Here is a 57238-nt window from a genome sequence, read left to right on the forward strand (position 1 = left end):
GACGGCAGTCGGCGAGGCGAGAATCAAAAAACCAGTCTGTCATGGTGTCATCATGCTGAAATCGCGCGCCATGGGCACCAGGTGCTGCCCGCCATCCACAAGAATGGTGGTGCCAGTGATTGCGCGGCTTTGCACCAGGAACAACACCGTGTTGGCGATGTCTTGGGGCTCGGAGGATTTGTTCAAAGGCGAAATTCGGTGTGTACTCTCGAATTGCGCATCGGTTTGCAGGTGCGATATCAAGGTAAGGCCTGGGGCCACGCCGACCACGCGCACCTTGGGGGCCAATTCCATGGCCAACATGGTGGTGGCGGTCTCAAGGCCCGCCTTGGTCAAGGTGTAACTCAAGAAATCAGGGTTCAGATTTTTCAGCTTTTGATCAAGCAGGTTCACCACGACAGCTTGCTCGTTGTCGGGTACATGCTGAAACAGGCGTTTGGCCAATTGAATGGGTGCAGCCAGATTCGAGGCCATGTGCCGATGAAAAAGCTCGGGCTGAAAGGTTTCGCCAGAATCGAACTCAAACAATGACGCATTGTTGACCACGCAACGGATGGGCCCGGTTTGTTCGGCTGCGTCGAACAGGGCTTCAACCTCGTCGGGCTTTTCAAGATCGGCCTGAACCACCACACACTGCACACCCAGGGCTTCAATTTGCGCCGCTGTGTCGCGGGCCTCAGCCAGCGAGGAACGGCAATGCAATACGATGGACCAGCCAGCGCGCGCAAGCTCGAGCGAAATGGCTTTACCCAGTCGCTTTGCGCCCCCTGTTACCAGGGCATATTGAGGATTGGCATGTGTCATCGCTGTGTCATCGCTGTTTGATCGGTTAGAATCTGAAAACCGAGGATACTCACCATCAAGCAAACAAGGGTTCACTTCAAGGCTTTGATTTTTAAAAGAAGAACCCGCTATTCTAAACCAGACCTGCCCCATGCTGTCGAATTTTAATCACGCCACTCGCTTTGACGAGTTCATGCGATTTGCACTGTACGACCTGCAAAATGGCTACTACGCCAGGGGCGAGCAAATTTTTGGTCGCCAGGGTGACTTCGTTACTGCACCCGAACTAAGCCCCCTGTTTGGACAAACGCTGGGGAAAGCCCTGCGTGACGTGCTGCCACGCTGCAATGGTGTTGTGTATGAGTTTGGTGCCGGAACCGGGCAACTGGCTTGCGATATTCTTCAAACCGCAGGGGATTTGATTACCCAGTACAACATCGTGGATGTGTCGGCAGGATTAAAACCCGTGCAACTGGCCAAGTTAAAGGCACTGCATGGCCCGGAAGTGGTGCAGAAAGTGCATTGGCTTGGTGAATTGCCGGATGAACTCCGCGGCGTAGTGTTGGGCAATGAGGTGCTCGACGCCACCCCGGTTCGTCGATTCAAATGGCAAAGCGACGGGCCACTTGAAGCTTGGGTTCAACACCTGAACGGCGAGTTGCGCTGGGTATGGAAACCAGCCGACCCGGTTTTAGCCACCGCCATTTCTGACCTGCAATCGGCCCACGGTCCCTGGCCTGAGGGCTATGAATCTGAAATTGCAGAGCAAAGCACCGCGTGGGTAAAAACAATGACGGAGCGCTTAAACGGCCTTGCGCTGATGATTGACTATGGTTTTCATGAAGCCATGTACTACCACCCTACGCGCAGCAAAGGCACCTTGCGCGCGACAAGCCGCCACACAGCACATGATGATTTTTTGGTGAAAGTGGGCCAACAGGATTTGACGGCCCACGTGAATTTCAGCGCGGTGTATGAGGCGCTGACAAGCTGCAACGGCGAACTCGAAGGCTATGCACACCAAGGCGAATTTTTATTGGCGCATGGCATTCTTGAACTGGCCCAACAACAGCCTGATTTTACTCACCCGACGCGTGGCGCCTTGATGCGTCAACATTTGAATACACTGCTGAACGAAGCCGACATGGGTGAAGCATTCAAAGTGATTTGCTGGAGCAAAGGCGTGAACGCGGAGGGCACACAGTTGGCCCAGATATTTTTAGACAAGGACCGAAGCGGAGACCTTTAACTCAGGATGCTGCTTGCGATTCGCAAGGCTTTAGCTCGCCTTTTCTGTTCAACTCAAACACTGAACGCATTGATTCAATTTGCGTGGCATTTCCCCGAAGCTCAAAAAACACACGCACCGGACCAAGTCGCTCCCGAATTTGAACCCCCACGACACCACGCCGGGCCAGGTCAGCCTTCTGAACATTCGCCCGATCCAGGTCCCTAAACAAGCCCAATGAAATAGTGCCTTGCAACGGCCCAGGTGTGGTGATGTAAAACATGTCGGTAATACCCTTGCCAGAGAGTTGGTCAATACCGACCCCACTGTTCACAATGTCTTGCGGCAGGTAAACCACGTAGCCTACTGGCACTTGTCGTTCGAGCCTGTCAGTTTCCCCGCCCCAATTCAGCAAGGCCTCTTGGACGCGCGCAGATTCACTTTGCAGCAATGGGCCCCACAACAGGCATTCCTGATTGAGTTTCGGATTCTCGAACACCTGTTTACTTGCATTTTCAATTGCACTGTCGAGCTGGGCTTGCCCCTGTTTCAAATCAATTTTAGGGGCCACGGGTGTAGGCGCACGAATGACATCAACAGCCTGATCCCAGGGGCGCTCTACGCCGACCCACTCAGCACGCAAGCCAGGCGAATCAATCGCTTTTTGCGAACTGCTGTTTGTAACAACACCCAAACCCAGCAAGACCAGATTACCCAATAGCAGGAACACAGCCAGAACACGCCAACCATTCATGCTGCCGCACCTTTCTGACCCAATAGATAATCAACCAACAAACCCTTGAACACAGCATGCTCAAGCAGCTTGGCCTGCGGCAAACTGGCCTGCATCATGGGTGCAAACCCACCCGAGAGCCACACCACGGCAGGCTCACGATGCTCCTGCTCCAACTGCGCCGCAATTGACTGCACCATTGCTGCCTGCATGCGACCAACGCCTTGGCCAATTGCCTGCTGCGTGCTGACAGGCCAAGTGTTGGCAGTGGCGAGATTGAAATCCACCTTGGGCAATTCAGCGGTGTTGGAATGCAAACTTTGAAGCATGGTTTCAATGCCCGGCACAATGTATCCGCCCAAGTGTTGCCAGTGGGTATTTTTGACCACGATGTCGAACGTGGTGGCCGTGCCAAAGCTCACCAACAAATTGACAGCAGCCTGGCTGACTTGAGTCAACGCCATGCATGCCGCCCATCGGTCTTTACCCAAAGCAGCTGGGGTTTCGTATGCCGATTGAACCTCGGCATGCCTGTTCACAGTCAATACATGCAGGGCCACGCCAGCAACCTCGCACACTTCGCGCACTGACCGTTCGAAATCCGGGCCCAAGACATTGCTGAGCAACACCGCCTGCACTGGGGACTGAGCATGATCCAAACAAGGCGCAAGTTGCTGGTGCAACAACTTCGATGCGCCAGAGAAAGGCTTAAAACCTGTGGTCGGGTGACTGAAAAAAGCCGAGGGTTGCTCAAACGGCAAACTGACGCTCGCGTGCAAGCACCACTTCACCAACGTGTTTCCTGCGTCGATACACAACAAACTGCCAGTATTGCTCACAGCCGCACCCTCAATGACAGATCGCCCGCATGAACTGCACGCAGGCCCTGTTCTGTATTTACCAAATACGCACCTTGCCGGTCAATTCCCATGGCCTCGCCTGTAAAACAAACCACCCCTTGGTCTTCCACTTGCACTGGATTGTGCAGCCAGGAATCACGCCGGGTGAATTCAGCAAATATCGCGTCAATTCCTTGTACGCTTGCCATGTCAATCCATCTCAAAACCGAAAACACGACCTGCTCGGCCAGGTTGCGCGATGAAGGCATACTAGACGCTGGCAAATAGTTCGACAAACTGGTGGCCCCCCGACCGGAAAGCGCGTCGGGAACATCGACGGGCTGAATATTCAGCCCAATCCCGACCACAGTGACTGCACCCTGCCCGGTTTGAAAGGATTCGCACAGCACACCGCCCAATTTTTGTTGGTCCGCCAACAAATCATTGGGCCACTTCAGGTGCACGGGTACATTCCATTGCTCAAGAACCTGAGCCACTGCCACGCCGACGCAAAGCGGCAAGAATGGCATTTGCAGCCCCGCCATGGGCAAGCCCAAAGACAGGCACAAACCAGAACCGGGCTGCGCCTGCCACACTCGCCCGCCACGCCCGCGGCCAGCAGTTTGCATGTTGGCCAGCACTGCCGCAACACCCGACACTCGCCCCTGCTGGTAAGCGCGGCTGAGATAATCATTTGTTGAGTCGACTGAATCGAGTTCGATCCAGTGCACTTCGGCTTGGGTTAACATCGGATGACGATTATTTCAGGCAAGTTGTGAAATTTCGCCCATCTTAACCCTCGAATGGGACTCAAAACCAAGGAACTGCTCAAACCCAATGTCACCAATCCATTCCAGCCTGCTGAAAAGAACCCCATACACCGGGATTCTGATGTTTGCGAGTCTGTATGCGTGCATGGTCATTCACCTGAGCCTGTTTCCTTACAGTGACTGGCGACACATTGGCATTGGTCCTTTTGAATTTCTGTTTGGCCCCTGGATACCCGTGCATCAAAAAGTACTGTGGGCCGATGTATTCATCAATATCGGGGGCTACATTCCGCTGGGCTTTCTGATGCTGCTGGGGCTGAACCGGCAGCCGCGTACATTCGACAAAATACTTGTGGTGCTGGTGTGTGCGCTGATCTCGCTGGCCCTGGAATCGATGCAAACATTTTTGCCAAGCCGGGTGCCTTCGAAAATGGACCTGGTCACCAATGCGATTGGTGGCGCCTTGGGCGTATTGGCGGGTATTTACGTGACCGCGCACCACCGAATTGCCCCATTATTAAACCGCAGAATTGAACATTGGCTGATTCAGCGTGCATGGATTGGCATGGGCTTGCTCAGCCTTTGGTTTCTCAGCATTTTACCGCCGCAAAACCCGACATTCAGCACAGGGCTGTGGCTGGGTAATTTGCTGGAAATACCCGGCCCGCTGCAGCACAGCACGCCATTTGGAATACCCCTGGAGGTATTGCTGAAAATTGAAACAATTGCCCCCACATTCATCAACTATTGTTTTTTGATGTGCGCCTGGATGGTTGGCCTTGCCCAGACCCATGCTGGCTCGCCACGAACACGACTCTTGATTGTGTTGATTGCGCTGACGCTATTGATTCGCTTGCTTGATTACCTGGTACTGGCACCCATGTCGGCGTGGAGCTACTTGGGGCAACGTTGGTTTGAGGCCAATAGTTTGGGCCTGCTGATCGCCTTTGTGGTAGCACTGACCATTTCGATGATGCAGGTGTTGCCCCACCACATGGCTCGCATCGGCCTGCTGCACTTGTTGGGTGGGTGGTTGATCACCTTGCTTTTACCCGGTGTTTACGACCCCGACCTGGGCAACCCAGGCAGCGGCATTCTGGCAATTTTTCGTAGCCTGCAAGAGGCCGGGCGCTGGGTGAGCGAGTTGTGGCCAATTTTGGCGCTGACTGTTTTGACCTTTTTGAGCCTGCCCGAGCGACGTTTTCGGCGATAATAGGAACCATACCCTGAGCAATCACGCGGATTCACCCAGCCATGAGCTACTTCGAGAAGCACGTTTTCTTTTGCACCAACCAACGCCCCAACAATGAAAATTGTTGCGCAGATTGCCACGCATCGGCAGCGCATGCACACGCCAAGGAGCGCATCAAAAAGCTGGGCTTGAATGGACAGGGGAAAATCCGGATGAACAAAGCGGGTTGCCTGGACCGTTGCGATGAAGGCCCCGTGATGGTGGTGTATCCCGAAGGTGTTTGGTACACCTATGTGGACATCTCGGACGTGGATGAAATTATTGATTCTCACTTGGTGGGCGGTGAAATCGTCGAACGCCTGCGATTGCCATGAATCCGAAAACCCGACATGAACTGTGGGACGGCCACGCAGGCCCGATTGAAGTGTCTATTGACGAGCCCACCGCAGCGATACGCGGCTTGGCGGTCATTGCACACCCCCACCCTTTGTTTGGCGGCACCAAAGACAACAAAGTTGTTCAAACGCTAGCGCGCGCGTTTCTTCAAATGGGCTACACGACCTTGCGCTTCAATTTCAGGGGTGTCGGTCAAAGCGCTGGCACGCACGACAACGGTCAAGGCGAAACCGACGACCTTGCGCAACTGACTGAACAGGCCCGCACAACTTTGCTGCCCGTGGAGCTACAAAGCCAGCCGGTTGCCATGGCTGGTTTCTCCTTCGGTGCATTTGTCACCAGCCACGGCGCACAACGACTGCGCGAGGCTGGAATAAACATCGGAAAACTGGTGCTGGTGGGCACTGCCACGAGTCGTTTTGACGTGGCCCCTGTACCTGACAACACACTGGTGATTCATGGTGAAGTCGACGACACTGTGCCGCTAAGCGATGTTTTACGTTGGGCAGGTGAACAAGACCTGCCAGTGATGGTCTTGCCAGGAGTGGAACATTTTTTTCACGGCAAACTGCCTCAACTCAAAGAGCTGGTTGTGCGTTATTACCCAAGCTAAACGCCATCCACTTTCCTTACCCATTTCTAGTACAGGAGCTTTTTACTTGTTTAATTCAGGAATTTCCCGATTCAAACGCCATGTGGGCCAACTTTCATTGGTTCTGGGCCTGGGTATCGGAGTTGCCACGCAAGCGGTTGCCCAATCCAGTGTCATGCCCCCTCCACCCGAAATCGGCGCGAAGGGCTATATGTTGCTAGACCTGACCACGGGCCAAACCCTGGCCGAGTTCAATAGCCGCGAACGCCTTGATCCCGCTTCGCTGACCAAGTTGATGACGGCCTACATGGCTTTTGCAGCACTTGAAAGCAAGCAAATTCGCATGGATCAACAAGTGCCAGTGTCACCCTATGCCTGGAAGGCGGAAGGTTCACGCATGTTTATCGAACCCAACAAGCCAGTCACAGTTGAAGAACTGCTTTACGGTGTGATTGTGCAGTCGGGCAACGACGCAAGCCGCGCGATAGCCGAACTGTTGGCAGGGGACGAAAACAACTTTGCGACACTGATGAACCAGCAAGCCAAGCGACTGGGCCTGACGGACACCAACTTCAAAAACGCCACAGGCCTGCCCGATCCGCAGCACTACACCACGGCGCGCGATCTGGGAGTTCTTGCAAAACGGATCATTCAAGACTTTCCTGAGTACTACAAGAAGATGTACTCGACCAAGGAATACACCTACAACGGCATTCGTCAGCCCAACCGCAACCGCCTGTTGTGGATCGACTCTTCCGTGGATGGCATGAAAACCGGCCACACTGAGTCGGCTGGCTATTGCCTGGTCAGCTCGGCCAATCGCACACTGCCCAACGGAGTTGATCGCCGCCTGCTGTCGGTGGTACTGGGCACCACATCGGACCAGGCCCGCACCCAGGAAAGCCTGAAACTGATGAACTACGGTTATCAAATGTTTGAAACCGTGAAGCTTTATTCAGCCAAGCAAGCCATTAGCACCAGCGAGGTCTACAAAGGCCAGGCCAAAGAGATAAAGCTGGGCGTGAACAAGGACCTGCTGATCAATGTGCCACGCGGCATGGCCAAACAATTGAAGGCCACAGTCGAGAAAAAAGGCACCCTGATTGCGCCAATTCCTGCGGGCACCGAATTGGGCACCTTGAAGTTGACACTGAACGGCGAAACAATTGGTACTGTGCCGCTTCTGGCCCTGTCCACAGCCGAAGAAGCCGGTTTGTTTGGCCGAATGGTAGACTCTGCCAAATTGTGGTTTGAAGAGTAAACAATGAGCACACCGACACCCAGTGAAGGCAAGAAAAGCCTGATTGAGTTTCCGACACACTTTCCCATCAAGGTGATGGGAAAGAATGTGCCTGAATTTTCTCAGGTAATTTGCGATTTATTGCTCAGCATGAGCCCTGGATTTGATGTTGCAGGCGTTGACATGCGCCCCAGCAGCAAGGGCAATTACCTGAGCTTGACCTGCAACGTCTATGTCCACAACCAAGACGAGCTGGACGACATCTACAGGGCGCTGTCCGGCCACGAGCTGGTGTCGGTTGTACTTTGATCAAACCCCGTAACGGGAACGATATTCCTTGACCTTTTCGTACCAGCCGGCCAGGCGAACATTGGCCGCTTGGCGAGTCAACAGGTAGCGCAACAAATCTTGCAGGTTGGCAATGGCCAGCACAGGGATACCATACAACTGCTCAACTTCCTGAACCGCCGAGTGCTGTGTGTCCTGACCATCGCGCATGCCTTTTTCCATGCGATCAAGGGCAATCAGCACAGCTGCGGGCTCAGCCCCGTTGGCGCGAATGATTTCAACGGATTCGCGCACCGATGTGCCTGCCGAAATGACATCGTCAACAATGACAACACGCCCTTCCAGTGGAGCACCTACCAAAGAACCACCTTCTCCGTGGTCCTTGGCTTCCTTGCGGTTAAAGGCGTAGGGCACGTCTCGACCACGGCGGGCCATTTCCATGGTGGCGCCTGCCACCAAAGGAATACCCTTGTAAGCCGGACCAAACAACATGTCGAACTCAATTCCCCGCTCAGCGGTTTGCTCAAGCAAGGTTTGTGCGTAAAATTCACTGAGCTTTTGTAAAGAAGAGCCTGTGTTGAACAGACCCGCATTGAAAAAGTACGGTGACATTCTTCCGGCCTTGGTTTTGAATTCACCGAAGCGCAACACCTGCTTTTCGACAGCAAACTGCAAAAACTGGTCGGAAAGAACCTGTAAATTTTGATTTGAATCGACCACGATCAATCCCTAAAAAACTGACTTCATACAATGACCCGCATTATCTCAGCAAATCTGAATGGAATTCGTTCTGCCCACACAAAAGGGTTTTTCGACTGGATGAACCAAAGCCAGGCCGATGTGGTGTGCGTGCAGGAGATCAAGGCGCACTTGGCCGATCTTGGGCCGGAACACCTGCAACCAGGGGACTACCAAGGCTACTTTCAGGCTGCAGAGAAAAAAGGCTACAGCGGAGTAGGCATTTACAGCAAAATCGAACCACTTAATGTGACTTATGGACTAGATAACGCCGAATTCGATGCTGAAGGCCGCATGGTCACCGCAGAATTCGAGAACATGATTGTGTCGTCCATCTACTTCCCGTCTGGCAGCAGCTCAGAGGAACGACAAGAAGCCAAATTCCGGTTTTTAGATCACTTTGCGCAAATTTTCGACGATTTTGAGAGCAAGAAGAAGCCTGTTGTTTTGTGTGGCGACTGGAATATTGCCCACAAGGAAATTGACCTGAAAAACTGGAAAGGCAACCTGAAAAACAGCGGCTTCACCCCTGAAGAACGCGCCTGGATTGGCGAGGTAATTGAAAATCGCGGATGGGTAGACGCTTACCGTGTGCTGTACCCAGAGGAAACCGAGGCTTGCTACACCTGGTGGAGCAACCGAGGGCAAGCTTATGCCAAGAATGTGGGGTGGCGAATTGATTACCAGATGGTGAGCCCCGCATTGCGTGACTTGATACGTGAAGTGAGTGTTTACAAGGGCCAGAAGTTTTCAGACCATGCACCGCTGATTGCGGATTACGATCACCCGCTGTAACGAGACCGGTCGATTAGGCTGATGATTCAGCCAACTCGGCAGTGGGATTGCTTGGGACGCACTTGAAGAAAACCGCCCCGTTTGGATTCAACCGCCACGGTCGGCCATAGGCCGGCACCGAGACTCGGCCCGCCCTTTTGCCGAGCGAGGTGAGTCAGGGTGAATCTCAAAAAGGGATTAAGCGGTTTTCAGTGCGAAACAGGCAACCCACGGCGAGTTGGCACGAAGCAGCAGCAACTCATGCCAAAGTGGTATTGATCACGCGCTCAGTTTCGCCTTCAAAATCTCATTCACCTGCGCCGGGTTGGCCTTTCCACGCGCGGCGCGCATGATCTGCCCAACCAAGAAGTTAAACGAGGCTTCTTTGCCTGCCTTGTACTCGGCCACAGGGCCGGGATGCGCAGCCAACACATCGTCAATCATTTTCTCGACAGCGCCTGAGTCGGAAATCTGCTCCAAACCTTCACCTTTGATACACGCATCCACGTCAGCGTACTTGCCTTCCCACAGGGCAGCAAACACCACTTTCGCAGTTTTGTTGTTCAGGGTTCCGTCTACCACGCGCTTCACCAAAGCAGCCATCAGGGCTGGCTCAATGGGTGATTCAGCAGGCGTTTTGTCTTCCCGATTCAGGTTGGCCGAAAACTCACCCAGCAACCAGTTCGCCAAGGGCTTTGCTTTGTCATTGCCTGCAACGGCCAAGGCCGCTTCAAAGTAATTGGTCATGGCCCGGCTGCCAGTGACGGTAACCGCATCGTATTCACTCAAACCCAAATCAGCGGTGTAACGCGCCTGTTTCTGGCCTGGCAATTCAGGCATTTCAGCGCGAACCTGCTCAACCCACTCCTGGGAAATCATCAGTGGAGGCAGATCAGGATCGGGGAAGTAACGGTAGTCTTCCGAATCTTCCTTGCTGCGCATGGAACGGGTTTCGTTGCGATCTGGATCGTAAAGTCGCGTTTCTTGCTTGATAACGCCGCCATCTTCGATGATTTCGATTTGACGCTGCGCTTCGAACAAAATGGCAGCCTGCAAGAACTTGAAACTGTTCAGGTTTTTGATTTCACAACGCGTACCCAGCTTGGTTTCGCCTTTGGGGCGAACCGACACGTTGGCGTCGCAGCGGAAGCTGCCTTCCTGCATATTGCCGTCGCAAATGCCCAGCCATGTGACCAGCGTGTGCAAAGTTTTTGCGTAGGCCACCGCTTCTTCGGCCGAGCGCATGTCGGGTTCGGTCACAATTTCGAGCAGCGGCGTACCAGCACGATTCAGGTCGATACCCGACTGGCCTGCAAAGTCTTCATGCAGGCTTTTGCCTGCGTCTTCTTCCAAATGGGCGCGCACCAGGCGCACGGTTTTCATTTGATCGCCCAGCAAAAAGCTGACTGTTCCGCCCTGCACCACAGGAATTTCAAACTGGCTGATTTGATAGCCTTTGGGCAAGTCGGGATAGAAATAGTTTTTACGCGCAAATATGGAGTGCTCGGCCACTTTGGCGCCCACGGCCAAACCAAACTGAATGGCACGCTGCACGGCGGCCTTGTTCATGACTGGCAAAACACCGGGCAAAGCCAAATCAACGGCACAGGCCTGTGCATTGGGCTCGGCACCAAAAGCGGTGCTAGCACCCGAGAAAATTTTTGATTCTGTTGTGAGCTGGGTGTGGGTTTCAAGACCCACCACAATTTCCCATTGCATGGTGTGATCCCTTTTTAAGACGGTGTACGAAGGTGCCAATCGGTAGCAAGCTGATAATGATCAGCCAATGCCAGCAATTCCCCTTCCTTGAAATAGTTGCCAATCAGCTGCATGCCCACGGGGCGGTTTTTGTCACCGAAGCCCACGGGCACACTCATGCCGGGCAAACCAGCCAGGCTGGTGCTCAGCGTGTAAATGTCGGCCAGGTACATTTGAACCGGGTCAGCCGACTTCTCGCCCAAATTCCACGCCACTGTGGGGCTGACCGGGCCAGCGATGAAATCACACTGCTGAAAGGCAGCCTGGAAGTCTTGCGCAATCAGGCGGCGAATTTTCTGGGCCTGCAAATAATACGCGTCGTAATAACCATGCGAAAGCACATAGGCACCCACCATGATGCGACGCTGTACTTCAAGGCCAAAACCTTCGCTGCGCGAATTCTCGTACATGGATTTCAAATCGGTGTAATCGGCCGCGCGGTGACCATAACGCACACCATCAAAACGCGACAGGTTGGAGCTGGCTTCGGCCGGGGCGATTACGTAGTACGCAGGAATGGACAATTCAGTGCGCGGCAGACTGATGTTCACCAGCATGGCGCCCATGGCTTCAAGCTGTTTCAGTGCAGCATCAATTGGCGCGCGTACATCGGCGGCCAAACCCTCGCCAAAAAATTCAGCGGGAAGGCCCACACGCACACCAGCCAGCGGTTTTGCGACATCGCCGTTTCTCAAGGCCTTGCCAAAACCGGCCGTGAAATCCTCTTGATCAACTGGACGCTGCACGCTGGTGCTGTCTTTCGCATCAAAGCCCACCATGGCATTGAGTACCAAGGCGCAATCGCGGGCGCTGTGGGCCATTGGGCCAGCTTGGTCCAGGCTGCTAGCGTAGGCGATCATGCCATAGCGGCTGCAACTGCCATAGGTGGGCTTGATGCCGGTGATGCCGCACAACGAGGCAGGTTGGCGAATAGAACCACCCGTGTCGGTGCCGGTTGTAAATGGCACCACACCAGCAGCCACGGCCACCGCCGAACCACCCGAGGAGCCACCGGGCACAGCCAGCGAGTCCCAAGGGTTCAAACACGGACCGTAGGCGCTTTTTTCGTTGGACGAACCCATTGCAAATTCATCGCAGTTCAATTTGCCAATGCTGACGGTTCCAGCAGCATTCAAGCGCGACACCACCTCGGCATCAAAGGGGCTTTGGTAACCTGCCAGCATTTTCGAGCCAGCCGTGCTGGTCCAGCCCTGTGTAACAAAAATGTCTTTGTGCGCAGTCGGAATACCCAGTAGCGCACCTTTTTCACCGGAAGCCAAACGCAAATCGGCAGCTTTGGCTTGTTCAAGGGTGAGGTCATCGCGAATGTCAACGAATGCGTTCAGACTGGATTGCTGACCCGCTTCGCGCAGGGCGTCGTGGGCCAGCTCAGTCGCGCTGGCTTTTTTCTCGTCCAGCAGGGTGCGCAGCGCGGAAATACTTTGAAGTTTGGAAGACATGCTTAAAACCACATTCCAATGTCAGATTTGCAAAATTAGGAGGTAAAACTTTTCAATGAACAATTATTCGATCACTTTGGGCACCAAAAACAAGCCTTTCTCGGCTGCTGGCGCGTTGGCCATGTTGGCAGTGCGGTTGTCTGCTTCTGTCACCAGGTCTTCGCGCAAGCGAAGCGCGATCGGCTGAATCAGCGAGATGGGATGCGCGAGTGGCTCAACACCTTCAGTGTTTTCACTGCTCAAGCGATCGGCCAATTGCATGATGTTGTTCAATTGTTGCTCAAGGGCCTGGGCTTGCTCGGGAGCCACTTTCAAGCGCGACAAGGCCGCAATTTTTGCAATTTGTCCGGAATCAAGGGACATAAATTTTCTCCGCCGACCAGCAGGCCTGAGCATCGCTTCTAAATGATGCAAAAGCCGCTTGGTGAAAGTCTGTGTTGATCAAAGTCTACTTATTTTATAGGTTATCATCGGTAGTTACGCCACTTGACAAGTGAAGTCCCATAAATAGTGGCGAACCGGACAACTTCTAGACAACTTTGAGCTTCGCGGGCTTGGCAGCTCTCCAACTACACGACACAGGTTAGAACATCACCATGTTTGGGTTTCTACGCAGCTACTTATCAAACGACTTGGCCATTGATTTGGGCACGGCCAACACGCTAATTTACGCCCGCACCAAAGGCATCGTTCTCGACGAGCCCTCCGTGGTTGCCATCCGCCAGGAAGGCGGCCCCAATGGCAAGAAAACCATCACTGCGGTTGGCCTTGAAGCCAAGCAAATGTTGGGTAAAGTGCCAGGCAACATCGAGGCCATTCGCCCCATGAAAGACGGCGTGATCGCCGATTTCACGGTGACTGAGCAAATGCTCAAGCAGTTCATCAAGATGGTTCACGAAAGCCGTCTGTTTTCTCCCAGCCCCAGAATAATCATTTGCGTGCCCTGCGGGTCGACGCAAGTTGAGCGCCGCGCCATTCGCGAAAGCGCATTGGGCGCAGGTGCATCCCAGGTTTACCTGATTGAAGAACCAATGGCTGCTGCAATTGGTGCAGGCCTGCCAGTTTCCGAAGCATCGGGCTCCATGGTGGTTGACATTGGCGGCGGCACCACCGAGGTGGGCATCATTTCCCTGGGTGGCATGGTGTACGCAGGCAGCGTGCGCGTGGGCGGCGACAAGTTCGACGAAGCCATCATCAGCTACATTCGCCGCAATTACGGCATGATGATCGGCGAACCCACAGCGGAAGCCATCAAGAAGCAAATCGGATCCGCCTTCCCCGGCTCGGAAGTGAAAGACATGGAAGTGACAGGCCGCAATTTGTCGGAAGGCATTCCACGCCGATTCACCATTTCTTCCAATGAAATTCTGGAAGCGCTGACCGAACCATTGAATGCAATCGTGTCCGCAGTGAAATCCGCACTGGAACAAACTCCACCAGAACTGGGCGCAGACATTGCCGAGCGCGGCATGATGCTGACCGGTGGTGGCGCCTTGTTGCGCGACCTGGACCGCTTGCTCATGGAAGAAACCGGCTTGCCTGTGCATGTGGCCGAAGACCCGCTGACTTGCGTGGTTCGTGGTTGCGGCCTTGCGCTGGAACGCATGGACAAGTTGGGCACCATTTTCACCAGTGAATAAATAGAGTACAAGCGGTTCGAACTCCGGCTTCTAACCCAGCCTAGCCTTGAACCGGCGACAAGCCTATGGAGTACACACCACCACCGTTGTTCAAACAAGGCCCATCCGCACGCGTGCGGCTGGCCTTTTTTGTCGCGCTCTCGGTGGGCCTGTTGTTTCTCGATTCGCGCTTTGCTGCCATGGAAGTGGTGCGCAAAGCGGTGGGCACCGTACTTTATCCATTACAAAAAATTGCAAGCCTGCCCATTGAGTGGAGCCAGGCCGGCATTGATTATGTGTCAACGCTCGACACGCTTCAATCCGAAAACAGAACCTTGATTCTCGAGCAACTTCAAGACAAACAAAGACTGCACGAACTGGAAACCCTGCGCCAGGAAAACGAGAAACTGCGCAAACTGATGAATGTGGGCAACACGCTGAAAGTGAAGCGCTCCATACTCAGTGAAATTGTCAGCGATGCACGCGATCCGTTTTCCCGAAAAATCATCATTGGGAAAGGTCTGATTCAGGGTGTGAAGGAAGGAATGCCTGTCATCGATGAACTGGGCTTGCTGGGGCAAGTCACCCGCGCATTTCCAAGCCGTGCCGAAGTCAGCCTGATCACAGACAAGGAACAGATCATACCGGTTGAAAACTTGCGCAATGGGATTCGCAGCGTGGCCTATGGCGGGCTGGACGGCGGTTTGCTTGAACTCCGATTCATGGCGGCCAACGCCGACATTGAGAACAACGATTTATTGGTGACCTCCGGGCTGGATGGGGTGTATCCCCGAGGCGTTCCGGTGGCACGAGTTATTCGCGTAGAACGCAATTCACTCTATGCCTTTGCCAGTATTTTCTGTGAACCCATCGCCGGTGTAGAACGCCACCGTTTTGTACTGGTACTGGACACATTCAGGGAAAAACCACCTGCCTTGCCCACGGCACCTCCCTCTGCGACCAACACGGAGGCTGGCAATGGCAATTAACCCGTTTGGCGACTCCGAGATTTTACGGCCAGTGAACCCATGGTTCATCACCTTCTCACTGCTGGCTGCAATGCTGTTCAAGTTTATTCCGATCGACAGAAACTGGATCACGCCCGATTTGTTGGCCTTGGTGTTGGTGTTCTGGAATATTCGTCAACCCCGACGAATTGGCATTGGTGTGGCTTGGTGTTTTGGTGCCGCAATTGATGTGCATTCAGCCAGCGTGTTTGGTGAACATGCCCTGGCCTACACCCTGCTTTCCTACTTCGCCATCACCATTCACCGGCGGGTGATGTGGTTCTCGCCAATGATGCAAGCGGCGCATATTTTTCCGTTGCTGTTGGCTGCGCAAGCAATTACCGTGGCCATTCGTGTCATGTTCGGCGGCACATTTCCGGGCACCTTGATATTTGCTGAAAGCGCGTTGACCGCTGCATTGTGGCCACTGACTCAATTCTTGCTGCTCGCACCACAGAAGCTTCCGGAAAACCGTGACAACGACCGCCCGATATGACCGAGTTTAACCACCCAGAACAAGCCATCAAACAGTTCCGGTTCCGGCTGTTTCTGGCTGGCCTCTTTGTGGTGTTGCTGTTTCTGGTGCTGGTGGCGCGCCTGCTTTGGCTTCAAGTGATCAGCTATGACAAATACCAATCCAAAGCCGAGGACAACCGAATCACCATTGTGCCGCTGGTGCCCAACCGCGGGCTGATTCTTGACCGCAACGGCGTGGTGCTGGCGAACAATTATTCAGCCTACACACTTGAAATCACCCCATCCAAAATCGACAACTTGAACGAGATGATTGATGAACTCGGCAAGATTGTTGAAATCTCCGCCCTGGATCGCAGACGATTCAAGAAACTGCGTGCTGAATCGAAACGATTTGAATCCATTCCGATTCGTACCCGCCTGACGGACGAAGAAGTGGCCCGGTTTGCGGTGCAAAGCTTCCGTTTTCCCGGCGTGGAAATTCGCGCTCGCCTTTTTAGACAATACCCATATGGCTCATATGCGGCGCACTTGCTGGGTTACATTGGTCGAATTTCGGCACGGGATCAAGACCGCATTGAAGAACTCGACCAAACAAACAACTACCGGGGCACGGCCTACATCGGCAAAGACGGTCTGGAAAAACGTTATGAAACGCAATTACACGGACGAACCGGCTTTGAAGAGGTAGAAACCTCGGCGGGTGGCCGAGCCGTTCGGGTGCTTTCACGCTCGCCCGCAGTGCCGGGTGAAAACCTGATGCTATCGATCGATATCCGCTTGCAAGAAGCCGCGGAGAAGGCATTGCAAGGCAAACGGGGGGCGCTGGTTGCCATCGATCCGCGCAATGGCGATATTCTGGCCATGGTAAGCGCCCCCAGTTTTGACCCCAATCTGTTTGTAGAAGGCATTGACTCTGAGAACTGGAAGCTACTGAATGAAAGCATCGATCGGCCTTTGTTAAACCGGCCATTGACAGGCACTTATCCGCCCGGCTCCACCTTCAAGCCCTTCATGGCGCTGGCCGCCCTGGAGCGCGGCTTTCGCACGGCATCCAGCACACTGCGCGACCCCGGTTACTTTGACTTCGGCTCGCGCCGATTCATGGATGACAAAATTGGCGGCCACGGTATGGTGGACATGTACAAATCAATTGCCGAGTCATGCAATACCTATTACTACATGCTGGGCAGTGAAATGGGTATCGACATCATTTCAGAATTCATGGGCCGCTTTGGTTTTGGTTCACGCACTGGTATTGATCTGGACGGAGAACGAACCGGTGTGTTGCCCTCACGGGAATGGAAAGTAGCTGCTTTTAAAAAAGCCGAGGCTCAACGCTGGTACTCGGGCGAAACCATTTCGGTGGCCATTGGCCAAGGCTACAACAACTACACACCGCTGCAATTGGCGCACGCCACAGCAGTGTTGGCCAGCGGCGGAATGAACGCAACACCCCGACTGGTGCGGGCTTTCCAAAACCCGGTGAGTGGACAAGTCACTGAAAAACCACTGGAAGCTTTTAAGCAACTCAACTTGCAACAACGGCATGTCGATACAGTCAAACTGGGCATGCGCGGCGCAGTGCTTGAAGGCACGGCACGGGGTGTTTTCAAGGACGTAAAATATGAGGTGGCGGGCAAAACAGGGACTGCGCAGGTGTTTGGACTGAAACAGGGCGAAACTTACAAAGACCGTGCCGCCTCGGCCGAACGCCTACGCGACCACGGCTGGTTTATTGCTTTTTCACCCATGGAACAACCCCGAATTGCCTTGGCTGCCATTGTTGAGAACGGCGGGTTTGGCAGTCAGTCTGCGGCCCCTGCGATCAAACAGGTACTCGATACTTTTTGGCGAATTGACGCGGAGAACGATCCCTCAATTGCTTTGCCAGCGCCCCAAGCTCCTGAACAGGCTGCAAACCTGGAGGCCTTGCCTTGAACCGAACCCGCGCCATTCAACGCGAACCGATTTGGCCGCGCATCAAACCATTCCTGACGGTATTTGACCCGGTGCTCAGCACCATTTTGCTGTCGCTGGTGGTGTTTGCGCTGATTACCCAATACAGTGCCGCTTTCGATTTCGAGGGCAGATTCATCGACCACTCCCGCAATCTTCTGATTGCATTCATGGTGATGTGGATCACTGCAAATTTGAAACCGCAGTTTTTGATGCGCATTGCCGTGCCGCTGTATGTGGTGGGGGTCATTTTGCTGATTGCCGTTGAACTGTTTGGCGACATCTCCAAAGGTGCGCAGCGTTGGCTTAACCTGGGTTTTATTCGAATTCAACCGTCAGAAATCATGAAAATTTCCATGCCGCTGATGTTGGCGTGGTTCTTTCAGCAGCGAGAAAACGTCTCTGGGTGGCGAGAATTCGCAGTGGCCTCGATTATTTTGGCCATCCCGGGCGTTTTGATTCTGAAACAGCCCGACTTGGGTACGGCGCTGCTGGTGTTGGGCTCGGGCTTCTTTGTCATTTTCTTCGCGGGCTTGTCCTGGAAAGTGCTGGCTTGGCTCACTGGTTTATTCTTGGCAAGCCTGCCCGTGTTCTGGACGCTGATGCACGATTACCAGCGTCAACGGGTACTTACCTTGCTCGACCCCACCCAAGATCCGCTTGGAAAAGGATTTCACATTATTCAGTCCACGGTGGCCGTGGGTTCGGGTGGGTTTACCGGCAAAGGATTCTTGCAAGGCACGCAAACCCACCTGGAATTTATTCCGGAACGCACCACTGACTTCATTTTCGCGGTGCTGGCAGAGGAGTTCGGCTTGTTGGGCTGCCTGGTGCTGTTGACACTTTATACCTGCCTGATTGTGCGGGGACTGGTGATTGCTGGCAACGCGCCCACGTTGTTCTCACGCCTGATGGCGGGATCCATGGCCCTGATTTTCTTCACCTATGCATTTGTGAACATTGGCATGGTCAGCGGTATTTTACCGGTGGTGGGTGTGCCGCTGCCCTTGATGAGCTACGGCGGAACCGCCATGGTGACCTTGGGCATGGGTGCAGGTATTTTGATGAGCATTCAAAATACCAAAAAACTGATTCAAACCTGAAGGCCTTGTCATGATTCAAGCCAGCAAAGCCTGGTTGCAAAACGCACTACCCGGAAAGTTTCAGCCCTTCACAGCGCGCTGGCGCGACGAGAACAGCGCCCCTGCCCAGCAATTCATTCCATGGATATTGAATGGCGAACACCTGGGTTTTTGGGACACCCAACACCAGACCACCTTTGACAAAGTGTTTCATGCTGCAGACCTTGCATGCACAAGCACCGCCCTTGGGATGAATTGCACAAGCACTGCCGGGCCACAGCTTCTTAGCGCGAAATTGGCCAGTGCAGGCAATATGCTCAAAGCCCTGGGCCTGGTACCAGGTTGGCGCAACGAGGAACAACTGCTACTGAGCCCACAAGGGCAGGTGCTGGCCACCGCCGAGCGGGCCTTGTTCAAGACACTGGGTTTGCGCAGCCGCGCGGTGCATGTTCATGTTGAAAACCACAACGGCTGCGTGTGGACAGGTGTGCGTTCGCTCACCAAACATGAAAACCCAGGGATGCTGGACAACCTGGCCGCTGGCGGTATTGCCAGTGCCGAAAGCGTTGAGCGCACCCTGTGGCGTGAACTTGATGAAGAGGCGGGGCTGAATTCAGACGATTTTGCCTGGATCAAACCTTTGGCCCCGCATGAACTGGTGTTAAGCCGCCCCTTGCTGTATGGTGGCTGGCATCACGAAACAGTCATTTTGTTTCATGGCCAGTTAAAGCGGGGTCGTCGCCCCGAAAACCGCGATGGCGAGGTAAGCGCCTTCCAGTTAATGTCGCCCAATGCCTGCGTCGAAGCAATCAATGCCTGGCAATTCACACCCGATGCAGCCCTGTGCTGCGCGCTGGCGCTGAATGCCACCAAATAAATACGAAAGGAACAAACATGTTGTTGGGTTTAAAAGCCGCCACGTACCGGATTGGTACCACTGTGCTGCTGGATCAGGTTGATTTTTCAATTGAAGAACGTGAACGCGTGGCCTTGGTAGGCCGCAACGGCACGGGCAAAAGTACTTTGTTCCGGATTTTGACTGGCGAAACCACCCCTGAAGACGGCTTGGTGATCAAGCAAGACGGCATTCGCATGACCTGCCTTGAACAGGCTGTACCGCAAGAACACGATGACACTATTTTTGATGTGGTGGCGCAGGGTTTTGGGGAGCTGGGCAAACACATCAGTATCAGCCGCACACTGGGCCCACTGGATCATGACTCGCTAACACCGGAGCAAGCGAAAACACTGGAGAATGCTCAACACGAATTGGGCGAGCACCACGGCTGGCATCTAGAAAGTGAAGTAGACCAAATGCTTTCCCGCATGAAGTTGCCTCCTGATTTGCCATTCGCCAAGTTGTCGGGCGGCATGAAGCGCAAGGTGATGCTGGCCAAAGCCATGGTGAGCAGCCCCGATGTGCTGCTGCTGGACGAGCCCACCAACCACCTGGACATTCCCAGCATTGAATTGCTGGAGGAACAAATTCGTCAGTTCAAGGGGGCGGTGATTTTCGTAAGCCACGATCGTTCCTTCATGCGCAAGCTGGCCACCCGCGTGTGCGACCTGGACCGCGGCATGCTGAAAAGCTGGTCAGGTGGCTACGAAGGCTTTTTGAAAGGCAAAGCTGAATTTTTGCATGCGCAGGAAAAAGCCAATGCGCTGTTCGATAAAAAGCTGGCTGAAGAAGAGGTTTGGATTCGCCGTGGAATTGAGGCACGCCGTACCCGCAACGAAGGCCGCGTGCGCGCATTAATGGACATGCGCAAACAGTTTTCAGACCGCCGCAACATTGTGGGCACTGCCAAGGTACAGGTACAGGAAGCCGAGCGCAGTGGCAAACTGGTCGCCGAACTGACCGACATCAACAAGCAATTGGGCGACTTGCCAATTTTACGCAATTTCACCAACACCATTTTGCGTGGTGAAAAAATTGGTTTTCTGGGCCCAAACGGTATTGGCAAAACCACTGCCCTGAAGGTGTTACTGGGGCAGCTACCCCCTGACTCGGGCCACATTAAGTTGGGCACAAAACTGGAAATTGCTTACTTTGACCAGTTGCGCAGTCAGTTCAACGAAGAAGACACTGCGGTAGAAATTATTGGTGCCGGCAAAGAGTTCATTACCATTGATGGGCAGGCCAAGCATGTAATTGGCTATTTGCAGGACTTTTTATTCACACCCGACCGCGCGCGCCAACCGGTGCGAAGTTTGTCGGGCGGCGAGCGTGCGCGGCTTATTCTGGCCCAGTTGTTTTCAACACCCTCGAACGTGATGGTGCTCGACGAGCCGACCAACGACCTGGACATTGAAACGCTTGAGTTGCTGGAAGAAAAGCTGATGGCTTACCAAGGCACACTGATTTTGGTCAGCCACGACCGGGAATTTTTGAACCAGATTGTCACCCGTTGCCTGGTATTTGAAGGCGATGGCGTGGTGGGTGATTACGTGGGGGGCTATGACGATTGGTTGCGCCAGCGCACCACTGACCCCTGGGCCAATGTGGGTAAGGCCATTACCCCGAGTGCAGCATCGGTAGCAACGCCCCCTACCCCGGCTGCACCCACTGCACCCACTGCCACCAAAAAAACCAAAAAACTGGGATACAAGGAACAACGCGAGCTGGAAATGCTGCCCGCCTTGATCGAGAAACTTGAAACGGAACAGGAAGCGTTGGTTGCCAAAATTGGCGACCCCAATTTTTACCAGCAAGATGCCGGCGTGGTGACTGCTGCGCAAGCCCGCATGGTGACACTTGAAAACGAACTTTTGGCAGCCTATGCCCGTTGGGAAGAACTGGACGGCTGAGGAAGTATTAGCGACGAATTCGGCTGGGTTGGCCCTGTGCGGTCAACACCATGCCCAATGATTGCCAAACTTCGTTGGCTTCCTTGAACGCATTGGCCAGCTGAAGACGCATGCCGTAATACAGCTTCGATTCAGGCAAAACCTCATCGGTGTCAGGCACCCTGGCTTCCAGCAAGCTGCGCGCAGTCTCTTCGCTTGCAATGTGAAAACTGCCGCTGGTTACTCGGCCACCAGTCAGGCGCCGCACTTCCCAGGTGAAACTTTGCCCCCACTCAAACTTCGCGGCGGGCGGCAAGCTGACATACTCACTTTCAAGCGGCTCCACCCAGAACCGTTTGCCTTTTGAGTCGAACAACATCAAGTTGCCCTCTCGGGGCAGCTCACCCTGAAAAACAAATTCGGGATTGCGCGTTAGCAACAGCGATCCGTCGATTGGTCGCAAAACACGAAGAGTATTTTCCTTGGGTGGCTCGGCCTTGCCATTCTTGGCTGGCTGAACACCACGCGGGCGAGCATACAAATTAACCCACTGATCAATCAAGTCCTGGTGCGCTTGCTCTATTGGAAACACTTTGACTGGCGGACCACTAAGCACCCGCACGGTATCGGCAATCACACGAAGCTGTGCGGGGCCAGTGAACACCCGGCGATTACCAGTCTTCAGCACCTGCACCGAGAAACGTTCGCCTTTGGGTACGTTAATGACATGCCCCTGAAGCAACCGCTGTGTGGGCAAGGCGCTGTACTTCTGACCTTTCGGGTTGGTCACGACCACTTTGTCAGTGGCTGCCAGCACGAAAACAACCGGGTCTTTGGCATGCGCGAATCCGGTCAACAACAGGCACGCGAGAAAAGCACTCTGTAACCACACGTTCAATACCACCCTACCAAGGACAGCCCGACCCCCAGGTAATCAGACTTGTAATTGTAATCAATCAGACTTTCACCGAAGCCGGTGAAGTATTGCAAATGGCCACGCAAATTGCTGGTAAGGGGAAATGCCCAATCGAATTGAACCGCTCCACGCGACTCGTCGCCACCGCGAAAGTTGTGCCGGGTAAGCAGCGAGTATTCATGGCCATTGTGTTTGTGGACCAGCAGCATATCGCCGCGCCCCATGAAATCACTGATGTCGGGATTGTCATCTTCGGCGGCATCTTCCGCTAAACGGATCCACGGCCTGAACTGCACCATGGTGTTCTCGCGTTCAAGCCCCACCATGCCAATCAGGCGATTCCAGGAGCGAGACAAAGGCAAGGCTCGCCCATTGGATTGGTGATTCAGGCTTAAACCAAGCAGCCGTGGCTCCCAGCCGGTGGCGTCTTTGAACTCGCTCCAGCTCGAGCGCCAGGTAAAGATCAGCTCAGGCTCGTAATTGGTCTCGCGAAACGGGCGGGAAATATCCTGGTTCATGACTTGCCAACGACTCGATTGCGTGTATGCAAACCACAAATCACCGTTGTCACCGAACATGTTCTCCATGACCTTGGTTTTCAGGCTCAGCTGAAATTTCAACTCGTTTCGATCCACACTCTCAGATGCCTGGTTTGGCTGTACTGTGTTGGCGGGGTTTGGGCTTGTTGGGCGAACGTTGGGCGATTTGTTGTGATACACCGGCAACAGGTAGACCGGCTGATAAGGGCGAATCGAGAACGTACCCCGTTTGGCTGCAGGGGCCAGCTCCCATCGACGATCCAGCCAACTCAATGTGGTGTCTTCGCTGCGTTTGTACAACAACAAACCACCATCCAGGGCTGCAGCTGCTTCAGGCGCTGAACCATCTTTGACCACCAGGCTTCTGCCTGTGGCATCATCGAAGCAGCGCAGGCGAAGTTGATCGTCTTCAACAAACAGGCAAGCTCGAAGTGCCCCTTCATCCAGAGTTTTGTTTTGAATGTTTTGGGCAGTTGCCCAGCCGCTTAGGCCCAAAAGGCCGATGGCAAGAAGTAAGTGTTTGTTCATAATTGCGCACTGCATCAAGCTTGGTTCGCTAGATACTCTCACATTTGGTTACAATTCTTAAATGGTTTCATTCCGCTTCAAAAAATCGTCGGCAAACAAAGACACTTCCACCAGTGGGCAGGGTCGCGAGTTTACCATTGATGAACTGGCGCGCACCGCCAACACCACCGTGCGAAATGTTCGCGCGTATCAAGACCGAGGCCTGTTGGCCCCACCTGAAAAACGCGGACGTGTCGGCTTTTACAACGAAGACCATTTGTCGCGACTAAAGCTTATTGGACAAATGTTGGGTCGTGGTTACACCTTGAGCAACATCCACGAAATGCTGGATGCGATTGACAAGGGTTACGACCTTCGCCAATTGCTGGGTTTAACGCACGCCATTACCAGTCCGTGGACCGACGAAATTCCAAAGAATTACAACCCAGTGCATTTGGCCACCATGTTTGGCACGAGCCTGAGCCGAGGGGCGCTAGCCAAGACAATCGAGTTGGGTTTGCTGGAACCTGATGGTTTGCGCTACCGTGCGCCAAGTCCGAAAATTCTGCATGCGGGCGCGGAAATGGCCAGCGCTGGCCTGCCGCTGCTCGACCTGCTTGATTTGATTGCCTCACTTCGGGGGCACCTTGAAAGCTTCTGCGATCAAGCGGTCTCACTGTTCGTCAAAGAACTGGATCAGTATGGTGACAACCTGCCCCCCAAGGAAGAATTGCCCAGGCTGGCACAATTAATCTGGAAGATTCGTCCCTTGGCCATGACAGCCATTGAATCGGAAGTGTCGCGGGCTCTGCAAAAGTCGGCCAGCAAGTTTGTAGATGAGCGCATTGTCGGCCTGATCGACAAGATGGCCGAGGAAATGCCGAACAACCCAGCCCTGCAGCCCACGGGCTGGTTGCCCCCAGAGCCACCAGTCAACAGCGAAGAGAAAAAATAAAGACTTTAGACTAGAGCAACAACAGCAATCGGTTGGGGCTTCGATTTTGGCCAGCTTGATACACAAAACGTTGTGACACCATGCGCATGAATGCCAATCCCATTCCACCCTCCGGTAAATCGCCAAGACTAAGATCGTCTTGAAACGAATGCTCGTGGTGCATTTTGCTCAACACCTGCTGCGGTATGCAGTTGCCAAGGTCCTCAATCAATACGCCCACGCCCTGCTGAAAAGCAAGCACAGTGAGCTGTGCCGGCTCAGGGCGTTTGTCTTTAAAACCATGCAACATGACATTGGTCAGCGCCTCGGACACAACCAGATCCGTGTTGTAACAAACTTCCTCGGAGTAGGCCAATTCTTCAACGAAGGTTCGCACGGCACGGCTTAATACACCAATACTGACCGTATCAGCCACTGCACTGAAAGCTATGTAGTTCAGGAACTCGCCTAACTTGAACGCTTTCTCATGCGAATCAAACTCGTCCTTGACAGTCAAACCAGTTTGAACGAATTCTTCGGCAAGTTCTGAAATTCGACTGGATGATAATTCTGTGCGCTGTACATCAAAACTTTCGCGCCACTGGATACCAAGCAGGCACAAATCCCCTTCGGCCCCCACTTCTTGTTGTCCTGAATCGAGCAATCGCGAAAACTCCCGAGTCAGCACATGCCCTTGACTGTCATCCAGCAACACCGATTGCTGCCAAACCTGTGGCTTGGGTACCCCCAAGGTGTTCGCACATTCTTGCGGATAAAAATACAGGCGACTGCCTGGTGCAATCACACCTTGGTAAATAATTTGTCCAAGCCCATGGGCTTGGGCCGACCCGCTCTGAGAACCAAAAAAAGCAGGCGCCAGCCCTGGCTGTGCCATGACCATGGCCCAATCGCCAATGCCGGCCACCAGCAATGTGCCTTGGTCTAGATTGATCAAACCATACAGGAGGTCGAACTGGGGTGGCTCATCTTTCAGGGACGGAGAAATACTCGCAAGCTGGGACAGCACCTGCTCGGGACTGGCCAAATAGCGTCGAATCTTGGAACTGGTTTCCTCGATAGGAAACAATACACGCGTGGCTCGGGCCATGGAAAACCAGCGTGCCAGTGCCATGGTTTGCAAGGCCGTTGCCGTGTCTTGCCCAGCCATGTTGAGCATGAAAAAGCCGTGCTCGTTGGCTTGGGTTTCAAGCAAACCCATTTGCTTGCCACACACATAGCCATAAGGTTGGTAGATCGTTTGAATCGCAAACGGCCAAGGTTCTTGTTTGCTTTTGGGTAGCAAGGCACGCTGAATGCGGGACACTTCCCGCATGTCGCGCTGCAATGCTTCATACAACTGACTGAGCTCTGTGTGCCTGTGCTCAAGGCCTGTGTGCAAGTCTGCGATTCGCTCGGCGGTTTGCAGCCGCACCTTTAACTCGCCCGGGTTGACCGGTTTGGTCATAAAGTCATCGGCACCCACACGCAAACTGTTCAACAAATCATCGCGACTGGCATAGCCAGTAATCATGATGATGTAGGTGTACGCATTCTGTTTCTGGGCACGCACCTGCTCGCAAAGCTCAATGCCGCTCATGCCGGGCATGTCCCAGTCGGTCAGTACAAAGTCGGGTTGATGCGTTTCAATCAGGGGCAATGCTTCGTGGCCATTTTTTGCCGAATACACGGTGTAACCCCAACTGTGCAGCATGGCCTCAAAAATTCTCAAGAAGCTTCGGGAATCATCAACGATCACAACTGACTTGCCGGCTTTCACAGGCGATGTCGCTGGGCGACTTTCCTGAATTTCCTGAAGGCGAAAAATGAGTTCGGGCACTTGTCGGTCGGCATCAACCACATCGCATTGATCCAGCACACCGGGACGCGGGGCCAACATCAAAATGGACACATCGTCTTCGAAACCCTTTTGCCGAATGACCGAGCCGCCCCAATGTTGAACACGCATCTGAATGCGCTCGGGCAATTCGGACCAACGCCCCTGACTGCTTTGCTGATTGACAAACTCCAGCAACCGTTCTTCTCCAAATGCTTCTGAGCTGGTCGAGAGCACCTCGGTCACGCCATCGGAGTAAAGAATCAAAGAGTCATCGTCGCCCAAAGTCAGCTCGATGTCTTCGAAATCATCAAGTTCGAATAAGCCAACGGGATAACCCCCACCACCCAACACAGTGGCTGTGCTTCCTTTTGATAACAGAAGCGGAGACGGGTGACCTGCCTGGCACAGGGAGACATTACGGTTTGCCGTGTTAAACACACCGTAGATCATGGTGAAATACGACAGGTCAGACTCGGTTTGCTGAAACAATCGATTCAGACGCGCCACCACATCGCGTGGTTTGGAAACAATCCGTTGTCCGTCGCTGCCCAAGCGTCCTTCGAAAACGATACTGGTGTTGGAACGGTCAGCAAACATTTGAACCAGTTGCATGGATTTGACCGCTGCCGGAATGCCATGACCAGACACATCGAGCAGGTAAAAACCATAGACGTCGCGCTGCAATTCAAAAACCTGCAGGTGATCACCCGACACATACTTGGATGGCACAGACAGCCACTGGTAATTCAGCCCCTGAAAGGGACTTTGTGCCTCGGGCAGAAAACTGCGCTGCAAACCAGAGACCGCACGCAGATCTTGTGCAATTACTTCGTGCGCATGCGCCAGTTCATTGGTTTTCCGGGTAAGTTGAGCTTGAAGCTCGATTCGACGCACAGCGGACTGCAGCCGTGCCTCAAGTTCATTGCCATCAACAGGCTTTGCGAGTACGTCATCGGCACCGGCATCCAGCGCCTTGATCAGAAATTCTTCATCATCTTGGGCCGACATCAAAATAATGTAGGTGTACTGCCCCAAGTCGAGTTGGCGTAACGCCACGCACAACTCGGTGCCCTGCATACCTGGCATTTGCCAGTCCGCAAGTACCAACTGAAAACGGTCACGTTCAATCAGTTCGATCGCTTCCTGACCGCTGGCTGCAAACTCAACCGGATAACCCCACTTGGCCACCATGTGAACGAAGAGGTTTCGCTCAACCACCGAATCATCAACAACCAGAATTCGGGGTAGCTGCTTGTTGAGGTCGTGTTCTGTCACAGTGGCTCAAGCCTGCTGTAAAAAGGCAACAGCTTTGGGCATGTCATCCAGCAAGGAAAACTGGCGATCCATTCGAGATAGCTCGAACATCATTCGCACGGATTTATTCATGCCAACCACGGCCAACTTGCCTTGGTGGTTGGTGATATTTTTGAGCAAGGCAACCAGAGAACCCAAACCACCAGAGTCCACCAGTTTGACAGCCCCAATGTCCAAAGCAAATTTCCGGGTGGAGTCCAGTTTGGGCACCACCGCGTTGCGGATGATTGTTCCCACCGCACTGTCCAGTCGAACTGCATCTACGCGCAGCAAGAAAATATCCCCCACCTCTTCTGTCGAAACCATGTTGTTCGCCCTAAACTGTTAATTCTCTTTTCTAAAAGTGTGCGCTTTTCGGCACTTCACGCGATAATTGTATAAAACAAGCTCTACAAATTAAGCATATACAAAAACAATAGGATAACGTGTCAATTAATGATTCATATTTTTTTAAAGATTGACAAATATTAATCAAAATTGACCTTTGCAATGATCAGATCAGGTCAATATTTAAAGCCTGTTCTTACAACCAAGCAGACCAGCGACCCCACTTATGCGACACATATTTTATTTAGCCTTCGCCCTATTTTGCCTGACTGGTCACGCCCAAGAAAGCATTGAGGCCAATACTTCGGCAACCAATTTGGAAAGCACAGTGGCGATAGAACGGAGCCGAACCCTGACTTTTACCGAGATGGGACAGCCCAACGGGGTCCGCTTAAGTGGTATTAACCGCTTTGTTGATTTGAATTCCGGTATTCGGCTGGACGAATTGGTGACTCGCGCCAATCTGAGTTTGCGTGTGCTGTACCCCCAAGGAATGCGACACGATCAGTCATTTGTGCGCGTGTACGTGAACAATCAGCTTTCGGGTATTTCTCAACTGAGCGTGGCAAGGGCTGGTGTACCACACACGATAAATATTGAACTGGATCCGCTGCTGTTTTCCGATTTTGCGACAGTGCGGATTGAATACGACGGTACTTACGACAGTGAATGCGTAGACCCGGGTAACCCAACCCTGCGCCTTGACATGCGCCCCGAAAGCACACTGACGATTGGCTCAACACCATTGAACCTGGTGAATGACCTGGCCTTGTTGCCAGCACCCTTTTTTGATCCCCGCGACAACCGCAAACTAAAACTGCCATTGGTTTTACCACTGGAGCAAACCGAAACAAGCATGAAGGCAGCCGGTATTCTGGCCTCTTGGATGGGAGCCCAGGCCTTTTACCGACAGGCTGAGTTTGATTTGCTTGAAACGGCGTCGAGCACCCGACACACCATCATTTTGACCAAAGGCAAGAAAATGCCTGAGGGTATGAGTGAGGCGGACATTGAAGGCCCATCACTCATGATTGTGAGCGCCAAAGAAAACCCATGGATCAAACACCTTTACGTGATGGGCCGTACTGACGAGGAGTTGTTGCAGGCCGTGTACGGTTTAGTGATTGAAGGCCAGGTGCTCAGTGGACAGAAAGCCTTGGTCAAAAAAGTAGACCTGGGGGCGCCACGAAAGCCCTATGACGCACCACGCTATGTGCCCACCAACCGACCAGTGCGCTTTGGTGAATTAATCGACTTTCCGGGTCAACTTGAAGTCAGCGCAGACAAACCGCGTGCTGCGATCAATTTGCGCCTTCCGCCCGATTTGTTCAGCTGGGCAGGCCGCAATATCCCGATGGATTTGAAGTACCGGTACACAGCACCTTCCCGCTGGAATGATTCACTGTTGAACATTGAAATCAATAATTCCCTGATTCAATCCTTCCGCCTGGCACCACGATCCGAGCAGGTACAAAACAAAATCAATATTGATTTGTTGGGCCAGGCCGAACTGACCAGCGAAGAAGCCTTGCAAATCCCGGCCTTCAGGGTGGGCGGCAACAACGAGCTGGCATTTGCTTTCGGATTCATGGCGGAGGGTGGTGGCGCCTGCACGCGGGTATCGCAAGTGGCACGCGGTTCCATTGATCCAGAATCCACCGTGGATTTTTCCAATTTGCCCCACTACACCCGCATGCCGAACCTGACCGCGTTTGCCAACGGCGGTTACCCATTCAGCATCATGGCTGACTTGTCAGATACTGCAATTGTTTTGCCAGCCAACCCCACGCCGCTTGAAATTCGCTCGTACCTGAACGTGATGGGCTTGTTTGGTCAGTGGACAGGTCTGCCTGCCACACGCACCAGCCTGATTGTCTCGGACAAACCCGAGGGTATTGGCAGCAAGAACTGGCTGGCCTTGGGCACCAGCGAACGCCTGAGCTGGCTGGATTCCGCAAGTAAAAACCTGCCAATGGTACTCAGCGAAACAGAGCGGAGCATGGGCCTGCCCCCAGCCATTCAATGGCTGAAAGGTTTGTGGCAAAGCGAGTCTGAATTGCAACCCAGCAACAATGCACGCGCCTTGATTCAAACAGCAGGCTCATTGGGCGCAATCATGGGGTTTGAATCACACCTGGCACCCAAAAAAGCAGGGGTGGTGATTACCGGCACCGATCAGGACAGTTTCGAGCGCGCCGTGGCCGCTTTGTCCGATTACGGCGATGTGGCAAAAATCAAAGGCAGTGTGAGCCTGATTCGTGGTGACGACATTCAAAGCTACAGCCTGGGCGAAACCTACATTAGCGGCGCACTGCCTTGGTGGTTGCGTTTGCGAATTGCGTTTTCCGAATACCCGGCCCTGATCGCTGTAGGCGGAGCGCTGGCTGGGGTCATTTTGGCGATACTCGCATTCGGCTGGTTGTCTGGCCGGGCTTCGCGCCGCACAAAAGGCAGTTGAACATGGCCTTGTGGCGTCAATTGCTCAAACGCCTGGGGCTCGGCGCCACGCTGATTGTGGCCTCCGCATGCAGCGCTGCGCCAGCGCAGTCGTGGCCCGCTTGGGAAGGCTTTAAAAGCGCTTTTGTCAGCGAAGACGGGCGTGTAATCGATCGCAGCCAGGAAGACTTGCGCACGGTGTCGGAGGGGCAGTCTTACGCCCTCTTTTTTGCATTGGTTGCCCAAGATCAAAAAACGTTCGACGCCATATTGGAATGGACTGAGAACAACCTGAGCGCTGGTGACATGGGTAAGCAGCTGCCCGCCTGGATTTGGGGAAAGCAGGGGGACTCGTGGGGCGTGATCGATGCTAACAGTGCTTCAGACGCTGACCTGTGGATCGCTTATGCGCTGCTGGAAGCCAGTCGGGTGTGGTGCCACACACCTTATGCCGACAAAGCCCGCGCCCTGGGCGAACTGATTCTGAACAAAGAAAGCATGGAAGTAAGTGGCCTGGGTTTGAGCCTGTTGCCGGGTCACACCGGATTTGTGCTGGACAACGGTGCTGTTAAACTCAACCCCAGCTACGTACCGCCTTTCATGATGGCCCGCTTTGCCAATGCCTGGGCGGACGACACCCGCTGGTCGCAAATTTACCTGGCCAGCCAACAATTGCTGCTTGAAACTGGCAAAACAGGCAGTTATCCCGACTGGGTGCTATACAACAACGGTGAAATGAGCCTTCCCGAGGACGAGCAACGTGGCGATTACGATGCCATACGCACCTATCTGTGGATTGCCATGACCAGTAAAAACGACCCCACTGCCGCAGCATTGTTGAAACAACTTTCTCCCATGGCGGCACTGCTGCTGAAACGACAGAACATGCCAGAATGGTTTGAACCAATGAATGGAAAGTTTTCTGGTGAACGTGGGCCTGCCGGTTTTCAAGCGGCGATGGCCCCGTTTCTGCAAACAATCGGCATGCCCGAACTTGCGAAAAAATTTCACGCGCAAAGCCTGAAAACTTCAAACCAGGAAGAATGGCTAAAGTACGGCTATTACAACGGCGCACTCAGCCTTTTTGGGCAAGGCTATATGGATGGCTTGTATCGATTCAACACCTTGGGCGAATTCATGCCCCGTGGCAAAGAGGTTAAAAGCTGTGGCTAAGTGCAAAAAAAATCCAAGTCTGCGGACCTACGCACTCGCATTGGCCATTCAAGCCTGTTTTGTAGCAATGCCCTTGGCAATTGCAGGGCAAGCCCATGCCAATGTGGATACACAGCAAACCAATATTCGTGCACTAAGCGACAAAGGGGTTTACTGGTATGAGCGTTTCCGGTTCGATCTGGCAGCACAGTCGTTCAACAAAATACTGTTGATTGAGCCCACCAATGCGTCTGCCCTGCGTTGGCAAGGTTTAATCGATATCGCACGCGGCGACGTACAGGCCGCCAACATTTGGCTTGGCAAACTACAGCTGGTGCATGGCAACACCCGGTTTTCCATTGAACTGCAACAGACAATTACACTGGCTTCAGACAAGCGGCAGCAATTCGCCGAGTTACGTTACCTGGCCGACAGCGAGCAAATTCCACCCAACCTGCCACAGCGACTTCAGCAGTTGTTGCCACAGCCACCATTGGGTGAGGCCGCTGTGCAAATATATCGCCTGATGAACCGCACAGCCGAGGGCAGAGCATATGCTCGCAGACAAGTGGCTGAGCTGGCCAAACAGTACCCGGATGACCGACGTTACAAAACACTATTGGCCGAACTGGGCGGTGTTGCTGGCAATACACTTGCACAATCACCCGCATCCGGTAGTGCTCGCCCCACCCGTCGACCAAACAATGTGGCACGGACAAACGCAGCACCGGTTAAGCAAGCTGAACCCGCAATACCCGAGGTACAGGCACAAGCCACTCCGGTGTTGTCTGACTTTGAGCAAGGACAACAACTGGCTGACCAGGCACAAAAACAGATTGATCAAGGCAACAAAAACGAAGCGGCACGGCTGCTTCAAAACGCGGTGGACCTGAACCCGGGCTACCCGTGGTTTCGGTATGACCTGGCCACCCTGCTGGATGACCAAGGAGATACGGGCAGCAAGCTGGCTGCACAACGAATTATGGATGAAGGCCTGGCCCTTGAAAAAGGACAGGAAATGCGATTTGCCGCGGCACTGCTGGCCGCCCGCCAAAACCGCAATGAAGAAGCCGTTGCATTGATCAACGCGGTGCCCCGCGAGAACTGGACTGAAGGCATGACCGCGCTTGAAAAACGGGTGCAATACGGCCAGTACCTGGATGGACTTCGCGCACAAGAAAGGAACGGCCAGTTCAATGCACTGGCAAGCTCAATTGGGGCAGCGCCTAAATGGCGCGCTGAACCGGAGGTGCAGGCACTGGAACAAGGCCTTCAGCGCAAACGTCAGGTACGGCTGCGTATGTCCTATGAGAACGCGATCATCGACGGGGATGAAGGCGTATCGAGAATCGATAGCGATGAAATTCCTTTGCAACTGGATTTGCCGCTCGATTTTGAGCGCACCCTGTTTTTACGCGCGGACACATTGAACGCGAATTCTGGCCGGGTGAACCCAGCCACCGCCAGCAACTTTGCAAAATTGGGCACCACATTGCCCACCGACCCAGCCATTGCCAATAACCGGCTGGACCAGAATTACAAAGGCCACGTGGTGGGGTTGGGCGTACAAACCGAGCAATACCGGGTGGATGTAGGTACCACCGTGGGCGACTACCCGGTCAATGACTGGGTGGGTGGTGTGCAGTGGAGTACCAATGTGGGAGCGGGTTCATTGCGACTTGAGCTGGCCAGGCGCATGGTCAACGGCAGCGTACTCTCGACCACTGGCGCTATCGACCCGTTGACCGGCGAAACCTGGGGTGGCGCAAGGCGCAACGGTATTAGCGCGGTGTATTACCAGGCATTTGACTCCACACTCGACTTTGTGGGCATTGCACGCGCCAACCTGATTACCGGCAAAAATATTCCGGACAATACCGAGTACAACCTGCAAGGCATTGTGGGCAAAACCGTGTTTCAACGCCCTGGGCATGAAGTGGAAATTGGTGCGTCGCTGTTTTTGTGGTCGTTCGAGAAAAACCTGCGCTTTTACACCTTCGGCCAAGGTGGCTACTACAGTCCACAGGCGTTTGGATCGTTGACCTTCCCCATCACCTGGACTGGCACCATGAATGGCTGGTCCTGGCAGGCTCAAGCACGTGTGGGCGCCAGTGAGTCACGCGAAGACGACACTGCCCTTTACCCACTCAACCCGGAACTGGCTGCTGCAGCTGCCGCGCAAGGCAACCCGACCTTGCAGACTGGCGGCCCAGGTGGGGGCACCAGCACGGGTTTGCGCCTTGCACTTGAACGCCAAGTATTGAAAAACTTTGTGGTCGGCGGTTACTTTGAAATTGACCGCTCTGAAGGCTACAACCCCGACAGATTACAGTTGTATGCGAAATATTCGTTTGGTGACTTTTTCGAACTGAGTGTGCCGCCCGAGGGTGTAACACCCTACTCGAGGTTTTGAATGATTGACTTGCCCAAGCCCGGAGCCTACGTTGTGCGAGCACCCCATGCGAATCACTTTTCGCAGGGCCTGGTGCAACACTGGCTGAACTCGCAAGAAGAGACGCCATTCAAATCTTGCCTGTGGTTGACCGCAAGCCCAAAAAACGAAGTCCGCAGTTTTCTGGAACCCTACCTGCTTACACGCACAGGTGCTCCGAAAGGACTTGATGTGGTGTCAGTTCGAAATTTGTGGCCCAAAGGACATACAAAAAACGGCATTCGACAGCTGTGCCGTTCGCTCAACACCTTGTGCGTGCTCAAACCTGCACTGGTTATTATTGACCATGCCGAGCTTTGGTTTAATGACAATGCTGAACCCGTGAGCCGACAAAACCCGCTGGCGCAAATGCGCTTTCTGCACCAATGGGCTCACCACGCACAAGCGCATGTGGTGACCACGGTGCAAGGCGACCTGCCAGAATGGTGCACCTTCGCAGACGGACTTGCCGATGTCAGCGACCATGGTGAATTTGAGTTTCGCCCTTGGTGGCCCACACAGTGGGGCCTGCAAACCAACCTGTGGAATGACCCCACCAGGTTTTCGAAGCTGCCCATACACCATGTGTTGGACAGCCGTGTATTTGGCAGCCTGAAACAACTGGCACAAACCTGCCATCGCCTTCGCTTTGACACCAACGAGCTACACGGAATTCATGTACAGGCACGCGGCGAAATGAGCGCTCAAGACGCATCGGTATTGATTCGCATGGGTGCCGACACCGTGTGGCTGCAAGAAGAAAACATTGAAACCTGGTTGGGCATTACGGCGATGCAGCTTCACAAACCCACGCTGATTCAGCCTGCAACAGAGAATCACCAGAACACGTTTGCCCGCGACTTGCATGAAGTATTCATGCCTGGGCTTTTAACGGTGGTGGCCAACCCCACTTTTGCTGCGCAGGGTTTGATGATGTTGCAATTGTCCAAGCAGTGGTCCATGCATTGCACGCTGACACGCCTTTCCCTGATGCACCACATGACTGCGCAAACTGCTCTGCGACTGGCCAACTGGTCGCAAGCCACCTGCGTATTCACAGCCACCCGAGAGGCCATTTACCTATTGAAAGTGTGGGTCAGCGAACCCGATGACACTAGCTACCGCAATTGGCTTGAATCGTGTTTCCGGGAAAACCTGCCTGTGCTATTTAGTGGTGACATTCAATTTTTGGGCGAGGAAACCCAAAGTGAATTGCTTGCAGACTTGCACGAAGAACTTGAGCCTTTGTCGGTCGAGGACTTGATGGGTACAGACTTGAGTGAACCCGCGAAACTTGCGGAACTTTGGGACGAAACCCCCGAAGCCATGAACCAGAACAGACCATGGACCCAGCGATTGAGCAGGCTGCTTGGCGAGGAAGCGAAATGATTGTTTTTGGGCTGATCCTGAGTGGCCTTTTACTGGGTGTTTTACTTGCCATTTTGCTGGTGGGCAAAATGATGAAGAACCCGACAACCCGAATCTGGTTAAGCGACTGGGTGAACTGGAGTAACAACCAGTTGCCTGACAACTGCTATCAGTTAGTGCGGCATGGCAAGTGGATTGCCAGCCCCGATGACAAAGAGGACGCATGATCATTATTGCATTGGTCTCCCCCACCGGGGGTGCAGGGCGTACCAGCCTGGCGATCGCCGCAGCAACTCACCTCAGCATGCTGGGGCGCAATGTCACGCTAGTGCAGGCCGACCCCATCAACAACATTGAATTTCAGCTGGGCTATACCAACAGCAGTGGGCGTGGTCTTGCCCATGTGATTTTGCAGGGTGAACCACTTGAACATGTGGTGAACACCAGCAATACCAGCTTCAAAATATTGCCATTTGGCGAGATTTCAATTGCCCAACAACTGGCCATTGATCGCGTGCTGATGGAGCAACCCCAACGCCTGAGCGAGCTGTTTCAAAAAGATGAATTTGCTGACGATGCGGTGGTGATCATTGACTTGCCGCGTTGGCCCACTCCCTGGTGCCAGAAAGTCATGGCACTTTCTGACCTGAACCTGATTACACTGATTCCGGATTCAGCCTCCATTTTGGGTATTGATACCTTGCTGCCGCACTTGCTGGAGAGCCGGGGCGCATCTTACTTTCTCATGAACCGCTTCGACTCGGCCAAAGTATTGCACCTCGATTTGTGGACATTGTGCAAAATGAAATTAAGCCACCGCCTGCTGCCTTTCTATTTGCATGAAGACCAGGCACTGGCCGAAAGCCTTGCAGCGGGACTGGTACTGGCAGACTATGCGCCCCGTTCACAGTTGGTTGAAGACCAACAAAAACTGTGCAACTGGATTGACTCGGAGATCGGATGAGCGCCTCCTCAAACTGGATCAACCGACTTGAGCGATTGCTTGATTTGCGGGAATTTCCAAACCTGAAAACGCGGGTGCGTTTGCTGCGCCTTTTTCAGGCACTTTGGTTGCGCCCAAACAGTTTGAACAGCGCATTCGAGGCGTCCAATGGTCGACAAGGCCGCAGCCTTCCGAGCTTCGTGTTTCATATTATTGCGGTGGCCTTGCATGATTTGCTCAGCCCGATTGCTTATCTGTTCAAGCTACTGATTCAACGCCCTTACCGAGCGGTGCGCGCCATGTTCAGCAGGCTTACCGACTACGCGGTACGCGCGGCACGGCTTGAACAGCGCATTGAAAACACCAGTCAATTTGTAGCCCGTCACAAGCCATTTCGTTGGGGACTCGGCCTTTCGGCATTGGTGCTTTTTTTGTTTACTGCACAAGCCTCGCTGCCCTTGGCGGGCCAATGGATTTTCATTGTGGTGTGCTACCTGTTCGCCATGTTGTTCAAACGGCTACCCGAGCGATTCGCCAACCTGTGTTTGATGGCGTTGACCATGCTGCTATTGGCCCGCTATGTGTTTTGGCGTTTTACAAGTTCTCTTGATCTTGAAAGCGGCGCAGAAATTTTCTTGGGCTACACGCTGGTTGCCGCCGAGGCTTACACCTGGGTCATCCTGATTTTTGGTTTTATTCAAACAGCCTGGCCGCTAAAACGCAAACCCATGCCACTGGAACTCAATTTGAGTGACTGGCCCACGGTGGACGTGTTCATCCCCAGTTACAACGAGCCCTTGTCAGTGGTGCGTCCAACGGTGTATGCCGCCAAGGGACTGGACTGGCCGCTTGAAAAAATCACGGTCTATATTCTGGACGACGGCCACCGCCCGGCCTTTGAGGAATTCGCGAAGCAAGCCGGCGTGGAGTACATTTCCCGCCCGGACAACTCGCATGCCAAGGCGGGCAATATCAACTATGCCTTGAAGCATACCCACGGCCAGTACGTTGCAATTTTCGATTGCGACCACATTCCCACGCGCTCGTTTTTGCAAACCAGCATGGGCTGGTTTAGCCGCGACCCCAAGTGCGTACTGGTGCAAACGCCACACCACTTTTTCTCGGCGGATCCGTTCGAGCGTAATTTCAATTCATTTCGGCAAATGCCCAACGAAGGATCGCTGTTTTACGGTTTGATTCAAGACGGCAATGACTACTGGAATGCTTCGTTTTTCTGCGGCAGTTGTGCTGTCATTGAGCGCAAAGCCCTGCTGGAAGTGGGTGGTATTGCGGTGGAAACAGTGACTGAAGATGCTCACACCGCCTTGAAACTGCACAGCCTGGGTTACAACAGTGTGTACCTGAACAATATTCAGGCGGCGGGCCTGGCCACGGAAACACTGGCGGGTCACATTGGTCAGCGTATTCGCTGGGCGCGCGGCATGGCGCAAATTTTCCGCACTGACAACCCCATGTTCAAAAAGGGTTTAAGCGTGTTTCAACGCATTTGCTACTCCAATGCAATGCTGCACTTTTTCTACGGTATTCCACGCATGATCTTTTTGATCATGCCAATGGCTTACCTGTTTTTCGAACAGCACCTGATCAATGCGGCGGCGGTCACGATTCTCAGTTACGCCTTGCCCCAATTGATTATTTCCAGCTATACCAACTCGGTCATACAGGGCAAATACCGACGGTCGTTTTGGTCGGAGGTCTATGAAACCGTGTTGTCTTGGTACATTATTTTGCCAACAACACTGGCCTTTATTAATCCGAAGCTGGGCAAGTTCAACGTGACTTCCAAAGGCGGCCTGATCGAGAAAAGCTATTTCGATTCGAACATTGCAAAACCCTATTTGATCCTGCTGTTGATCAATTTGCTTGGATTCTCCGTGGGTTTACTTCGACTGTTTGTGTTCAACACCCATGAAACTGGCACCGTGATCATGAACCTGCTTTGGTGCGGTTTTAACCTGGCAATTTTGGGTGCTGCCGTGGGTGTGGCCACCGAGTCGGTACAGCAGCACGTACACCATCGCGTGCGCATGGTTATGCCAGCTTTCCTTAAACTGCCAGGCGGCTACACGGTGAGCTGTTACACCGAGGAGTATTCTGCCGCTGGCCTGACTTTGACCGTGGCCGACACCGCGGGCATCAGCGAGTTCAGCCAGGTACAGGTTGGATTGCACCGAGGCGACCGGGAATTTCTGTTTCCTGCAAAAATTCATTTCACGGAAAGTGGGCATGTTGAAGCCTTGTTCACCAACCTGACTCCAGAACAGGAAACACAATTGATTCAGTGCACATTTGGACGAGCCGACGCTTGGCTGAACTGGCAAGAAGACCAGACACGTGATCGCGCGCTGGGCGGCCTGAAAGACGTATTCGCCAAAGGTATGATTGGTTATGTGCGCCTGTTTGCCTGGCTCAAAGGTGGTGCAGTTGGCCTGGGCAATCGCCTAATGGGCAACAAAAACCAAACCGAAAAGTGGGAGAACTAGGGCCATGTTGTTGTGGAACCTGTACTTCCTGATCAAGTTTGGCCTGCACTTTGCGGGGCAACTAACGCTCAGCCCACTGTGGAACCTGGGATTGTTTGCCCTGTTGATTGCCACCAACCCCGCAGCCTACCAAAACAAACAACTGATGAAGGTGCTGCGCTACCTGGTATTTACAGGCCCTGCAATTGCCTTGTTGCTGCATGAATTGGGCTTGGTGGTGTCACTGGCTTTGGTTGACCAAATCAAGGCGCTGTTCGGCTTCTCGCTTGACTACCTGTGGGAATTGCTTAAACGCACCATTCAACCCTGGATGCTGTGGGGGGCATTGCTCGGATTCATGGTGATTCGGGTATTGGATCGTTATATACGAATCAGCAGTTGGGTGGGCTTTGGGCTTTTGGCCATGCTCGGAATTCAGGCGCTGCCTTTTATTCAGAAACAAACTCAAACCAGTGATGCGGTGGCCTTGCGGGAAGCTCAAATTCAACCCCGCGAAAATCTGTCACCGGCTGAGTTTTTGGCGCTGGGCCAGGTGGACTTTCAAAAACTGCGCGTGGCGCGTGACCAGGAAAGCCCAACCAAATTGCGTGACAATGCCTATGATGGTGCAGGACCAGGCGCGGTGCTTGCCGGCTTTTTTGATCGCCAGCGCACTGTTGCGCTGGCCCCTTTCTCACCTGTGTCTGGCCCCGATTTTGATGTAATCGTGCTGCAAATCTGCTCACTGTCCTGGGCCGACCTGCAATACGCCAAGCAGAGCCAGCACCCCACCATCCGGCAAGCTGATTTTGTGTTTGAGAACTTCAACTCGGCCACCAGTTATTCTGGCCCTGCTGCCATTCGCCTGTTGCGCGGCAAGTGTGGCCAAACGCCGCACGACGCACTTTACAGCGCGGCCAACAGCAGTTGCATGTTGTTTGAACAACTGCGAAATGTGGGTTTTGAAGTGGAGATGGGTTTAAATCACAATGGAAAGTTTCAGGATTTTTCAAAACTCGTCAAAACCAACCTCGGCGGCAAAGTCACCGAGCTGGTTGCCCATGACGAAGTGCCTGCGGGGGTGCAAGCTTTTGACGGTTCCCGCGTGGGGCGCGATGGCGATTATCTGCGCGCATGGTGGAACAAACGCGTTCAACAAAGCGGGCCCGCTGTGGCTTACTACTACAACAGCATTACCTTGCATGATGGCAACCGTTTGCCCAACAGCAACTTGAACAGCCTGAACAGTTACCCTTTGCGCCTTGAGCGGATGCTGAACGACATTCAATCTGTATTGGGTGAAATTCGTCGCAGTGATCGCAAAGCCTTGGTGGTTGTAGTACCCGAGCACGGCGCCGGGCTGACCGGCGAATTCGGTCAACTGGTGGGGCTTCGCGAGTTGCCAACACCTGCCATTACGAAGGTGCCTGTGTTCGGTTACTGGATTGCGCCCGGATACACACCGGCAAGCACGGGCCCCGTCACAGTGAAGCAATCGGTAAGCTACACGGCACTCAGCGAATTGTTGGTGCGGTGGCTGGCACAACCGCTGGAACAGCAACTAAAACCCACTTGGCCCGTGTTGCTCAGCGATTTACCCGATACCCGCTTCGTGTCCCAGCAAGGCAATATCACGGTGATGGAAAGTCAGGGTGCTTATTGGATCAAAGCGCCTGGTGCGGCCTGGAAAATGCTGGGCCCGGTTCAAACCATTGCGGCCAGCAACTGAAGGGGAAAAAAGCCATGGCACAATTTGACCCCAACACACCACCAGCCCTGTTCATGCCCCCCGCCGACATGGCACATGACATTTATGCGCTCAGCGCACAGCTGGAGGGTTTTGATCACAACATGTACCAGGATATTCAACAGGACCAGGCGATGTACGACTCGTTCCAGCGCTGGCCCTTTTTGTTTGGCATTGCCATGGCCTCGCGGTTTAGCGAGGAATAAGAACGTCAATCAAGCTGCGCTGCGCTTTTTCAGATTGGCATTGGCTTCCTTGGCGGCAGCCTCTTCAAGCTCGACCAAACCGTCCTCGAGAAACTGCAGAAGTCGCTGCATCGAGGGCATTGTTCGTCGGCACGCCACCAAACCAAACTCAAGCTTGCCCGCGTAGCTGTTCAACGTAATGTTCAAGGCCTGACCGTCGAGCAAGAGTGAAACTGGATACACACCATCCACTTCTGCACCGTTGAAATAAAGGGTGTGTTTGGGGCCTGGCACATTGGAAATCACAATGTTGAAAGCCTGCAATTTGGGCGCCAAACCAGTCAGCATATTGAACCCGCTAATGCCCATCATGGTGGCCACATAGTTCATGATTTCAGTTTGATTCATGCTGGCAAACCGTTCCTTGGAATGGTTCACCGAACGCGCAATGGTTTCAATCCGCTCCACGGGGTCTTCCGTGTCAGTGGCCAAATTGGCCAACAACAAGGCCACGTGGTTACCTGTTGCGGTGTCATCTTTTCGAAGCGACACCGGCACCATGGCCACCAAAGGGCGGGCGGGCAGTGCATTTAACTCCCCCAGGTAGGCACGCAAAGCGGAGCCGCACATTGCCAGCACCACATCATTCAGGGTCATGTTCAAACCATTCGCACAGTTTTTAATCCGCTCCATGGACCACGATTGCGCTGCCACTCGGCGTGACGCGGTGATGCGGCGGTTCAACACACTGCGTGGCGCTTGAATAACCGACACAAAATCGGGATCGGCCACACTGGTTTGCCACAAAGAACGCCCCACTTCCTTGACCACTTTGGGCAAACTGAACAACTGGGTTTTGGCTGTATCGACAACTTGCCCCAGCAAGGTCACGAGCCCCTCTGAAGCTTCGGAACGCTGTACCGATCCACGCAAATTCGGATTGGCCCACAAGGGCGGAATGTCGAGGATTTCCGGGCTGTCGGCCATGGACCGCTGCAGCATTTTCATACAGGCCACGCCATCAACCAGCGCGTGGTGCACCTTGGTGTACAAGGCCACGCGACCGTCTTCCAGGCCGTCAAGGACATACGCTTCCCAAAGCGGTTTGGCACGATCCAATGGCGCGGCATGCAGCTTGGAAGTCAATTCCAGCAACTCGCGAATGCGGCCAGGCTTGGGCAGCGACAAATGAATGAAATGCGCCTCGAGGTCAAACTCATCGTCTTCCACCCAAAACCACATGCCCAAGCGCGACTTCAAGCGCAAACTGAACGGCGCCACCGGTTGGGTGTACGTGCGCATGTCGGCCACCACCTTGTGTACATAATCAATTGTGCTTTGCCCCTTGGGGGGCTTGAGCAATACCAGCCCACCCACATGCATGGGTTGGTTGCGGCGCTCCAGCCACAAGAACAATTGATCATTGGGGGTCAGGGCCTTCATGGGCATGTCTCCGTGTTGTGTTTTTTATTCCCTAATTGTTTGTTACTGCCCCACCTGCGCCGCTGGATGCGGTTTCGCTACAATTTCAGCGAATTTGACGTTTGGCAAAAGGCAGGGTCGGTTCTTTGCTGTTTTTCACCACGGAAATACGCTGGTTCTTGAAACCCAACACCCGGCGTTGCCAGCGGCGCTCCTGCGTTAAGTGTGCATTTTCATCAATGCCAAAAATTCGCTGAAGCATGAACTTGCTGGCAGCCACGGAATCGGGCGATCGGGTCAGAATTTCCTGCACCAAGGACTGCACCTTCTCTTCTGTGTTTTCAACTGTATGGGTTACCAAACCCAGTTCCTTGGCTTGCAGACCACTAAGAATGCGCCCGGTCATGGTGAGTTCCTTGGCCACGTCTACAGGCAACAGCTCGCGCACCAGTGCGGCACCTCCCATGTCTGGCACCAAACCCCACTTGGCTTCAAGAATCGACAATTGTGAATCGGGTGTGCACACCCGAATGTCTGCCCCCATGGCCAGCTGAATGCCGGCACCAAAACAATTGCCATGAATTTGGGCGATCACCGGCACACCCAGGTCGCGCCAGCCCATGCTCCAGGTTTGAAAAATATTGCGCATGGGCAACCACAAATTGGCATACATCACCAAGCCCGTTTTCGGGTTGCTCATCACCGATTTCACATCGAGCCCGGCGCAAAACGATGGGCCTTCCCCTTTCAAGATCACTGCTCGCAGGGTTTTGTGTTTGGCGAGCTGCTGTTGCACCTTGCGTATGTCCTTCAACATGGGCCAATCCACACCGTTGTGTTTCTCGGGGCGATTCAGGGCCACCGTGGCCACGGTGTTGTCGCTGTTGAACTGCAGGTTTACTCTGTCCATGGTACTCTCGGCTGTTTTTTGAAACGTTATTCGGCTCGCTAGCCATCTTAACCTTGAACATTCTCAAACCCAATATGATCTTTAAAGTGTTGGCTCTGCTTTTGGCCCTGTTGGGCTATTACATGAGTCCCTATGGCCCAAGTGCCACGGAAAACAGCAAACCTGACACGGCGAACTCTGGTTCGTATTACTTGGCTCAGGTTACCCGTGTGGCCGACGGCGACACAATCACCGTGCGCAATCAGGACGGTGCCACACACAAGATCCGCATGCATGCAGTGGACGCGCCCGAACTGAATCAAGCTGGCGGTGAACAATCGAAACGCTGGTTAAGCGATCGGTTGATGAATAAAACCGTGAAAATTGTGGTCAACAACACCGATCGCTACAAACGGCAAGTGGCCAAGGTCGTACTTCCTGTTGAGGGTTGTTCGCAACGCCTTTGCGCGGGCGACACCGATATCAACCTGAAAGCCATTGAGGCGGGGCACGCCTGGTGGTATCGGGAGTTTTCCCGCAGTCAAAGCAGCGAAGACCGTGTGCTGTACGAACAGGCCGAGGACTTGGCCCGCAATGCACGCAAAGGCTTGTGGCAACAAACTGCACCGCTTGCCCCTTGGCAGTGGCGTACAGAACAACGCAACCAACGCTAAATAACATGAAAGAAATTTACTCCACCACAGTGCCACTTCGCTGGGGCGACATGGATCAGATTGGCCATGTAAACAACACCGTTTATTTTCGTTGTTTCGAACAGGCTCGCGTGGAATGGATCGACCTGTTGCCTGCGGCAATCGACAACAACCCTGCCTATGTGGTGATCGTTCACACCGAATGCAGTTTTTTAAAAGAACTGAAAGCACCCGGCACAGTTGAAATCAAAGTGTTTGCCGGCGAGGTGGGGCGCAGCAGCCTGGTACAGCGCTATGAAATGCGCCGCACCGACGCACCCGATGTACTGGTGGCCACGGGCAGCGCCAAAATGGTGTGGGTCAGCCCCGACACAGGCCGCTCGACACCCATCCCAGACCGGTTCAAAAACACCCTTGTTGTGGGGTAAATCCTGACGATTTTCTAGAATGGGTACTCAGGTTTTGCTATTGTGGACACGAAATTTTATTGTTACATTCATCAATGTCACGGTCAAACGTGGCAACAACAATAAAACAAGTGTAGGAGTCAAACCATGAAGAACATCATGCCCGTACGCCGCGATGTCAAATTGAATTTGCCTGAAGAGAAGGTATCCAATTGGCATGAGCAAGGTCCCCACGTGACCCATTTCATGAATGCGCTGTCGCTGTTTTTCCCGGCGGGCGAGCGCATGTTCATGGATGCGGTACGCAACTACCGCGACGACATCACCGATCCCGAATTGAAAAAAGCCGTGGTGGCTTTCATTGGCCAAGAAGCCATGCACAGCCGCGAGCACGTTGAATACAACGAAATGCTGGACCGTGCTGGCCTGCCTGCTTCCAAACTGGACAGTTTCCTGTGGGGCTTTCTGGCTTTCGTCAAGAAAACCCTGGGCAAGCGCCTGACACTGGCTGGCACCATTGCACTGGAACACTACACCGCATTGATGGCAGACCAGTTGCTGCGCAACCCCGACGTGCTGGGTGAGAAATCCGAACCCGCTTACAAGCAAATGTGGATGTGGCACGCCTACGAAGAAACTGAACACAAGGCAGTGGCTTACGACGTTTGGAACCATGTGTTGCCTGACAACATGCACAACCGGTTCAGCCGCCGCCTTGCCATGGTATTGGCCACGGCACTGTTCTGGCCGCTGGTGGCTTACTTCCACATGCGCCTGGTGTTTGCAGACAAAACCATCCGGGGCGGTCACATCAAGGGCTTCTGGACCGTGACCAAAATGCTGTGGGGCAAAAAAGTCGGCGTGCTGCGCAACCCGGTGGCCAACGGCGAATTCATGGATTACTTCAAGGCCGACTTTCATCCATGGATGCACGACAACAGCCGATTCCTGACAGAAATCGATAACTTCGTGGCTTCTGTTGAGAACTCAGGCCGCAAACCAAATACGGAAATTGCCAATGCCATTCGTGCCCGCATGAACAGCCAGCTGAAGGCAAACGCAGCTTAAAAAATTTCGTGACAGAAATCTTGGGCTAATCGGCCGGTGGGAGAAGTGAGCAGCCCACCGGTTTTTTTTCGTCTTGATTTACCTGGCCTGCCGGTAATAGTCACTTTGCTCGTAATGGGCAAATGCATGCAGATACGCCACTTTAAAAATTGCTGCCAGTGGCAAGGCCAAAAACACCCCAACCAAGCCGAATACTGCGCCGAAAAACGCGAGCGCAAAAATAACAGCCAAAGCAGACAAACCAATTTTGTCGCCCACCACCAAGGGCGTGAGCACAAAACCTTCAAGAAACTGCCCAACCACAAACACCATCAGCACCAAAAGAATTGGCAAGAAACCTTGTAACTCCAGCGCCGCTGTGAGCAAACCCACCAACAAGGCCACTGCAAAACCCAAATAAGGCACCACACAAAGGACCCCGGCCAGCATGCCCAAAGCCCAACCACTTTGCAGCCCGACCACGCTCAAACCAATGGAGTAAAACGTGCTGAGAAACAGCATCACAATCATCATGCCCTTGATGTACTCGGTCATGACTGAATCGATTTCGCTGAACAGGGGGCGTGCGCGCGTCCACAAATGCGGTGGAAATACTTGCTGAAACTGTTTCGTGATCTGCGTCCAGCCCGGCAAGATGAACAGCGTGGCAATCACGGTCAGCGACACAAACCCGGTAATACCCAACACGGACTGCGAACCTGAACGCAAAACCTTCGTACTGATTTCAGCCAGCGTGCCCCGGTTTTCGCTGATATAAGCGGCAATACGGTCTTTCATCTCCGTGCTGTCCACGGAAATGGTCAAGCCAAACGCCTCATTCAACCAAGGCAATACCGTTCCTTTCACATTGACGATCAACTGCGGCAGGTTGTTTTGAATCAGTTCGAGTTGAGTCAGCACCACAGGGATAAACAACAAACCCACGCTTGAAAAGATCAACAGCAGCGCGAAAAAAGTGAGCACCGCACACACTGGCAAAGGAATGCGACCGCGCAACTTGCTGTGCACCCATCGACTGGGTGCTGCCAGCAAATACGCCAACACAAACGCAGCCACAAATGGTGCCAGCACTGGCCACAGGTTGATAACCACCGCGAACACCAAAGCGGCGCTTAACAACAAACCCCAGTGCTGCAGGTAAAACTGTTTGGCCAAGGTTGACAGGCTGGCCTGGTCCGCCTGGTTTGGTCCGCCCGCATCGGTGTTCTTGTTTTTGGGTTTTACGACTTCATTCATCGATTCATTGTCCAGCCAATAGAATTAGTACCTTAACGCTTGCCGCGCAAAACCAGATACACCCCACCCAGCGTCATGACCATGGCCACCAACAGTGTTGCAGTTACCGCTTCATCCAGAAACACGACACCCGCCAGTGCAGCAATGACAGGCACACTCAGTTGCACACTGGCAGCCGACGTGGTGGGCAAGGCGGGCAGTACTTTGTACCACACCGCATAACCAATGCCACTGGCCAGCATGCCCGAGGCCAAGGCAAACAAAACGCCCGCCACAGTGGGTGTTGGCAAATACACCGTGTACAGGGCCAAACCCCGCTCCACGGTAACACCTGGAATGTGAACACCCGCTTTGGCAGAAAAATACACGGCGACCCACACCAGCACCATTAGCAAGGTGGCTTTGGAGAAATTACCCGCCGTATCGGCTAGGGGCAATTTGGACCCCTTGCCCACCACCGAGTAAACACCCCAACAGGCGCCCGCCAAAGCCATGCTTGCCGCCGCCAAAATCGATGCCGGTGTTTGCAAATGCGGCCACAACAGCAACACCAAGCCCGCGGCAGCCACCACTGCGCCCAGTGCACGCAGGCCCTTCAAACGATCACCCTGCGTGGCAGCATAAGCAATCATGCTGAGCTGCACACTGCCGAACAAAATCAACGCACCCGTGCCTGTACTCATGTACAAATAGGCCATGGAAAAAAGTACCGCATAACCAAACAGCGCCCACGCACCAGCCCAACTGCCCTGCTGCCTGCCCTTGTTTTGAATGCGCAAACACAACCACAACGTGATTGCACCGCTGATCAGCCGAATGGCAGTAAAGCTGGCCGGGTCAATTTGCCCGGCACCCAAAGCGGCCCGACAAAAGAAGGAATTGGCCGCAAACGCACACATGGCGAAGGCCGTAAAAATTAGTGTGTTGATTTCAATTTTTTTCATTCGTGCAGGCTACTATGTGACAACAATAATTTTCAACTTCCAGAAGCCGGAGACCTCTTCATGCGCATCGAGCTACGCGACCCCCTTACCCTGCCTTGTGGCGCCACTGTTCCCAACCGACTGGTAAAGGCTGCCATGAGCGAAGCCCTGGGTACCCGGGACAACCGCGTAACACCGGAAATTGTACGGGTGTACCAGCGCTGGACCGCAGGTGGCATCGGTTTGAATATAACCGGGAATGTGATGATTGATCGCCGCGCGCGTGCAGAGCCGGGCAACGTTGTCATTGAAGACGACCGCGACATGCCCCTGTTGCAGCAGTGGGCCAAGGCAGGCCAGGCCAATGGCAGCAAAATCTGGGTACAAATCAACCACCCCGGCAAACAATGCCCAAAAGGCATGAACAAGGAAACCGTGTCGCCTTCAGCTGTGCCGTTTCACAAAAGCCTGCAAATGATGTTTGCCACACCGCGCGAGCTCACCGAGACTGAAATTCTAGACCTGATTGCCCGCTGGGGCCGCACCGCCAAGGTGTGCAAAGAAGCCGGTTTTGATGGCGTGCAAATTCACGGCGCACACGGTTACTTGATCAGCCAGTTTTTAAGCCCACTGAGCAACCAGCGCACCGACCAATGGGGCGGCAGCGCTGAAAACCGTCGCCGTTTTGTACTGGCCATTTACGACGAAGTGCGCAAGCAGGTTGGCGCTGATTTTCCGGTCGGCATCAAATTGAACTCGGCTGACTTCCAGAAAGGCGGTTTTTCCGAGGAAGAATCACTGGCTGTGATTCAAGAACTGACCGCGCGCGGCATCGACATGATTGAAGTGTCGGGCGGCACCTACGAAGCACCTGCCATGACCGGCGCAAGCGCCAAGCCCAAGAAAGAAAGCACCGTAAAACGCGAAGCGTACTTCATGGACTTCACCGAGAAAGTACGTGCAGTGTGCAAGGTACCCTTGATGCTGACAGGCGGTTTCCGCACCGTGGGCGGCATGAAAGAAGCGCTGAACAGTGGCGCGGTCGACTTGATTGGTTTGGCCCGCTCCATTGCCATGGAACCTGACCTGCCCAAGCGCCTGCTGAGCAACAAAGAAGCCCTGCACCCGGTCAAGCCGCTGATTACCGGCGTGAAAGCCGTGGACCGCACCGGATTGCTGGAAATTCAGTGGTACACCCGCCAAATTCACCGCATGGGCAAAGGCAAAAACCCTGTCCCGAACGAGAGTGCCCTGAAAGCCCTGTTTTTCTATATTCTTGACAGCAGTTGGGGCTTGTTCAAAGCCCGCAAATTACGGGCTTGATCAACTCAGGGAGTTTAAGAATGGTGAAATTCAGCTGCATGCTGGTGTTGGTCCTGAGTGCGTTCAATGCGTTCGCCATGGACGACGCAACCGTTCTTGAACAAGGCCGCAAACTGTTTCAAACCGATGCCGACCCCGCTTGCGCCATTTGCCACACCTTGGCCGATGCTGGCACCAAAGGCAAAATCGGCCCGGTGCTGGATGTGCTCAAACCCAGCGAAGAACGTGTGCTGAATGCGCTCAAAAACGGCAAGGGGGGCATGCCCCCCTTTGTGGATCACCTCACGGTTGATCAAATGAAAATTTTGGCGAAGTATGTTTCCACCGTGACAGGTGGAAACAAGCCTTAAGCAAAAAGCAACTCAGTTTTTGTAATCAGGCTGCTCGCGGTCCAGCTTGCGCAACAGGGCAGGCCAGGCAATGTTGCCACCCAAACCACGGGTTACCTGCGCCGCAGCGGCCCGAATGCCGTCCACAATCGGTTGTGCAATTGGAATCAAGGTGGCTCCGCCAGATTGCGCTGCAATTTGAACCTCGCAAGCACGCTGCAAAATAAACATATTCAAAAATGCGTCAGCCACTGTAGAACCACAGGTCAGCAAACCATGGTTGCGCAAAATCAGGTTGTTGGCCTCGCCCAAGTCGGCTTGCAGGCGGGCTTTTTCATCTTCCCGCAGGGCCAGACCTTCGTAGTCGTGGTAAGCCAGGCCAGCCAGCGGAAACAGCGACTGCTGCGAAATGGGCAACAAGCCTTGTTCCTGAATTGAAACAGCAACGCCGGCCACCGTGTGGGTGTGCATCACACAGTGGGCATCATGCCGAATGGCATGCACGGCACTGTGAATGGTGAAACCAGCCGGGTTCACGTCGTAGGGGCTGTTGTCCACCTTCTCGCAATTCATGTTCACCTTCACCAGGCTGCTGGCGGTAATTTCCTCAAACATGAAGCCATAAGGGTTGATCAAAAAGTGGCCTTCTTCACCGGGTACGCGAGCCGAAATGTGGGTGAACACCAGGTCGTCCCAACGGTGCATGGCCACCAAACGATAGGCTGCAGCCAAATCAACGCGGGCCTGCCATTCTTGCTGGCCAATGTGGGCGGGTGGTGTACTTGAAAGCGGTGCGTTCATAGTGGGTCTCCTTTGCTGCTTTTGGAATTGTGTTTTTTAAAAGTGTACCAGCGCACAGGCAAATGCTTGCGAAAGCACTTGAAATTCAAGGCAATCGGGGGCAATCTAACATTACAAAATAAAATTCATACTGTGGGAGACAGTAATACCATGCATGCCAAAGTCAAACAGCTTGTACCCAAAGAATCCCAAGACGACACCGTGCGCTCGGTGCGCGCCAATTACCGGGCCGAATTCATTTCCGCCGGCTACCAAGGCTATTTGCACCTGGCCATGACCATGACCTTGGGCTTGGGTGTAATCGCCTTGTGTATTTATTGGCTTGAATCACCCAGCCTGCTGGAATGGCTCATCATTCCCGCCACTTTTTTATACGCAAACTTTGCTGAATGGGCTGGCCACAAATACGCCATGCACCGGCCGGTGAAAGGCTTGGGCTTTGTGTACAAACGGCACTCGCTGCAACACCACAAGTTTTTCACAGACACCCACATGGAAATTGACAGCAACCAGGACTTCAAAGCCGTGCTGTTTCCAATTGCCATTGTGGGGTTTTTCGTGGTGGCGTTTTTTGTACCCATGGGCTTTTTGCTGGCGTGGCTATTCAACCCCAACGTGGCCTTGTTGCTGGTGGCCACCGGCATGGCCTACTACCTGAATTACGAACTGTTTCATCTGTCTTACCACTTAAAGGAAGACCACTGGGTGCACCGCATTCCGGGCTTCACACACTTTGCCCGCTTGCACACCACGCACCACGATCAGCGAATCATGGCGCACAAGAATTTCAACATCACCTACCCCATCATGGATTGGTTGATGGGCACGTGGGACAGGCGGTAATTCAACGTTCAAGAAGACTGTTCTTTGTGATTCTTACTTGAGAGAAGGCTCATCAAGTGAATGCACCAACTAAGGCGTATTGACCGCCCACCCCCCACTCTGCGGGGGGATCAGCAAGGTCAAACATCAGGATAAGCGCCTGTTTTCCCTCGCTTTTCTACCGCTTCAACCGCAAGACATGTCTTTAGACTGGTTTCATCGCCACCCTTCACGTGCATCGCCATGAAACAACTCAGTCAAAAAGCCCATGCCGCCGCCTTTCATGCGGAATTCTTCGGCAACACCACCCAAAAACGCTTTGTACTGGGCATCAATGAATTTGCCGATGCAGTGGCCGATCGCGCTGATCTTGACGGCTTTATCGACGAGTACACCACCGCCACTGAGTACCGTGGCAAACCGGTGGTAAAACCAAGCCAGGTGCCAGCAGGCAGCATGGTGATTTCCACGGTTACGCAAGCGCGCCCGAAAACAGCCATGAACAAACTGCTGCGCCTCAATGGTGTGGTGTCGATGGATTATTTCGCAGTGGCCGATGCCAGCCACTTTCTGCTGCCGCAAGTGCAGGCCTTGGCCGACACCCAAAAAGAATACGCTGCACACCCAGAGAAATTTGAGTGGGTACGCGACCTGTTCGCCGATCAGGAATCGCGGGAAGTGTTCAACCGGGTGATGGAATTTCGCCTGAATGCCAACCTGCGTGCCATGCGGTTTTTCGACTACACAGCCGACCAGCAATATTTCGAGCCCTTTGTAAAATTTGCACCGGGTGAAGTGTTTGTAGATGGTGGCGGCTTTGACGGATACACCACTGAAGAATTCATCAAGCGTTGCCCCCAATATGGCGGTGTGCACTTTTTCGAACCCACTAAAACCACCCTTGCTGCCGCCAAAACCAAGTTGACCGGGCACCGCGACATTCACTACCACCCAGTGGGTTTGTTCGATGAAAAGCAAACCTTGTCGTTTGACGCAGGTGCTGGTTCAGCCTGCAAAATTTCAGAAACCGGCAGCACACAAATTGAAGTGGATGCACTCGACAACCGAGTGACAGAATCAGTGAGCTTCATCAAGCTTGATCTGGAAGGTGCGGAGCCCAAAGCACTGGAAGGCATGAAGTGGCATATTCAGGAAGACCACCCCAAACTGGCCGTGGCGGTGTACCACGATCCGGCACATTTCTGGCAAGTGCCAGAAATCATTCTCGGTGTACGCAACGACTACAAGGTGTATTTGCGCCACTACACCGAAGGCTGGACAGAGACCGTGATGTTCTTCATCCCGAAATAAGTCTCACCCGCCGTAGGTTTCCAGCAGGTACTCCACAATCGCTTTGGATTCGAACATGGCTTTGCCCGTGTTCGGGTCTTCCAGATACGGCACCATCATCTTGTTGGTTTTGGCCATGAACTGTTCACGTTTGCCGCCCTTCACCGGGTTGTATTCGCCCACGGCAGCATGCACACCATTCACGCCCATGTCTGCAAATTGTTCTTTGCCCAAATTGACCAAGTGGTAGGGAATTTCCAGTTCACACAGCACTTCTCGCACTGGCCTGCAAAAAGGCGAGGCTTCGAAACCGTACAAGGTCAGCATTTGCTCAGGCTTTTTTGATGCACGTACCTTGGTACCCGCGCCCAAACCCAGGGCTGAATTGGCCAGGCTTGACACAGCCTGCGGCAGGGCCGCTTTCACGCGCAAGGGCACTGAACGCTTGCCGTAGGTGGTGTACAGGTACTCGATAATATCGGCAGACTCGTACAAATTCGCACCTGTGTTGTCATCCACCAAAAACGGAAACTGGGCCTTGCCTCCCAACTCCAGCACTTCGGATCGAAAACGTTTACCGCCCTTGGGACAAGGGTAAATGTCCGCGTCCAGTGCCAACTCGGTCAGTGTTTCACGCACCAGGCGGCAATAGGGGCAACTCTCGAACTCATACAATTTCAGCGGTTTTTCTGGTTGAACGGCAGCGGGCTCAGTCACCACCATGCCTTGCCAGCCTCGCAGCGTAGACGCCGCTGTGGCCATGGCCACCTTGAACAAATGATTCATGTTTTCTCTCCCAATCAATGCGCGTCCCTGCTTTCAAGCGCGCTTAAAGCAGCCGCCAGCAAAATCATGGCGCCACCAATTCCAACTTGCGGGGTCAGTACCTCGTTGGTCAATAAAATTGCAGACAAGGTTGCAAACACCACCTCTGACAACATCACCACCGAGGTTACATTGGCTGGCAATCGCGATGCACCGTACTGCAAACCATAGTTGGCCACCAGCAAAGAAACGGTGAAGCCCAACAACACCACACCGCCGTATAAACCGGGCGACACCGGCCATTGCACAATCGAATTGCCCTCACCCAACCACACCGCCAGGCCAGCAGCCACTGCCGCAGGCGCTACAACACCGCCTACAAACATGGCAAACAAACGTGCCTGAGCCGTACGCTCAGCCTGGTGGCGCAACAGGATATTGTTCAGTGCGAACGCCGCACCGCCCATCAAACCCAAAGTTTCTGCCAAATTCGATGGCACCGGGAAGCCCAAAGTTCCATTTGGGCTTAACAGCAATACAGCACCCGCAAACGCCAGAGCAACCCGAATCAAAGCCCTGCCAGTGATCGGCTCTTTCAATATCAGCCGCGCCAACAACACCGCCCAGATTGGCATCAGGTAGAACAGCAGCACCACCCGAATTACTTCGCCAATCGACACACCCCAATTAAAACCCACCATGGTGGTGCCAGCGGCCAAAGCCAGCAACCAAAGCGCTTTGTGCTGAACAAACTCACCCAACACCTTGGGCATGAAGCACAACATGGCCACAGCGCCCAACAAGTAGGTTGCAGCCGAAGACCACAACGGGTGCAATCCTTCGCCTTGCAATTCACGCAGTGGCCACCAGGAAACGCCCCACACCAAGGCATTCAAAACCAGGGCCAGATACGGCAAAGCCCAAGCCCGGTTCTCAGGCACAGTTCACCACCACGCGCCCCTGCAATTGATTGGCCAACACAAGCCGCGCACTGTCCAAAGCCTGCGCCAGGCGCACTTCCTTGATCATGAAATCCAGATCGTACTCACCCAAAGCTTGCGCCAACATGCTCCAGGCACGGTCACGCTCAGCGTGGGTGCGGTATACACAGTTAATGCCGCGCAAGGTAATACCCCGCAAAATGAAGGGGGCTACACTGCCCTGAAAATCCATGCCCTGCGCCAAACCACACGCGGCCACTACACCACCGTACCTGGTTTGGGCGCATGCATCGACCAAAGTGTGGCTGCCCACGCTGTCCACAACGGCAGCAAATTGTTCTTTTTGCAAAGGTTTCCCGGGGCGGGACATGGACTCACGGTGAATCAAGTGGGTAGAACCCAACTGCAAACGTTCAAAATGCTTGGCCGCCGATTCAGACACAGGCTCACCCATGGCATCGATTGAACCCGTCAAGCCCACCACCTCGTAGCCCAAATGCTGAAGCAGCAGGCAAGCCACCGTGCCTACACCGCCACTTACCCCAGTCACCAGCACTGGACCGTCTTCAGGTTTCAGGGGGTGATCCTGCAAAGCCATCACGCACAGGGCAGCGGTATAGCCCGCCGTACCCAAAGCGGCGGCCCACCGTGCACTGCGGCCCTCCGGAATCGGAGAAATCCACTGTGCAGGCACGCTGGCCCGTTCAGCCAAGCCACCCCAATGCGTTTCACCCAAACCCCAATCGTTCACCTGGCACACCGTGCCCACTGGCCATTGGTCCGAATTCGATTCAATCACCTCGCCCACCGCATCAATGCCATGCACCATGGGGTACTTGCGCGCAATGGGGGCAGTGTGGGTCAAAGCCAAAGCGTCCTTGTAATTCAGGCAGCTGTAATGCAACTTCAGCACCACATCCTGCCCTGCGAATTCAGACTCATCCAAAGTTTCCAGCTCAGCCTGCGTTTGGTCGGCTGCCCGGGAAATCCATGCCCTGATCATTTCATCTCCTTATTCTGGGTGAGGCAATGATCGCACAAACCAGCGATCAAATTTGCGTGCTGCGCCAGCCTTGCATACACTTCAGCTTTGCCTTAGAAGAACAACCACATCGTGCGCAAACCCACCGCCAAAAGCCTCATTCTCGACCTGTTGCTGGCATCCAAAGGTCGCCCTCTTTCAGCCAAGCAGGCCATTGCCGCTTGCAGCATTTTCGACATCAGCGTAAACAACACGCGTGTGGCCTTGGTTCGACTCTCCGCTGAAGGCCTGATCGAGTCGGCTGGACGCGCCCTGTATCAGCTGACCGACGATGCACACACACTGGCCGACGACGTTGCCGCCTGGCGCACCCGCAGCACCCGGGTTCGCCCCTGGGACGGCAGCTACATTGTTGTTCAGGCAGACAAACTGTCCCGAAACGAAGCCAAACAGCAACGCGCCCGTGCCCGAGCCTTGTTGATGTTGGGCTTTCAGCCCCTGAACGAGCACCTGTTCATTCGACCCAACAACATTGAAGACACCCTGCAAGCTGTGCGCAATCGGCTTTACAAACTGGGACTCGAGAAAGATGCGCCCGTCTTTGAAGCTCGCGGCTTTGATACAGACACGGAAAGTCGAATCGCCAAGCTTTGGCATGCGAAAGAGCTTGAAACCAATTACACGCAACTAGAAAAGAAAATGCGTACCTGGCTTGATCGGTCTGGTTCGTTAGAACCTGAAGTGGCCGCACGTGAGTCATTTTTGTTGGGTGGTACAGCAATCAAACACGTGGTGTATGACCCCTTCCTACCTGCAGAGTGGGTGAATGTTCAGGCACGGGAGCGGTTTTTAAGCGCCGTGGACGAGGTGGACCAGGCGGGCATGCGGATTTGGGGCGGGCTTTGGGCGAGCATGGAAGGATGATTTTTAGCGGCAGATTTGTTTAGCTCAGTCAGCCGGGGTTCTTGTGGGCTTTTCATCAGGGTTCAACACCCAATCAGCTTGGGCTGTGAACCCTGCGGTGAGCTGCGCGGTGGTGGAGATTCGCGAGCGCCGGTTCAAGCCAACTCGGCAGTGGGATTGCTTGGGACGCACTTCAAGAAAACCGCCCCGTTTGAGTTTAATCGCAGCGTTCGGCTTCACGCCGACACCGAGACTCGGCCCGCCCTTTTGCCGAGCTCGGTGAGCAAGAATGAATTCAAAAAGGGATTCAGCGGTTTTCAGTGCGGAACGGGCAACCCACGCTGAGGTGGCAAGAAACCCAAACAGTGACCCTTCAAGTTCCGATCAGAAATCAGTATTTAGAGTAAACCCTCATCCGAAACGCCACAGTCTGCGTATAAACTTCGACCATTCCAACATTGCACTGCAGCAACCGTGAAAAAACTATTCAAAACCGCCCTGAAAATCAACGAGTTGGCCGTCAACACCGCGACCAATGCGGCGGACTGGTTTTTTCGCAAGGAAATCCTGATTCAATCGGGCAAAACCGAATATGAAGTCATCGCCGAACACCTGCCAATGCGGGTGCGTTATTACGCGCCTGCCGAGAACTCGCCAAGCGCCAGCCTGGCTGACGGTGAAATCGAAGCACCCAAGAATCGCCAACACGCGGTGCCAGTGGTGTTGGTGCCGCCACTGGGCGTAACCACAGAAACATTCGACCTGATGCCCGACCGCAGCCTAGTGAAAGCCATGGTTGAAGCGGGCTTTCGGGTGTATTTGATTGACTGGGGCAAGCCTGAGCGCAAAGACGGCCATCTCGGCCTGTTCGACTACAGCTATGACATGATGGGTCAAGCACTCCACGCCGTGCGCGAGCACAGCAACTCCAAACAGATTTCCCTGTTCGGCTGGTGCATGGGCGGCTTGCTGTGTTTGTTGTATGCCGGTTACGGGCACGACAAAAACATTCGCAACCTGGTCACCGTGGCCAGTCCGATAGATTTGCGCGACGGCAAAAACATCATGGCAGTGGCCTCCAACACCCTGAACGTCACCGCCCGCTTTGTCCGCAAGTACAGCGAGTTCCGTCTGGACCGAATCAACCCCGCCCTGTTCAGCCCACCCGGCTGGATGGTCAGCCTGGGTTTCAAGCTCACCGCGCCTGTGGCCAGCATCACCACGTATTGGGACCTGCTGACCCGGCTGAATGATCGCGAGTTTGTTGAACAACACACCACCACCGCCGATTACCTCAACAACATGACGCTATACCCCGGCGGTGTGCTTCGCGATTTCATGGTTCGCTTTGCAGTGGACAACAAACTGGCCCAAGGCAAAGTCAAAATTGGTGAAAAAATCTCTGATCTAGGCAATATCAACGCCAATATGCTGGTATTTGCCGGGGAAACTGATCACCTGGTGCCAGGCAGCATGGCCAAGAAAAGCCTGATGCTGGTGTCTTCAAAAGACAAATCGTTTCTGTTGGCCCCGGGTGGCCACATGGGTGTCATTTTGGGCAGTCAAGCCCAAGAACACGTGTGGAAGAAAGCTGCTGACTGGCTACGGGGTCATTCTCAGCCAGAAACCCCCACGCCTAAATCACG

The 57238-nt window shown here is 53.8% G+C and carries 54 protein-coding genes (2 of these 54 cut by a window edge); 33 read left to right on the plus strand and 21 right to left on the minus strand.

Going from position 1 to position 57238, the window contains the following annotated elements; all coding sequences use genetic code 11:
• A protein-coding gene (locus P0D43_RS01725; RefSeq protein ID WP_159569057.1) for a dihydroneopterin aldolase crosses the window boundary here: on the minus strand, positions 1 to 43 show its 5' portion. The gene continues 362 nt to the left of window position 1, outside the view; 43 of the gene's 405 nt are visible here — the first part of the coding sequence; it begins with the start codon at positions 41 to 43; its stop codon lies beyond the left edge, outside the window.
• Positions 40 to 804, minus strand: coding sequence for an SDR family oxidoreductase (locus P0D43_RS01730; RefSeq protein ID WP_159569058.1), 765 nt, complete (start codon positions 802 to 804; stop codon positions 40 to 42). Before P0D43_RS01730 ends, P0D43_RS01725 begins: the two co-directional genes overlap by 4 nt.
• A gap of 130 nt (positions 805 to 934) precedes the next feature.
• Here P0D43_RS01730 and P0D43_RS01735 point away from each other — a divergent pair, with 130 nt between their 5' ends.
• Positions 935 to 2032 (plus strand): class I SAM-dependent methyltransferase, encoded by a 1098-nt coding sequence (locus P0D43_RS01735; protein WP_394673081.1) that lies wholly within the window; start codon positions 935 to 937, stop codon positions 2030 to 2032.
• 1 nt (position 2033) lies between these two features.
• Here P0D43_RS01735 and P0D43_RS01740 read toward each other — a convergent pair whose 3' ends face one another.
• Genes P0D43_RS01740 through P0D43_RS01750 form a run of 3 tightly spaced genes read right to left on the minus strand, consistent with a single transcriptional unit; the run spans position 2034 to position 4332 of the window.
• Positions 2034 to 2765, minus strand: coding sequence for a hypothetical protein (locus tag P0D43_RS01740; RefSeq protein ID WP_159569060.1), 732 nt, complete (start codon positions 2763 to 2765; stop codon positions 2034 to 2036).
• Positions 2762 to 3583: a type III pantothenate kinase gene (locus tag P0D43_RS01745; RefSeq protein WP_159569061.1), complete on the minus strand. Its 822-nt coding sequence runs from the start codon at positions 3581 to 3583 to the stop codon at positions 2762 to 2764. The genes P0D43_RS01740 and P0D43_RS01745 overlap by 4 nt, the downstream gene beginning before the upstream one ends.
• Complete coding sequence (locus tag P0D43_RS01750) at positions 3580 to 4332, minus strand: biotin--[acetyl-CoA-carboxylase] ligase (protein WP_341236693.1); 753 nt, start codon at positions 4330 to 4332, stop codon at positions 3580 to 3582. The genes P0D43_RS01745 and P0D43_RS01750 overlap by 4 nt, the downstream gene beginning before the upstream one ends.
• Positions 4333 to 4474: 142 nt before the next feature.
• Here P0D43_RS01750 and P0D43_RS01755 point away from each other — a divergent pair, with 142 nt between their 5' ends.
• From P0D43_RS01755 to P0D43_RS01775, 5 genes are read left to right on the plus strand one after another with little or no spacing between them, the layout of a single operon-like run.
• Positions 4475 to 5566 (plus strand): VanZ family protein, encoded by a 1092-nt coding sequence (locus P0D43_RS01755; protein WP_341236694.1) that lies wholly within the window; start codon positions 4475 to 4477, stop codon positions 5564 to 5566.
• A gap of 41 nt (positions 5567 to 5607) precedes the next feature.
• A complete protein-coding gene (locus P0D43_RS01760) occupies positions 5608 to 5919 on the plus strand; it encodes a ferredoxin (protein WP_159569064.1) in 312 nt (103 codons plus the stop codon).
• Positions 5916 to 6554, plus strand: a complete 639-nt coding sequence (locus P0D43_RS01765) for an alpha/beta fold hydrolase (protein ID WP_341236695.1) — start codon at positions 5916 to 5918, stop codon at positions 6552 to 6554. Before P0D43_RS01760 ends, P0D43_RS01765 begins: the two co-directional genes overlap by 4 nt.
• Positions 6555 to 6600: 46 nt before the next feature.
• Positions 6601 to 7794 (plus strand): D-alanyl-D-alanine carboxypeptidase family protein, encoded by a 1194-nt coding sequence (locus tag P0D43_RS01770; RefSeq protein ID WP_394673082.1) that lies wholly within the window; start codon positions 6601 to 6603, stop codon positions 7792 to 7794.
• A 3-nt stretch (positions 7795 to 7797) separates the two neighbouring features.
• The gene (locus tag P0D43_RS01775; RefSeq protein ID WP_159569066.1) at positions 7798 to 8082 is read left to right on the plus strand and encodes a YbeD family protein; all 285 of its coding nucleotides are present in this window, start codon (positions 7798 to 7800) and stop codon (positions 8080 to 8082) included.
• Here the strand turns inward: P0D43_RS01775 and pyrE are convergent, their stop codons facing one another.
• Positions 8083 to 8787, minus strand: coding sequence for an orotate phosphoribosyltransferase (gene pyrE / locus P0D43_RS01780; protein ID WP_159569067.1), 705 nt, complete (start codon positions 8785 to 8787; stop codon positions 8083 to 8085).
• A 24-nt stretch (positions 8788 to 8811) separates the two neighbouring features.
• Here pyrE and P0D43_RS01785 point away from each other — a divergent pair, with 24 nt between their 5' ends.
• Positions 8812 to 9594: an exodeoxyribonuclease III gene (locus tag P0D43_RS01785; protein WP_159569068.1), complete on the plus strand. Its 783-nt coding sequence runs from the start codon at positions 8812 to 8814 to the stop codon at positions 9592 to 9594.
• Between the two features lie 258 nt (positions 9595 to 9852).
• Here P0D43_RS01785 and gatB read toward each other — a convergent pair whose 3' ends face one another.
• The 3 genes from gatB to gatC form a co-directional block, all read right to left on the minus strand.
• Positions 9853 to 11292 carry an Asp-tRNA(Asn)/Glu-tRNA(Gln) amidotransferase subunit GatB gene (gene gatB, locus P0D43_RS01790; RefSeq protein ID WP_394673083.1) on the minus strand — a complete coding sequence of 480 codons (1440 nt, stop codon included), beginning with the start codon at positions 11290 to 11292 and terminating at the stop codon, positions 9853 to 9855.
• 14 nt (positions 11293 to 11306) lie between these two features.
• Positions 11307 to 12791 (minus strand): Asp-tRNA(Asn)/Glu-tRNA(Gln) amidotransferase subunit GatA, encoded by a 1485-nt coding sequence (gene gatA, locus P0D43_RS01795; RefSeq protein WP_159569070.1) that lies wholly within the window; start codon positions 12789 to 12791, stop codon positions 11307 to 11309.
• Positions 12792 to 12854: 63 nt separating this feature from the next.
• The gene (gene gatC / locus P0D43_RS01800; RefSeq protein WP_159569071.1) at positions 12855 to 13154 is read right to left on the minus strand and encodes an Asp-tRNA(Asn)/Glu-tRNA(Gln) amidotransferase subunit GatC; all 300 of its coding nucleotides are present in this window, start codon (positions 13152 to 13154) and stop codon (positions 12855 to 12857) included.
• Positions 13155 to 13387: 233 nt separating this feature from the next.
• Here gatC and P0D43_RS01805 point away from each other — a divergent pair, with 233 nt between their 5' ends.
• The 7 genes from P0D43_RS01805 (at position 13388) to P0D43_RS01835 (ending at position 21740) form a co-directional block, all read left to right on the plus strand.
• Positions 13388 to 14431 carry a rod shape-determining protein gene (locus P0D43_RS01805; protein WP_008248080.1) on the plus strand — a complete coding sequence of 348 codons (1044 nt, stop codon included), beginning with the start codon at positions 13388 to 13390 and terminating at the stop codon, positions 14429 to 14431.
• 65 nt (positions 14432 to 14496) lie between these two features.
• A complete protein-coding gene (gene mreC, locus P0D43_RS01810) occupies positions 14497 to 15399 on the plus strand; it encodes a rod shape-determining protein MreC (RefSeq protein ID WP_394673084.1) in 903 nt (300 codons plus the stop codon).
• Positions 15389 to 15913, plus strand: coding sequence for a rod shape-determining protein MreD (gene mreD, locus P0D43_RS01815; RefSeq protein WP_159569072.1), 525 nt, complete (start codon positions 15389 to 15391; stop codon positions 15911 to 15913). The genes mreC and mreD overlap by 11 nt, the downstream gene beginning before the upstream one ends.
• Positions 15910 to 17832: a penicillin-binding protein 2 gene (mrdA, locus tag P0D43_RS01820; protein ID WP_341236700.1), complete on the plus strand. Its 1923-nt coding sequence runs from the start codon at positions 15910 to 15912 to the stop codon at positions 17830 to 17832. The genes mreD and mrdA overlap by 4 nt, the downstream gene beginning before the upstream one ends.
• Positions 17829 to 18953, plus strand: coding sequence for a rod shape-determining protein RodA (gene rodA / locus P0D43_RS01825; protein ID WP_159569074.1), 1125 nt, complete (start codon positions 17829 to 17831; stop codon positions 18951 to 18953). The genes mrdA and rodA overlap by 4 nt, the downstream gene beginning before the upstream one ends.
• Before the next feature lie 10 nt (positions 18954 to 18963).
• Positions 18964 to 19809, plus strand: coding sequence for an NUDIX domain-containing protein (locus P0D43_RS01830; RefSeq protein ID WP_341236701.1), 846 nt, complete (start codon positions 18964 to 18966; stop codon positions 19807 to 19809).
• A gap of 17 nt (positions 19810 to 19826) precedes the next feature.
• Positions 19827 to 21740, plus strand: coding sequence for an ATP-binding cassette domain-containing protein (locus P0D43_RS01835; protein WP_159569076.1), 1914 nt, complete (start codon positions 19827 to 19829; stop codon positions 21738 to 21740).
• Positions 21741 to 21747: 7 nt separating this feature from the next.
• On the opposite strand, the gene P0D43_RS01840 is transcribed toward P0D43_RS01835, so the two are convergent.
• Together P0D43_RS01840 and P0D43_RS01845 are read right to left on the minus strand one after the other, a co-directional pair.
• The gene (locus P0D43_RS01840) at positions 21748 to 22611 is read right to left on the minus strand and encodes a hypothetical protein (protein ID WP_341236702.1); all 864 of its coding nucleotides are present in this window, start codon (positions 22609 to 22611) and stop codon (positions 21748 to 21750) included.
• Positions 22612 to 22613: 2 nt separating this feature from the next.
• Complete coding sequence (locus tag P0D43_RS01845; protein ID WP_341236703.1) at positions 22614 to 23702, minus strand: phospholipase A; 1089 nt, start codon at positions 23700 to 23702, stop codon at positions 22614 to 22616.
• A gap of 61 nt (positions 23703 to 23763) precedes the next feature.
• Between P0D43_RS01845 and P0D43_RS01850 the strand changes: the two genes are divergently transcribed.
• Positions 23764 to 24636, plus strand: a complete 873-nt coding sequence (locus P0D43_RS01850) for a MerR family transcriptional regulator (RefSeq protein ID WP_159569078.1) — start codon at positions 23764 to 23766, stop codon at positions 24634 to 24636.
• Between the two features lie 10 nt (positions 24637 to 24646).
• Here P0D43_RS01850 and P0D43_RS01855 read toward each other — a convergent pair whose 3' ends face one another.
• Positions 24647 to 27727: a response regulator gene (locus P0D43_RS01855; protein ID WP_341236704.1), complete on the minus strand. Its 3081-nt coding sequence runs from the start codon at positions 27725 to 27727 to the stop codon at positions 24647 to 24649.
• A 6-nt stretch (positions 27728 to 27733) separates the two neighbouring features.
• On the minus strand, positions 27734 to 28072 hold the full coding sequence (locus P0D43_RS01860) for an STAS domain-containing protein (protein WP_341236705.1): 339 nt from the start codon (positions 28070 to 28072) through the stop codon (positions 27734 to 27736).
• 349 nt (positions 28073 to 28421) lie between these two features.
• Here P0D43_RS01860 and bcsB point away from each other — a divergent pair, with 349 nt between their 5' ends.
• From bcsB to bcsR, 9 genes are read left to right on the plus strand one after another with little or no spacing between them, the layout of a single operon-like run.
• Positions 28422 to 30551, plus strand: coding sequence for a cellulose biosynthesis cyclic di-GMP-binding regulatory protein BcsB (gene bcsB, locus P0D43_RS01865; RefSeq protein ID WP_394673085.1), 2130 nt, complete (start codon positions 28422 to 28424; stop codon positions 30549 to 30551).
• Between the two features lie 2 nt (positions 30552 to 30553).
• Positions 30554 to 31702, plus strand: coding sequence for a cellulose synthase complex periplasmic endoglucanase BcsZ (gene bcsZ, locus P0D43_RS01870; protein ID WP_341236707.1), 1149 nt, complete (start codon positions 30554 to 30556; stop codon positions 31700 to 31702).
• Entirely contained in the window at positions 31695 to 34094 is a 2400-nt protein-coding gene (locus tag P0D43_RS01875) for a cellulose synthase subunit BcsC-related outer membrane protein (RefSeq protein ID WP_394673086.1), read from the plus strand. The genes bcsZ and P0D43_RS01875 overlap by 8 nt, the downstream gene beginning before the upstream one ends.
• Positions 34095 to 35501 carry a hypothetical protein gene (locus P0D43_RS01880; protein WP_394673087.1) on the plus strand — a complete coding sequence of 469 codons (1407 nt, stop codon included), beginning with the start codon at positions 34095 to 34097 and terminating at the stop codon, positions 35499 to 35501.
• Positions 35498 to 35707 carry a hypothetical protein gene (locus tag P0D43_RS01885; RefSeq protein WP_159569085.1) on the plus strand — a complete coding sequence of 70 codons (210 nt, stop codon included), beginning with the start codon at positions 35498 to 35500 and terminating at the stop codon, positions 35705 to 35707. The genes P0D43_RS01880 and P0D43_RS01885 overlap by 4 nt, the downstream gene beginning before the upstream one ends.
• Positions 35704 to 36444: a cellulose biosynthesis protein BcsQ gene (gene bcsQ / locus P0D43_RS01890; protein WP_341236710.1), complete on the plus strand. Its 741-nt coding sequence runs from the start codon at positions 35704 to 35706 to the stop codon at positions 36442 to 36444. Before P0D43_RS01885 ends, bcsQ begins: the two co-directional genes overlap by 4 nt.
• Entirely contained in the window at positions 36441 to 38927 is a 2487-nt protein-coding gene (gene bcsA, locus P0D43_RS01895; protein WP_341236711.1) for a UDP-forming cellulose synthase catalytic subunit, read from the plus strand. The genes bcsQ and bcsA overlap by 4 nt, the downstream gene beginning before the upstream one ends.
• 4 nt (positions 38928 to 38931) lie before the next feature.
• Positions 38932 to 40635: a cellulose biosynthesis protein BcsG gene (gene bcsG, locus P0D43_RS01900; protein ID WP_341236712.1), complete on the plus strand. Its 1704-nt coding sequence runs from the start codon at positions 38932 to 38934 to the stop codon at positions 40633 to 40635.
• A gap of 14 nt (positions 40636 to 40649) precedes the next feature.
• The gene (gene bcsR, locus P0D43_RS01905) at positions 40650 to 40859 is read left to right on the plus strand and encodes a BcsR/BcsP family cellulose biosynthesis protein (RefSeq protein WP_159569089.1); all 210 of its coding nucleotides are present in this window, start codon (positions 40650 to 40652) and stop codon (positions 40857 to 40859) included.
• A 9-nt stretch (positions 40860 to 40868) separates the two neighbouring features.
• Here bcsR and P0D43_RS01910 read toward each other — a convergent pair whose 3' ends face one another.
• Positions 40869 to 42281, minus strand: a complete 1413-nt coding sequence (locus P0D43_RS01910) for a wax ester/triacylglycerol synthase family O-acyltransferase (protein WP_394673088.1) — start codon at positions 42279 to 42281, stop codon at positions 40869 to 40871.
• An 85-nt stretch (positions 42282 to 42366) separates the two neighbouring features.
• Entirely contained in the window at positions 42367 to 43170 is an 804-nt protein-coding gene (locus P0D43_RS01915) for a crotonase/enoyl-CoA hydratase family protein (protein ID WP_159569091.1), read from the minus strand.
• A gap of 86 nt (positions 43171 to 43256) precedes the next feature.
• On the opposite strand from P0D43_RS01915, the gene P0D43_RS01920 reads away from it, so the two are divergent.
• The 3 genes from P0D43_RS01920 to P0D43_RS01930 all read left to right on the plus strand — a co-directional run bounded on the left by P0D43_RS01920 (position 43257) and on the right by P0D43_RS01930 (position 45277).
• Positions 43257 to 43823 carry a thermonuclease family protein gene (locus P0D43_RS01920; RefSeq protein WP_236550818.1) on the plus strand — a complete coding sequence of 189 codons (567 nt, stop codon included), beginning with the start codon at positions 43257 to 43259 and terminating at the stop codon, positions 43821 to 43823.
• A gap of 5 nt (positions 43824 to 43828) precedes the next feature.
• Positions 43829 to 44230, plus strand: coding sequence for a thioesterase family protein (locus P0D43_RS01925; RefSeq protein WP_341236713.1), 402 nt, complete (start codon positions 43829 to 43831; stop codon positions 44228 to 44230).
• Between the two features lie 126 nt (positions 44231 to 44356).
• Entirely contained in the window at positions 44357 to 45277 is a 921-nt protein-coding gene (locus P0D43_RS01930; protein ID WP_341236714.1) for a metal-dependent hydrolase, read from the plus strand.
• 78 nt (positions 45278 to 45355) lie between these two features.
• On the opposite strand, the gene P0D43_RS01935 is transcribed toward P0D43_RS01930, so the two are convergent.
• Positions 45356 to 46513 carry an AI-2E family transporter gene (locus P0D43_RS01935; RefSeq protein ID WP_159569095.1) on the minus strand — a complete coding sequence of 386 codons (1158 nt, stop codon included), beginning with the start codon at positions 46511 to 46513 and terminating at the stop codon, positions 45356 to 45358.
• A gap of 32 nt (positions 46514 to 46545) precedes the next feature.
• Positions 46546 to 47457, minus strand: a complete 912-nt coding sequence (locus P0D43_RS01940; protein WP_201301423.1) for a DMT family transporter — start codon at positions 47455 to 47457, stop codon at positions 46546 to 46548.
• A 60-nt stretch (positions 47458 to 47517) separates the two neighbouring features.
• Here P0D43_RS01940 and P0D43_RS01945 point away from each other — a divergent pair, with 60 nt between their 5' ends.
• Together P0D43_RS01945 and P0D43_RS01950 are read left to right on the plus strand one after the other, a co-directional pair.
• Positions 47518 to 48759, plus strand: coding sequence for an NADH:flavin oxidoreductase/NADH oxidase family protein (locus tag P0D43_RS01945; protein ID WP_341236715.1), 1242 nt, complete (start codon positions 47518 to 47520; stop codon positions 48757 to 48759).
• Positions 48760 to 48779: 20 nt separating this feature from the next.
• The gene (locus tag P0D43_RS01950) at positions 48780 to 49109 is read left to right on the plus strand and encodes a cytochrome c (RefSeq protein WP_201301424.1); all 330 of its coding nucleotides are present in this window, start codon (positions 48780 to 48782) and stop codon (positions 49107 to 49109) included.
• A gap of 12 nt (positions 49110 to 49121) precedes the next feature.
• On the opposite strand, the gene P0D43_RS01955 is transcribed toward P0D43_RS01950, so the two are convergent.
• Positions 49122 to 49889, minus strand: a complete 768-nt coding sequence (locus P0D43_RS01955) for a class II aldolase/adducin family protein (protein WP_341236716.1) — start codon at positions 49887 to 49889, stop codon at positions 49122 to 49124.
• 150 nt (positions 49890 to 50039) lie between these two features.
• Here P0D43_RS01955 and P0D43_RS01960 point away from each other — a divergent pair, with 150 nt between their 5' ends.
• Both P0D43_RS01960 and P0D43_RS01965 read left to right on the plus strand, forming a co-directional pair.
• Positions 50040 to 50732, plus strand: coding sequence for a fatty acid hydroxylase family protein (locus P0D43_RS01960; RefSeq protein WP_394673089.1), 693 nt, complete (start codon positions 50040 to 50042; stop codon positions 50730 to 50732).
• 222 nt (positions 50733 to 50954) lie between these two features.
• On the plus strand, positions 50955 to 52022 hold the full coding sequence (locus P0D43_RS01965; protein ID WP_394673090.1) for an FkbM family methyltransferase: 1068 nt from the start codon (positions 50955 to 50957) through the stop codon (positions 52020 to 52022).
• A 3-nt stretch (positions 52023 to 52025) separates the two neighbouring features.
• Here P0D43_RS01965 and P0D43_RS01970 read toward each other — a convergent pair whose 3' ends face one another.
• From P0D43_RS01970 to P0D43_RS01980, 3 genes are read right to left on the minus strand one after another with little or no spacing between them, the layout of a single operon-like run.
• Positions 52026 to 52787, minus strand: coding sequence for a glutathione S-transferase N-terminal domain-containing protein (locus P0D43_RS01970; protein ID WP_341236719.1), 762 nt, complete (start codon positions 52785 to 52787; stop codon positions 52026 to 52028).
• A gap of 14 nt (positions 52788 to 52801) precedes the next feature.
• Positions 52802 to 53707, minus strand: a complete 906-nt coding sequence (locus tag P0D43_RS01975) for a DMT family transporter (RefSeq protein ID WP_341236720.1) — start codon at positions 53705 to 53707, stop codon at positions 52802 to 52804.
• Positions 53700 to 54710, minus strand: coding sequence for an MDR family oxidoreductase (locus tag P0D43_RS01980; protein ID WP_394673091.1), 1011 nt, complete (start codon positions 54708 to 54710; stop codon positions 53700 to 53702). Before P0D43_RS01980 ends, P0D43_RS01975 begins: the two co-directional genes overlap by 8 nt.
• A 111-nt stretch (positions 54711 to 54821) precedes the next feature.
• On the opposite strand from P0D43_RS01980, the gene P0D43_RS01985 reads away from it, so the two are divergent.
• Together P0D43_RS01985 and P0D43_RS01990 are read left to right on the plus strand one after the other, a co-directional pair.
• Positions 54822 to 55613, plus strand: coding sequence for a PaaX family transcriptional regulator C-terminal domain-containing protein (locus P0D43_RS01985; RefSeq protein WP_341236722.1), 792 nt, complete (start codon positions 54822 to 54824; stop codon positions 55611 to 55613).
• A 453-nt stretch (positions 55614 to 56066) separates the two neighbouring features.
• On the plus strand, positions 56067 to 57238 hold the 5' portion of the coding sequence (locus P0D43_RS01990; RefSeq protein WP_341236723.1) for an alpha/beta fold hydrolase. 28 nt of this gene lie beyond the right edge of the window; 1172 of the gene's 1200 nt are visible here — the first part of the coding sequence; its start codon is at positions 56067 to 56069; its stop codon lies off the right edge, out of view.

This window comes from Limnobacter sp. (genome assembly GCF_043511195.1).
Classification (GTDB): Bacteria; Pseudomonadota; Gammaproteobacteria; order Burkholderiales; family Burkholderiaceae_B; genus Limnobacter.

What these genes read in the sequence shown, in the direction of transcription:
- P0D43_RS01730 (WP_159569058.1), bottom strand. Translation starts at nt 804, where the DNA reads ATGACACATGCCAATCCTCAATATGCCCTGGTAACAGGGGGCGCAAAG.
- P0D43_RS01735 (WP_394673081.1), top strand. Translation starts at nt 935, where the DNA reads ATGCTGTCGAATTTTAATCACGCCACTCGCTTTGACGAGTTCATGCGA.
- P0D43_RS01740 (WP_159569060.1), bottom strand. Translation starts at nt 2,765, where the DNA reads ATGAATGGTTGGCGTGTTCTGGCTGTGTTCCTGCTATTGGGTAATCTG.
- P0D43_RS01750 (WP_341236693.1), bottom strand. Translation starts at nt 4,332, where the DNA reads ATGTTAACCCAAGCCGAAGTGCACTGGATCGAACTCGATTCAGTCGAC.
- P0D43_RS01755 (WP_341236694.1), top strand. Translation starts at nt 4,475, where the DNA reads ATGTTTGCGAGTCTGTATGCGTGCATGGTCATTCACCTGAGCCTGTTT.
- P0D43_RS01760 (WP_159569064.1), top strand. Translation starts at nt 5,608, where the DNA reads ATGAGCTACTTCGAGAAGCACGTTTTCTTTTGCACCAACCAACGCCCC.
- P0D43_RS01765 (WP_341236695.1), top strand. Translation starts at nt 5,916, where the DNA reads ATGAATCCGAAAACCCGACATGAACTGTGGGACGGCCACGCAGGCCCG.
- P0D43_RS01775 (WP_159569066.1), top strand. Translation starts at nt 7,798, where the DNA reads ATGAGCACACCGACACCCAGTGAAGGCAAGAAAAGCCTGATTGAGTTT.
- P0D43_RS01785 (WP_159569068.1), top strand. Translation starts at nt 8,812, where the DNA reads ATGACCCGCATTATCTCAGCAAATCTGAATGGAATTCGTTCTGCCCAC.
- gatB (WP_394673083.1), bottom strand. Translation starts at nt 11,292, where the DNA reads ATGCAATGGGAAATTGTGGTGGGTCTTGAAACCCACACCCAGCTCACA.
- gatA (WP_159569070.1), bottom strand. Translation starts at nt 12,791, where the DNA reads ATGTCTTCCAAACTTCAAAGTATTTCCGCGCTGCGCACCCTGCTGGAC.
- gatC (WP_159569071.1), bottom strand. Translation starts at nt 13,154, where the DNA reads ATGTCCCTTGATTCCGGACAAATTGCAAAAATTGCGGCCTTGTCGCGC.
- P0D43_RS01805 (WP_008248080.1), top strand. Translation starts at nt 13,388, where the DNA reads ATGTTTGGGTTTCTACGCAGCTACTTATCAAACGACTTGGCCATTGAT.
- mreC (WP_394673084.1), top strand. Translation starts at nt 14,497, where the DNA reads ATGGAGTACACACCACCACCGTTGTTCAAACAAGGCCCATCCGCACGC.
- mreD (WP_159569072.1), top strand. Translation starts at nt 15,389, where the DNA reads ATGGCAATTAACCCGTTTGGCGACTCCGAGATTTTACGGCCAGTGAAC.
- mrdA (WP_341236700.1), top strand. Translation starts at nt 15,910, where the DNA reads ATGACCGAGTTTAACCACCCAGAACAAGCCATCAAACAGTTCCGGTTC.
- P0D43_RS01830 (WP_341236701.1), top strand. Translation starts at nt 18,964, where the DNA reads ATGATTCAAGCCAGCAAAGCCTGGTTGCAAAACGCACTACCCGGAAAG.
- P0D43_RS01835 (WP_159569076.1), top strand. Translation starts at nt 19,827, where the DNA reads ATGTTGTTGGGTTTAAAAGCCGCCACGTACCGGATTGGTACCACTGTG.
- P0D43_RS01845 (WP_341236703.1), bottom strand. Translation starts at nt 23,702, where the DNA reads ATGAACAAACACTTACTTCTTGCCATCGGCCTTTTGGGCCTAAGCGGC.
- P0D43_RS01850 (WP_159569078.1), top strand. Translation starts at nt 23,764, where the DNA reads ATGGTTTCATTCCGCTTCAAAAAATCGTCGGCAAACAAAGACACTTCC.
- P0D43_RS01860 (WP_341236705.1), bottom strand. Translation starts at nt 28,072, where the DNA reads ATGGTTTCGACAGAAGAGGTGGGGGATATTTTCTTGCTGCGCGTAGAT.
- bcsZ (WP_341236707.1), top strand. Translation starts at nt 30,554, where the DNA reads ATGGCCTTGTGGCGTCAATTGCTCAAACGCCTGGGGCTCGGCGCCACG.
- P0D43_RS01880 (WP_394673087.1), top strand. Translation starts at nt 34,095, where the DNA reads ATGATTGACTTGCCCAAGCCCGGAGCCTACGTTGTGCGAGCACCCCAT.
- P0D43_RS01885 (WP_159569085.1), top strand. Translation starts at nt 35,498, where the DNA reads ATGATTGTTTTTGGGCTGATCCTGAGTGGCCTTTTACTGGGTGTTTTA.
- bcsQ (WP_341236710.1), top strand. Translation starts at nt 35,704, where the DNA reads ATGATCATTATTGCATTGGTCTCCCCCACCGGGGGTGCAGGGCGTACC.
- bcsA (WP_341236711.1), top strand. Translation starts at nt 36,441, where the DNA reads ATGAGCGCCTCCTCAAACTGGATCAACCGACTTGAGCGATTGCTTGAT.
- bcsG (WP_341236712.1), top strand. Translation starts at nt 38,932, where the DNA reads ATGTTGTTGTGGAACCTGTACTTCCTGATCAAGTTTGGCCTGCACTTT.
- bcsR (WP_159569089.1), top strand. Translation starts at nt 40,650, where the DNA reads ATGGCACAATTTGACCCCAACACACCACCAGCCCTGTTCATGCCCCCC.
- P0D43_RS01910 (WP_394673088.1), bottom strand. Translation starts at nt 42,281, where the DNA reads ATGAAGGCCCTGACCCCCAATGATCAATTGTTCTTGTGGCTGGAGCGC.
- P0D43_RS01915 (WP_159569091.1), bottom strand. Translation starts at nt 43,170, where the DNA reads ATGGACAGAGTAAACCTGCAGTTCAACAGCGACAACACCGTGGCCACG.
- P0D43_RS01925 (WP_341236713.1), top strand. Translation starts at nt 43,829, where the DNA reads ATGAAAGAAATTTACTCCACCACAGTGCCACTTCGCTGGGGCGACATG.
- P0D43_RS01930 (WP_341236714.1), top strand. Translation starts at nt 44,357, where the DNA reads ATGAAGAACATCATGCCCGTACGCCGCGATGTCAAATTGAATTTGCCT.
- P0D43_RS01935 (WP_159569095.1), bottom strand. Translation starts at nt 46,513, where the DNA reads ATGAATGAAGTCGTAAAACCCAAAAACAAGAACACCGATGCGGGCGGA.
- P0D43_RS01940 (WP_201301423.1), bottom strand. Translation starts at nt 47,457, where the DNA reads ATGAAAAAAATTGAAATCAACACACTAATTTTTACGGCCTTCGCCATG.
- P0D43_RS01945 (WP_341236715.1), top strand. Translation starts at nt 47,518, where the DNA reads ATGCGCATCGAGCTACGCGACCCCCTTACCCTGCCTTGTGGCGCCACT.
- P0D43_RS01950 (WP_201301424.1), top strand. Translation starts at nt 48,780, where the DNA reads ATGGTGAAATTCAGCTGCATGCTGGTGTTGGTCCTGAGTGCGTTCAAT.
- P0D43_RS01955 (WP_341236716.1), bottom strand. Translation starts at nt 49,889, where the DNA reads ATGAACGCACCGCTTTCAAGTACACCACCCGCCCACATTGGCCAGCAA.
- P0D43_RS01960 (WP_394673089.1), top strand. Translation starts at nt 50,040, where the DNA reads ATGCATGCCAAAGTCAAACAGCTTGTACCCAAAGAATCCCAAGACGAC.
- P0D43_RS01965 (WP_394673090.1), top strand. Translation starts at nt 50,955, where the DNA reads ATGAAACAACTCAGTCAAAAAGCCCATGCCGCCGCCTTTCATGCGGAA.
- P0D43_RS01970 (WP_341236719.1), bottom strand. Translation starts at nt 52,787, where the DNA reads ATGAATCATTTGTTCAAGGTGGCCATGGCCACAGCGGCGTCTACGCTG.
- P0D43_RS01980 (WP_394673091.1), bottom strand. Translation starts at nt 54,710, where the DNA reads ATGATCAGGGCATGGATTTCCCGGGCAGCCGACCAAACGCAGGCTGAG.